Below are 51,966 nucleotides of genomic sequence, written 5' to 3' on the forward strand. Positions count from 1 at the left end.
TTTTTTGCGGAGCCTGGAAACATTAACATAGACACAAACTTAGATTCTTTCCTTTATGGAGCTAAAATAACTGGATCTAAAAATCAAGAGCTATATGAAGATTATCAAAAAATCAACTCTCGTTTTAGAGACACCAACCTAACCTTACTGGAACAAAAATTCAATGCTATCAAAAACAACAACAAAAAAGCAATAGATAGCCTGAGTGCAAAACAAGATTCTAATACAAAAAGAAAATACTTGTACGCAACTAACTTTGCGATTAACAATAAGGATTATGAAGTAGCTCCTTACGTTGCATTATCTGATATCTATGACATCAATCTTAAGTACCTGGATACGATTCAAAAATCAATGACTCCAAAGGTAGCACAGTCTCTTTACGGAAAGAAACTAACTAAATACGTAGCTGAGATTAGAAAGCAAGAACAAAATAACTAGAGAGTCCGTTTTCACGAATTCCTAAAACACTCAAAAAAAAATGCTCCAACCTATTGGAGCATTTTTTTTTTACACATAGAAAGATATTTTTCTTCTATTGTATAAAAACAAAAAACCATCTAACAAAGTTAGATGGTTTTACTAAGAGCCGGCGGAGGGACTCGAACCCACGACCTGCTGATTACAAATCAGCTGCTCTAGCCAACTGAGCTACGCTGGCATTCTTACGACTGCAAATATAGTTTTGATTTTCTATTCTCCAAATAAAAAAATCATTATTTATTAATAATTTTCATTTGACAACATCAAACTAATTACCTACTAGCCTCTATTAAATACAAAAACCATCTAACAAAGTTAGATGGTTTTAAAATGAGCCGGCGGAGGGACTCGAACCCACGACCTGCTGATTACAAATCAGCTGCTCTAGCCAACTGAGCTACGCTGGCGTCTCATTACGGGTGCAAATATACAGATGAATTCGTCTTTTCCAAAATAAATCTGCACTTTTTTATCGTTTTTTTCGACTACAATTCGTTGATTTTAGCAATCAATTGATTTGCAGTTTGTTCCAATTCAACATTGATTTGTTTGAAGTGAGCTTTTTTATCTTCTACCTTCTTAGCGTTCACTTTTGTGATCAAAACATCAAAAGCAGCGATAGCTTCATCAATTAAATCATTAGTTTCTGTTGTAGGTTTTCCTGTAGTAGAAATTTCGAACAAGTAAACTGCTTCAATAATATCTCCTAGTACGTAGTTGATGTCTTTTTTTAAATTCTTAATATTTGCCATTTTATTTTTAATTTTAATTTGCGTCTGCAAAAGTACATATAATCTTTCTATTACCGACTATGAAATGTAAATTTCTAAAATTGAAGCTTTTCCATTAATCACATAATAATCCATTGTCGCAGGAATTAACACCGTATCCCCTTTTTGATACTGATAGATATCCTTATTGTACTCAATTTCAAATGCTCCATCAATACACATATAGACTGTAAAACTATTTCCAGTCTTTGAAATAGTTGTTGCTTCTGTTAATGGAATAAAATTTGTCGTAAAGTAAGGACAATTTACAATTGTATTTGACTGATTTTCTTCTTCTAAATATTCTCTACGAGTATCTACCTTTTCATAATTCATCGCTTCCAGAGCTAAATCTACATGCAGCTCTCTAGTATTCCCCTGAGCATCTACTCTATCAAAGTCATAAATTCGATAAGTGATATCTGATGTTTGTTGAATCTCTGCCACTACTAAACCAGCACCTATAGCATGTACCGTACCTGTTTCTAGAAAGAACACATCTCCTTCTTTTACATTTACACTATCGAGAATACTAAGCAATTCATTACTTTTCAACTTTGCCACAAATTCCGTAGCATTCGAATCTTCCTTAAAACCAACAATTATTCTCGCATCCGGGTCAGCTTGCATAATGTACCACATTTCTGTTTTCCCAAACGAATTATGCCTTTTCTTTGCCAAAGCATCGTTAGGATGTACTTGAATAGACAAGTCTTCACGAGCATCTAAGTATTTAAAAAGTAAAGGAAACTGCTTTCCAAAACGTTCATGAACTTCTGTTCCTAATATTTCATTTGGAGCTTCATCAATAACTTCTGTTAATAACTTCCCTTTCAATTCTCCATTAGCAATTACACTAACGTCACCTTCAACAGTGGATAATTCCCAACTCTCTCCAGTTATTTTTGACGTAATCGATTTATTCAGAACCGTTTTTAGTTTTTCGCCACCCCAAATTCTTTCTTTCAGTATGGGATCAAACTGTAATGGATATAATTTTTTACTCATTTTTTATCTATTTAAAGAAACAATGTTCTATATTTTTATCTAATATAATGTAATAATCTAAGACAGTAGTTTTTTAACTGCTTCTAGCGCTTTTGGGATATGCTTAGAAGCCATCACACTATCAAAAATCATTATTATTTTTCCTTTTTTATCAATCACATAAGTAACTCTCCCAGGAAGCAAACCAAACATGCCTGAAGGAACTCCAAAAAGCTTCCTAATTTTCTTATCGTGATCTGACAAAAGAATAAATGGTAATTTATACTGTTCTGAGAATTTTTGATGCGACTCGACACTATCACTACTAATTCCAATAACCTCTGCACCTAAGTCTTTAAAATCTTCGTATTGATCCCGAAAACTACACGCTTGTGTAGTGCATCCTGGGGTATTATCTTTTGGATAGAAATAGATAACCAATGGCTTTTGACCAACTAGTTTCTGGCTGTCAAAATCATTTCCATGGGTATCTTTCGCTTTAAAATTTGGAATTCTGTCCCCTATTTTCAATTCCATTACTCTCCTTTATAAGTTACAAAATTACGAGGAGTTTCATAAAGAACAACCTCTAAGTCAAATTCTGCTTTGATTCTCTTTCTTATTTTATTCCAAATTACCACAACAATATTTTCGGCTGTGGGATTGAGATTTTCAAACTCAGGAACATCTATATTTAGATTTTTATGATCGAACTGATCCTCAACTTCTTCTTTAATAATATCCGATAGAATTTTTATATCCATCACATAACCAGTCTCAGGATCTATTTCACCGGTAACACCTACAATCATGTCGTAATTGTGTCCGTGAAAATTTGGGTTATTGCATTTTCCAAAAACAGCGTCGTTTTTCTCGAAAGTCCAATCCTTACGATACAATCGATGTGCTGCGTTGAAATGTGCTTTTCTACTTATAGTTACCTTCATAATTATTTATAATTTTAACCTTTGCCTTATTTATAAGTTACAAATGGGTTTTAGATATCTAAAACACGCCTTAGAGCATTACTAAATTTTATGATCTTCCAAAAAATGATAGAATTCGTCGAAAATTATTTTAAACCATACGGTATAAATTTCGGGATGTTTCTGCATGTCATTTTTTACTTCATCAATAGCCATCCATTTCCAAGCTTCCACTTCTTCTGGGTTTATTACTGGGCTTTCGTCAGAGTAACCAATCATCACATGATCTAATTCATGTTCCGTCAAACCATTGTCAAATGGGGCTTTGTATATAAAATGAAAAAGTTCTTTGAGATCTGTTTTAAAACCCATCTCTTCAAACAACCGTCTACTACCCGCCTCAATATTTGATTCTCCTTCTCTTTGATGACTACAACAAGTGTTTGTCCAAAGTAGTGGAGAGTGATATTTATGATGTGCACGCTGCTGCAGCATGATTTCGTTTTTGCTATTCAAAACAAAAACTGAAAAAGCACGATGTAAAATCGCTTTTTCATGTGCCTCTAACTTAGGCATCAATCCAATTTGCTCATCGTCCTTATTAACTAATATTACATTTTCTTCTATCATAATTATTTTTAGCCACACAAAAATACAAAAAAGATAAATAATAGCGTGTCCTTTAACGTTCTGTTTCGAAATGTTGAAGTTAAATCAAGACGATCCAATTAGATCAGTGTTCGATAAAAACCATTCGCAGATTCTTTCTTACTTTTGATATCTTAAAACCGTTATGATAATGAATGAAATAAAAATCCGTAAAGCTAGAGTAGAAGATTTGAATATACTTCTCGAATTTGAACAAGGAATCATTACTGCCGAACGTCCTTTTGATCCAACTTTAAAAGAAGAGAAAATTAATTATTACAATATTGAAAAAATGATTACGGCACCTGACATTGAGTTACTAGTCGCTGAAATCGGGTCACAAATCGTAGGTTCCGGCTATGCTCGAATAGAAATAGCAAAACCCTATTTGAACCACAGCAACTACGCTTATCTCGGATTTATGTATACGGATCCCGAACACAGAGGGATGGGAATCAATGCTAAAATCATTCAAGGTTTAAAAGAATGGAGTAAATCTCTAAAAATAACAGAACTCCGATTAGATGTTTATAACGACAATTCTTCGGCTATAAGAGCATATGAAAAAGTGGGCTTCAAAAAACACTTAGTCAATATGAGAGTGGGATTATAAAAACGTAGTCCACTAAAAATGCATTCTATCCATAAATAACAATAGTTAAAACTTACACAAATAGCTGTTAATACCTAAGGTATAACACATCACAAATTAGAATAGCTCCTTATATTTGTGACAACATAGAATAAAACCCTTTACTATTAAAGCACAATGCTAAAGCCTAACAAGAACAGTACCCTAATATTTGATAAGCAAATAACATTTACATGAACAAAACAGCATTTTTCAGCTTTTTATTATTGCTTCCATTAATCCTATCTACTACATACGGACAAAGAGCAAAAACTCATAAAAAAACAAAAAAAACAGAAATTATGGAAAATAGAATCAGTAAGCCAGAAAACCCATATTATTCAAATACAGATACCACAAAACTACATCTCACGGATGCTGAATGGAAAAAAGTATTACCCGAAGACGTGTATGAAGTAACCAGAAATGCCGATACCGAAAGACCTTTTACAGGAAAGTACTGGAATACGGACGAAAAAGGAACGTATTATTGTGCTGCTTGTGGTAACAAATTATTTCGATCGGGAGCTAAATTTTCCAGTAGTTGCGGCTGGCCTAGTTTTTTCGAACAAGACAATAAAGACAGTGTTATTTACAAAAAAGACAACTCCTTCGGTATGGAGAGAATTGAAGCCCTTTGCGGACGATGTGATGGCCATTTAGGTCATCTTTTTGACGATGGACCTGCTCCTACAGGGAAAAGATATTGTATGAATTCGATCGCCCTTGATTTTGTACCCGACGACAAATAGTATGGAAAGCGCCTTAATTTATTCATAAACTGCGCTAAGTATGTTGGGCTAAAACAACAAAAAAACATTAATAAAGCTGATATGCAAATCATCAGCCTCGTGATTGGAATAATAAAAAACAACAGCTCCTAAAACCAAAAATTACTTTTCGGTTTTAGGAGCTGTTGCTTTATAGATACCCGGTACAGGAAACATTTCCTTGCCTTACTATTAAAAAAAACCTAATACTTTTGCCTACAACTATTTAAGCTTCTTTTTTTTATATTAAAAAAGCCTTCTTTATGACAAACGCCCCGCCGTTAAAGGGTATTACTGTAAAACAGAGCTGTTTTTTCGAATGGAATTTATTAGTGAGAATCAAATGTTTTTTTGTCTATATTTGGACCGTAATTGCAAAAATCGTACATAATACAACTTTAAAACATAACTGTTTTTAAAACAAAAAATACAATCATTAATTTCTTACAGTATCTATGAACAGTAACGATTATATTGACTTTTTTAAACAATCTCCGGCCGTGTCGCTAGTGATGGATACTAATTTTACAATAGTAACCGTAACTGATAATTATCTGAAAGCCACTATGACCACGCGAGAAACCATTATAGACAAATATGTTTTTGATGTATTTCCTGATAACCCGCAAGATCTACTACCCGAATCCACTACTAGTTTAAGAGCTTCATTAAACCGAGTATTGAAGAATAAAACGGTCGATGAAATGGACTATATACAATATGACATTCAAAAACCCAAATCAGAAGGAGGCGGTTTTGAAGAACGTTATTGGAGAATTATTAATTCCCCTATTCTTGACTCAAATAATAACGTTACACATATAATTCAGCTTGTTGATGATGTGACCACAAATAAGGAGCTGATTTCAACCAATAATAAACTAGAAAAGAACATTAAACTATTGGCAGAATCATATGACTTTTCCGAAGAAATTATCGCCACAATGATGGAGCCAATGTTGGTTCTAAATGAAGACCTTCAAATTAAATCTGCCAGTAATTCATTTTGCCAAAAATACGGCATTGATAAAGAAGAAATCGAAGGAAAGTCTTTGTTTGAAATAGACAATAGAAAATGGGACTTAGCTGAATTACGAAACCTTCTGGACAAAATGCTTTCCAAAAGCATAGATTTTGATAAAGTAGAAATAGCGTATGACATTTCAGATTCTGACAGAAAAGCAATTATAGTTAGCGCGAAATATATATTTCAAAAAATACATGATAAAAAATCAATTCTATTAGCCATACAAGATGTTTCCGAAGTAAGGCGATTATCAATAGAGCTTCAAAATAAAGAAAAAAGAGAATTTGAAAAATTACTTGAGATACAGAAGACCGCAACGAAAGAGATAGAGGACAGCAATAAACGATTTAACATGATACTGTTACAATCCCCATTTGCAATAGCTATATTAAAAGGCAAAGACATGGTTGTTTCTCTCGCAAATGACACCATCAAAGAAATGTGGGGTAAAGGTCAAAATGTAGAAGGTCAAAAATTCAATGACGTACTACCTCAACTTATTGACAAAGAATTCCCTACATTACTTAACAACGTTTTCACAACCGGCATTCCTTTTTACGGAAATGAACTTCTTGCCCCTTTAGTATATGATGGAGAATTAATAGATTGTTATTTTAATTTTGTTTACCAGCCTTATTATGAAGCTGATGAAACAATCTCAGGGGTTACCATAATTGCCTATGATGTAACGACTCAGGTATTGGCAAAAAATGAACTTATTGAATCTAAAATCAACGCAGAGTTAAAAACAAAAATTGCCGAAGAAGCTGTAAAATCAAAACAGCAATTTTTGTCAAATATGAGTCATGAGATTAGAACTCCAATGAATGCAATTATTGGATTTACTAATGTGGTGCTTAAAACTAAATTAGATGAATCCCAAACGGAATATATTAACGCTATCAAAGAGTCTGGAGATGCATTGATAGTTTTAATTAATGATATCCTCGATATTGCTAAAGTCGATGCCGGAAAGATGACATTTAATCACATACCCTTTAAATTATCCAAATCCATTTCTACAATTCTTCAACTTTTTGAACAAAAGATGCTAGAAAAAAACATAGCGCTATCCCATAACTATGATCCGGCTATCCCTAAACTTTTGAATGGAGACCCGGTGCGTTTGCGTCAGATCATTTTGAATCTAATGAGCAACGCCATTAAGTTTACTTCAGAAGGAAAAATAAGCGTAAACATGCGCCTCTTGAGCGAGGATAACAAATCTTGCTCCATCGAATTTCTAATAACCGACACGGGAATAGGGATTGCTCAAGACAGAATCGAACACATATTTAAAAATTTTGAACAAGCTACTAAAGCAATCAACAATTCCTACGGAGGAACAGGACTTGGCCTAGCAATTGTTAAGCAGCTGGTCGAAATGCAAGGAGGGAAAATAATAGCATTTAGTGAAGAAGGGAAAGGATCCACTTTTGGATTCATCATGAATTTTGAAAAATCCAACCCACAAGAAATCGAAAGCGAGACAGAACCCGAATCACAATACTTTGAAAGAACTAAAGAGTCAACAACGTCAGCAACCAAAGTATTAGTGGTTGAAGACGTACTACTAAACCAACTTTTAATAAAAATAATATTATTGGATTTTGGATTTGATATTGAGATGGCTGACAATGGCAAAATTGCTATTGATCTACTTCAAAATAATGAGTATGACATTATTTTAATGGACTTACAAATGCCAGTAATGAATGGTTTTGAAACTACATTATACATTCGCAATGTTCTAAATTCTAATATCCCCATTATTGCCCTTACCGCCGATGTCACAACTGCCGATGTAGAAAAATGCACCGCAGTAGGAATGAATGATTACATCTCAAAGCCAATTGACGAGAAATTATTATTCGATAAAATCAACAAACATCTTTTTAAAAAAATAAATTAGAAGACGACAATTATATCTTTTTTATGATTGCATTAAAACCTACTGAAATTTAATTTAACTTCCTCTATCGTTCTAAGAAATACAATAATAAATATGAAAGCACTCACTTTTTCGACATTTGGTAATTCAGACGTTCTTGAATATATAGACCTACCTTCACCTGTATTAAAAAAAGATGAAATCTTAGTTGAAATGCGCGCCATAGGACTAAATTTTGCAGATGTATACCGACGAAAAGGGAATTATCATTTAACAGGAACACCCCCATTTATTGCGGGTTACGAAGGTGCTGGTGTAGTAGTTGACTCAAACAATACAGAATTCAAGCTTGGAGATCGTATCGCATTTGCTGATGTCCCTTTCGCTAATTCAGAATTAGTAGCCGTTCCCCTTGCACATATTATTCCGTTACCAGAAAGTATCAGTTTCGAAACTGCCGCTACCATTCTCCTTCAAGGATTAACCGCTCATTATTTAGCGACTGATAGTCACAAAACACAAAAAGGAGATACGGTCCTTATCCATGCTTCTGCAGGAGGAGTAGGTCAATTTCTGACTCAAATCAGTAAGTTATTAGGCGCCAATGTTATTGGTCTAACCTCATCGACATCAAAAGCAGAAATAGCTTTAAAAAACGGAGCCGATAAAGTGTTTTTATATTCTGAAGACTGGAAATCTAGCCTATTAAAACAATTTCCTAAAGGAGTAGACGTCGTTTACGACAGTGTTGGCAGCACATTAAGTGACAGTTTTGAAGTAACCAAAACTTGCGGACAAGTAGTGTTTTTTGGTATGGCGGGCGGAGATCCGGATTTTATAAATCCAAGAATGTTAATGGATACTTCAAAAACCTTAACTGGTGGTGATTTATGGAGCTATTTAACGTCAAAAAAACAACGCATTAAAAGAGCCCATCAGTTATTTGACTGGATCAGCAGCAATAAAATCACGATTACTCCTCCTACAATATTTAAATTATCCGAAGGTAAAAAAGCACATGATTATCTGGAAAGCAGAAAAAGTACGGGAAAAATAATTCTTATCCCCTAAAAACTCAATATTTAAAATTCAAACCTCGATGTGTATAAAATCAAATCGAGGTTTTTTTATGTAAACTTTCGCCAATCATCAATGCACATTTCTCCCCATCAATAGCAGCCGAAATGATTCCGCCAGCATAACCTGCTCCTTCTCCGCAAGGATATAATCCTTTTATCTGCAGATGTTCATAGGAAATTGGGTCTCTTGGAATTCGCACCGGTGAAGACGTTCTTGACTCCGGCGCATGCAATATAGCCTCATTAGTCAAGTAACCACGCATAGATTTCCCAAATTCAGAAAATCCTTCCCTTAATATTTGAGTTAAAAAATCAGGGAAAACTTGCCCCATTTCCACTGAGGTTGTACCTGGAACATAGGACGTTTTAGGAATATCTGAAGAAACTTTACTTTGTGTAAAATCAATCATTCGTTGTGCAGGTACTTTTTGAGTTTCCCCTGCCAAACGCCATGCTTTTTGTTCAATACTCTTTTGGAATTCCATTCCGGCCAGAGCACCAAATTTAGCAAAAGGTTTAAAATCTTCCAGCTTTAATTCTACTACAATACCAGAATTTGCCGTTGCCTGATCTCTTTTTGAAGGAGACCAACCATTTGTCACTACTTCGCCAGGACTAGTAGCACAAGGTGCAATTACACCTCCGGGACACATGCAAAAAGAATACATTCCCCTACCTCCCACTTGCTTTACAATACTATAAGGTGCGGGTGGCAAGAGTTCTCCACGATAATCACAGCTGTACTGAATACTATCAATTAATGATTGTGGATGCTCGGCCCGAACACCCAAAGCAAAAGCTTTCGCTTCTATAAATATTTTTTTTCTATCTAGTAATTCAAAAATATCTCTTGCAGAATGCCCAGTCGCTAAAATCATTTTATTAGCTAAAATCGTATCTCCTTTTTGGGTTACGATTCCCTGAACTTCATTATTTTTTACTAAAATATCCGTCACTCGCGTTTCAAACAAGACCTGCCCGCCACACTCGATAATTTTCTCCCGAATATCCTGAATAATCTGGGGCAATTTATTTGTCCCAATATGCGGATGTGCTTCTACCAAAATATCTGGAGTAGCGCCATAAGCCACTAACAACTCAAGAATTCGAGTTACATCCCCTCTTTTTTTAGATCGTGTGTATAATTTTCCGTCAGAATAAGTTCCTGCTCCGCCTTCACCAAAACAATAATTAGAATCTTCATTTACAAGATGATCGACATTGATTGCCTTCAAGTCACGACGGCGACCACGCACATCTTTCCCTCTCTCAATTACTATGGGCTTTAAGCCTAATTCTATTAACTGCAAGGCAGCAAAAAGTCCGGCAGGTCCAGCCCCAACAACAATTACTTCTTGTGCATTTGCTACATTTCCATAATCAGGAAGATGTATTTTATTTTCTTCAAAAGGTTCTCCTTTCAAATACACGGTCACTTTCAGATTGATTTTAATTGCTTTTTGACGCGCATCAATAGAACGTTTTAAAATGGAAACATGCTGAATTTCTTTTGGAGAAATCTTTAGTAATTTTCCAAGGTGTTCTTTCAGCAACATTTCATTTGCAGCAATCTCTGGAGATACTTGTAATAGGTGTTCTTGAGGCATTTCTTTAGTGATAATTCGGTTATTTGCTCCTTGTCTTTATCGAAAAACAAAGTGCAAAAATAGTATTTTGAAGTGGATTTGATTGTTTGTTTTGGTGGTAATTGTTTTTCGTCTTGGAAACTTTGTAACTTTGCCTCTTGAACCTTACAACAATTTAGCATGTCCAGACAAATAAAACTAATATGGGATTTCCGTGGACCCGCTTCCGCAAAAACAGCTGAACATCACGAAATCCACCTAAAAGAATACATCGCAAGTGAAAAATTACCATTAAAGATTACCGGTTTTACAATTCAAGGCGAAATGCAAGCTATTGCTTTTATGGTCGTTACTGATGAAAATATGATTCAGGTACGTGATGCCCTAAAACCTCATCGAGGGGAGATTTATCAAGAAAGAAATGCTGAATAATCAAAAGAAAATTGTTGATATTTAATGTTCAGATAACTGTATATCTGAACATTGAATATCCGCAAGCTGAATAGTTTTTAGTTCGCTACTTCGCTGATGAATTTTATTCGCATCAAGCGCAATTCATCAATATCGTAATCCCCTTCAAATTCCTTTAAGGCACCTTCTATCTTATCTGATTCTGATTCCATAAAATAATCATAAATCTCTTCTTGTTGCTCGTCATCAAGCATTTCATCTACCCAATATTTGATATTCAATTTAGTACCTGAATATACAATATGTTCCATCTCCTTAAGCAAGGTTTCCATCGTCAATCCTTTTGCTTTAGCGATATCATCTAAAGATAATTTTCTATCGACATTTTGAATTATATACAATTTCATTGCCGACTTGATTCCTGTCGATTTTACAACCAAATCATCTGGACGTATTATCTCATTATCTACAACATAACGATTTATCAATTCAACAAATTCGGTGCCATATTTCTTCGCTTTTCCTTCTCCTATTCCATGAATATTAATTAATTCATTTAAAGAAATAGGATATTTTAAGGCCATATCTGCCAATGAAGGGTCTTGGAAAACAACAAATGGCGGAACTCCAAGCTTTTTAGATACTTTTTTACGTAAATCACGTAACATACCCATCAATACTTCATCTATAGCACCCGCAGATTTAGACGCAGTCACAATTGCTTCATCTCCTGCCTCATTGTATTCATGATCTTCAGACATCATAAAAGAGATTGGGTTTTTAATAAAATCTAATCCTTTCTCTGTTATTTTTACGATACCATAAGTTTCAATATCTTTCGATAAATAGCCTCCCACGAGCACTTGCCTCAATAAGGCCATCCAGTATTTTTCGTCAAAAGCAACACCACTCCCAAAAAAAGATTGAGAATCAGTTCTATGCGCTTTTATCACTGCATTAACTCTACCAATCAAGGTAAAAACAATTTCTTTAGATTTATATAAGTGCTTAGTATCTCGCACCACTTCTAGCAATTTTACTACCTGCTCTTTTGCTTCTACTTTTACTTTTGGATTTCTTACATTGTCATCCATATCAGCACCCTCACCGGTTTCACTGTCGAATTCCTCACCAAAATAATGGAGTAAAAACTTTCTTCTTGACATTGAAGTTTCCGCATAAGCAACCACTTCCTGCAGTAAAGCAAAACCAATTTCCTGCTCTGCAACTGGCTTACCAGACATAAATTTCTCTAGTTTCTCCACATCTTTATAAGAATAGTAAGCTAGACAATGTCCTTCTCCTCCATCCCTACCGGCACGACCTGTTTCCTGATAATAACTTTCCAATGATTTTGGAATGTCATGATGAATCACAAAACGAACATCTGGTTTGTCAATCCCCATCCCAAAAGCGATAGTTGCCACAACCACATCCACATCTTCCATAAGAAACATGTCCTGATGCCTTGCTCGTGTTTTAGCATCCAATCCTGCATGGTAAGGCACTGCACTTATTCCGTTCACCTGTAACACATGGGCAATTGCTTCCACTTTTTTACGACTTAGGCAATAAATAATTCCAGATTTCCCTTTGTGCTGCTTTATAAAACGAATGATATCTGATTCTATATTTTTGGTTTTTGTTCGTACCTCATAATATAGATTAGGTCTGTTAAATGATGCTTTAAAAGTAGTTGCATCACACATATCTAAATTTTTCAGAATATCTTCTTGAACTTTAGGAGTCGCCGTAGCGGTAAGACCGATTACAGGTACATCGCCCAGTTGTTTAATTATATTTTTTAAATTTCTGTATTCTGGCCTAAAGTCATGACCCCACTCGGAGATACAATGAGCCTCATCTATGGCCACAAAAGAAATAGTCACATTTTTAAGAAAATTGACATTTTCCTCTTTTGTCAAAGATTCTGGAGCAACATATAACAGCTTCGTTAATCCGGAAGTAATATCCTTTTTAACTTGAGCGATCTCTGTTTTTGTTAATGATGAATTTAAAACATGGGCAATACCACTCTCTGAAGATAAACTTCTAATGGCGTCTACTTGGTTTTTCATTAAAGCAATCAAGGGAGAAACAACAATAGCTGTCCCTTCTTGAACTAAAGCGGGGAGTTGATAACAGAGCGATTTACCACCGCCTGTAGGCATAATTACAAATGTATTTTGCTTATTGAGTAAACTTTCAATAACCTTTTCTTGCAACCCTTTAAATTGACTAAAGCCAAAATATTTCTTTAATTCTTTATGTATATCAATTTCGTTTGAATTCATTCTTTATTATATGGTATTTTGTATAAATTTGCACCACATAAAGATACTAAATTCTTTTACACTCACAAATTTTAAACATTCTGTTTTGACATCTAAAGAAAACATATTGGCGACAGCCAAAAAAACCATTCTATCTGAGAGCCAGTCAATTGAAAAACTAACTGATTTTCTGGACGATAATTTCTCAGATGCGACACAGGCAATCTATAATTCCAACGGAAGATTAATCGTTACTGGAATCGGAAAGAGCGCCATTATTGCTCAGAAAATGGTAGCTACATTTAATTCTACTGGAACACCTTCGCTATTTCTTCACGCCTCTGAAGCGATTCATGGAGACTTAGGCATGGTACAAAAGGACGATATTATCATCTGCATTTCAAAAAGCGGAAACAGTCCTGAAATAAAGGTGCTTGTCCCTCTTTTGAAACGTTTTGGAAATACATTGATTGCCATAACTGGAAACATGACTTCATTTCTTGCTAAAGGATCTGACTATATTTTGAACACTACTGTAGACGCCGAAGCTTGCCCTAATAACCTTGCTCCTATTAATAGCACAACTGCTCAATTAGTAATGGGTGATGCTATTGCGGTTTGCCTAATGGAAATGCGTAATTTCTCAGCAGAAGATTTTGCAATATACCATCCCGGAGGTGCTTTAGGTAAAAAATTATTACTTAGAGTTAAGGATATGTTAGAACATACTCTAAAACCTATGGTCTCTCCAGATGCACCTATAAAGCAAGTGATTTTTGAAATCTCAGAAAAACGCCTTGGTGTTACCGCGGTTATTGAAAACGATAAAGTAATCGGAATCATAACAGACGGTGATATTCGAAGAATGCTAAACGAAAGGGATTCATTTGCAGAATTAACTGCAAAAGACATCATGACCAAAAACCCAAAATTAATTCAATCAAACGATATGGTTGTCGACGCACTGAACATTCTCGAAGATTTCTCCATTACTCAATTAGTTGTGGTAGATAATGGTGAATACAAAGGAGTTTTACATCTACACGATATTTTAAAAGAAGGACTAGTATAATGGCAAAGAAAAATCAAAACGAAATGTCGTTTTTAGATCATCTAGAAGATTTAAGATGGTTATTAGTACGCAGCACAATAGCAATAATTATCATGGCTATTGCCACTTATTTTTTTAGTGATTACCTATTTGACACTATTATATTTGGACCTACAAGGCCCACGTTTTTTACGTATCATTTTTTCTGTGATCTATCCCATTCATTAGGTTTTGCAGATAGTATTTGCATTACTGAGATGCCCTTTATCATTCAAAACACGGAGATGGAAGGTCAGGTAAATGTGTTCATCTGGGTATGTATTCTTGCCGGATTTATTTTAAGTTTTCCCTATATATTATGGGAAATATGGAAATTTATAAGTCCTGCACTTTATGTGAATGAAAAGAAAAATGCAAAAGTGTTCATCTTTTTTTCTTCACTACTTTTCTTTATTGGGGTCCTGTTTGGCTACTTTGTAGTCATCCCCATGTCAGTCAACTTCGTGGCCACCTTCACGGTCAGTCCTGTTGTCCTCAATCAGTTTACGTTAGATTCTTATATTGGGATGGTGAAAACATCTGTTCTGGCAAGTGGTTTGTTTTTTGAATTACCAATTATTATCTACTTCTTGACAAAACTAGGGCTTGTAACTCCTGAATTTTTAAGAACCTACAGAAAATATGCAATTGTACTTGTACTTGTTATCGCTGCTATCGTAACACCACCAGATGTAGTAAGTCAAACTATTGTTGCAATTCCAATGTTATTAATCTACGAAGCAAGTATCTTTATTTCGGTATTTGTATCTAAAAATAAAAAAGAATAATTATGGCCGCTATTATTGAAGAATTTAATGAATATCGTTCTAAAATGAACGAAAAGTTGCTAGCTGACAACAACAAAATAGTAAAAAGAATTTTCAACCTAGACACTAATGCTTACGCTGCCGGTGCTCTTGATGTGAAAACAAAAGAACTTTTGGGTTTAGTCGCTTCTGCAGTTTTACGTTGTGATGACTGTGTAAAATATCATTTGGAAACCAGTCATAAAATTGGAGTAACCAAAGAAGAAATGATGGAAGCAATGGGAATTGCAACCTTAGTCGGAGGAACTATTGTGGTACCTCATTTACGCAGAGCTTATGAGTTCTGGGAAGCATTAGAAGAAACCACTACAAAATAACATTCTTCTTCTTTAATTAAAAAAGTAGTTCTTGGCCTATTTGGGCCAATAAATAAACTTGGAAAGAAACTAAATAATTGTTAATACGGTTATTTGTTAATTTGCTTATTCGTTTATTTGACACGATTAAACAATTAAACGATTAACGTTTAAACCAAAGCATATGATTTTAAGAGCTGAAAATTTAGTAAAAACATACAAAGGAAGAAGCGTTGTAAAAGGCATTTCGGTAGAAGTAAATCAAGGTGAAATCGTTGGTCTGTTAGGGCCTAATGGTGCCGGAAAAACAACTTCTTTTTATATGATTGTAGGATTGGTTAAACCAAATTCAGGTAACATCTACCTAGACGACTTGAACATTACCGATTATCCTATGTACAAAAGAGCACAGCAAGGAATTGGATATTTAGCACAAGAGGCTTCTGTCTTTAGAAAACTGAGTATCGAAGATAACATCTTGAGTGTACTCCAATTAACAACTCTTTCTAAAGAAGAACAAGTCGCTAAAATGGAAAGTTTGATTGCCGAATTTAGTTTGGAGCACATCCGTACCAATCGTGGTGATTTACTATCTGGAGGAGAACGTCGTCGTACTGAAATTGCACGATGTTTGGCTACGGACCCTAAATTCATTTTACTTGACGAACCTTTTGCTGGTGTTGATCCCGTAGCCGTAGAAGACATCCAGAGAATTGTAGCGCAATTAAAAAACAAGAACATCGGAATCCTCATCACGGATCACAACGTACAGGAAACCTTAGCAATTACAGATAAAACCTATCTTATGTTTGAAGGTGGAATCCTAAAAGCAGGAGTACCGGAAGAATTAGTGGAAGATGAAATGGTACGTCGCGTATACCTGGGACAGAATTTTGAATTAAGAAAGAAAAAAATCGAGTTTTAGTTCTTCTTTTCGAATAGTAACTTTCCGCCTTAAAAATTGTTTATAGAACATTTTTAGAAATTATCGAAGGCCAAGAACGTACTAATGCAACATGTCGTAAATTTAGTTATCTCACAATCCTTAATCCAATAGCTAACCAAAATGGATCAAAAAGAAAAACCAAGCAAAGAAACTTTAGAGAAATGGCACAAAGATCCAAACAATTGGAAATTAGGCATATTATATTATAACAAAGAAGACAAACGAATATTACCCCCAAAAAGAATGGCTTGGGCTGGATGGACTGTCAATTTCGCAAATCCTATTTCAGTAGCCTTATTAGTAATTCTATTAATTATTATAATCGGGATTAGTTTTTTCGCTCCAAAAAAATAATTATCCTATATATTACTGTGATAAATTATTCAATGGTGATGAATTTTAATTGCTGTAGGTCGCCATTATAAATATTCACATCTACATTGCCTTTTACTCCTGAGACACTTGCTTTTTCAGTGAATTGCCAAAACAACCACTCTTCCTGGATATTTTCCCGATAAAAATTATAATTAGCAATCCAAAAAAGATAATCACTGAACTCTTCTTTTAGAAAATCATCGTAGTAACTTTCTCCAGTATAGATTATAGGCTTTACTTTATAATGTTCCTCTACTCTTTTCAACCACCTTCTTAATCCGATTTTTAATCGTTCCACAGATTGATTTTTGGGTAACTTTTCAATATCTAAAACAGGAGGTAAATCCCCTTTTCTTAAAGTTACTGTTTTAATAAAAAGCTCCGCCTGTTCTAAGGAATTTTCGTTAGGACGATAGTAATGGTAGGCTCCCCGAATGAGTTTATTGCTTTTGGCGCCAAGCCAGTTTCTCCTGAATTGCCTGTCTAAGCGATCATTACCCACGGTAGCCCTAATAAAAACAAAGTGTACGGGATATTTATTCTCTAAGGTATCAACATCTAGCCAGCTGATTTTTCCTTGGTATTCAGAAACGTCTAGTCCGATTGCTTTCCCTTCGTGATTGTCTAAAACCTGGTAATTCCGAACATCAGAAATACGTTTATCTTCCGCCTCCTGCTGTAAAACCTTATTTGATTTAAAACTAAAATAATAGGCTAGGCCATTTCGATAATGATACCCCATTCCAAAAACAAGAAGCATGAAAAAAGCAACTATCGCAAAGCGCAGCACTTTCCCAGAGAAAAAAGAAGCTTTCTTTTTAGTCCCGCGACGCACGGGCGGCTTTCTTTTAACGCTTTTTTTTCTCATCCAATAAAAATTTATTGCTCACTATTGAAAGTAACACATACCCAATGATAACCAATGGAATTCCTGCATATTGAAAAAATATCAACAACAAAAAAGAAAAGAATAAAAAGACAATTTGGAGTGTATTATCCTTGAGGTTGAACTTTTTAATCTTCAAAGAAAACAACGGAATCTCCGCATTCAAAATGTAAGCACTAAAAAGCGTGATTGCTAACAAAACCCATTGATTAGTTAAGATTTCGAGAACAATTAGAGAATCTGAATATTTCAAAACTAAGGGCAAACTTAAAATAAAAAGAGCGTTCGCAGGCGTTGGCAATCCAATAAATGAATTCGTCTGACGGGTGTCAATATTAAATACAGCCAATCGATAACAAGAACCCATGGTTATGATAAATCCAAGATAAGGCATCATAAAGTGCGTTGAGATTTCGTGCTGACTGTTTGAAAGCAGAAAAAACATGACATATCCTGGCACTAATCCGCTTGTCACCATATCAGCTAAGGAATCCAATTGTAAACCCAATGGTCCTGAAACTTTCAATAATCTGGCAAAAAAACCATCAAAAAAATCTAAAAAGATACCAAGACATACAAAATAAAAAGCCATTTCAAATTCTGACTTAGTAACAAAGACCATAGCAATACAGCCACACAGTAGATTAAGTAATGTTATTGAATTAGGAATGTGTTTTTTAATGTTCATCGCAATTTGAAATTTAAAGTCTGAGCTGACAAATTTAATATAATAAGTGAATGCAAGCCACGTTTTCTATAGAGATTATCAACAGTGCCTTTGACAATCCTATTTATTTAGTAAAAGAACGAACTAAGCTCAGCAAAATATTATATTTTTGATGAAAATTTAATCCTGCTTTGAGCTGGTAAAAAACAGTACGATTGAAAAAAAATTATTTTTTTTTATTGCTTTTAGTTTACGTCGTAAATTACGGTCAAGCAGTTAGGAAATATTCTAATGAGTTTGTGAATATAGGAGTCGATGCAGCAGCCTTAGGGATGGCCAACGCAGTTACAGCTTCTACCGCCGATGTGAATTCAGGATACTGGAATCCAGCGGGACTAACCCACTTAGAAGATCATCAACTAGCTTTGATGCACGCTAATTATTTTGCAAATATAGCTCAATACGATTACATTGGGTATGCAAGTCCTATTGACGACCGCAGTGCTTGGGGAATTTCCTTAATCCGTTTTGGGGTCGATGATATTTTGAACACTACCGAATTAATAGACAGTCAGGGAAATATTGATTACAACCGAATCAGTCTTTTTTCTACGGCAGATTATGGCTTTACTTTTTCTTATGCTCGAAAATTACCCGTTGCTGGATTTCAATATGGAGTAAATGCAAAAGTTATAAGAAGAATTATCGGAAAATTTGCTGATTCCTGGGGATTTGGATTCGATGTCGGACTCCAGTTTGAAAAAAATGACTGGCAATTTGGATTAATGATTCGCGACATTACCACCACCTATAATGTTTGGAACATAAACGAAAAAGAATATCAAAAAATTGCCGATGCGATACCGGGACAAAATCAAGAACTACCCGAAAGCACTGAAATCACAGCTCCGAAAGCTCAACTAGGAGTTTCTAAAAAATTTATCGTGCGTTATGACTATAGCATTATGGCTGCTGCCAATGTAAACATGCGTTTTGCCAAAACCAATGATTTATTTTCTTCTGATTTCGTAAGCGTTGATCCCGCTTTAGGACTCGAATTTGGTTATACTGATCTTGTTTTTGTGCGTGCTGGAGTGGGTAATTTCCAAAACATCGAGCAATTAGACAGCACTCAGAAAGTAGGCTTCCAACCCAATATTGGATTGGGTTTTAAATACAAAGGAATCCAAGTGGATTATGCCTTAACCGATTTAGGAAATCAAAGCGCTGCTTTGTATTCAAATATATTTTCGTTAAAAGTGGATTTATCGCTTTTCAGGAATTAACTATACCAATAAAAAAATAATGAACATTTCTCTTTTAAAAAAAATAGCATTATCCCTGATACTTCTTGCGACAGTCCATACGACTTTTGCACAAACCCCTATATTATCAGAAAATGCTCGTGTGAGTGTGATAACTTGTGGAACTGGAAATGAATCGTATTCCCTTTTTGGACATACAGCGATCCGAATTAGCGATCCGAACCAATTTATAGATCTTGTTTATAACTATGGTGCTTTTGACTTTAACACGCCTAACTTTGTCGCTAAGTTCACAAAAGGAGACTTGCAGTATTTTGCTGTTGTACATCCGTATACCGATTTCATCAACGAATACACCTATGAAAGAAGATCTGTTTACGAGCAGGAACTAAACATCTCTGACACTCTTAAACAAAGATTGTTTGAGAATCTTACTACTTCCTTAGCTTCTGGAGAAAGCCATTATACCTATAAGTTTATTGATAAAAACTGTACCTCAATGGTTGTAGATATTATCAACAAAACATTAGGCACTACTGCTATCGTAAAAAACACCGATACTGACATCACTTACAGAACTATATTATACCCCTATTTTGATGGTCACTTCTATGAAAAACTGGGAACTAGTATCATTTTTGGACAAAAAGTAGATGAATTAGGTACTAAAATATTTTTGCCCTTAGAATTACAAAAAAGTTTAAGAACAGTACAATTCAACAACCAGCTGCTTGCCAAGGAAAATAAAATACTTCTCGAGTATAATGAACCAACTCCTAGCTCTTGGTGGAATAACTTCTATACGTATGGACTTTTTCTAGGATTCATTCTCTTAATGAATAATAAAATAATAAACCAAATCTACTTTTTGATAATGGGACTGTTAGGTGTATTCTTTTTGTTTATTGGATTGTATTCAAGCCATCATGAACTAGCGTATAATTATAACGTCTTATTGTTCAACCCCGCATTGCTTGTACTGCTTTACTTTTATTACAAAGACAACAATAAATGGACCTACAACCTCTCTCTGTTTAATCTGCTTTGTTTAGCAGTTTACTTACTTATCCTGATTAACAAAGCGCATTTATTGATTGTGCTACCTCTTATTATTACGAGTGGATTATTATTAGTGAAATTAGCACTGAAAAACAAAAAGAAGATTTCTATTGTAATCTAGATAAAGTAATCCAGTATAGAGCACTTGATATTAATTCAATAACAAGGTAAATAGTAAAGGACTATCAGTTGCTTACAATCCTATAAAAGCTGGCACGCAAATGAAACGGGTTTAGAAGATTACCGCAGGTTAAAAAAAGTTTTTCCATCTGTCAAATCAGTGTAATCTGTGGCCTATTATCTATTTACATCCGCTTACCGTACATAAACAAATAGTATTGAAAAAAAGGGTATTTTAGTTTATCCCACCACGAAAGCTTTCGAGAATAACGGGAAGTGATTCTTGAAATCTATTATCCTTTGCCGTTACCTCGTTACTGCCCTCTGTAAAACAATACAGTTGTAATGGTTTTTAATGCAATATTCAAATCCAGATAAAAGCTTCTGTGTTTAATGTAATAAAGATCATATTGCAGTTTAATTAGGCTATCATCAATCGATTCTCCATACGAATAATTGACCTGTGCCCATCCAGTCAGTCCGGGTTTTATAATATGTCTAGTCTCATAAAATGGCATTATTTCTGAAATTTCTTTTACAAAGAAAGGACGCTCAGGACGAGGTCCCACTATCGCCATATCTCCTTTTAAAACATTAAGAAATTGAGGAAACTCATCGATCCTGGTTTTACGCATAAATTTTCCGAAAGCCGTAACTCTGGAATCGCCGTTTGTAGAAAAAATGGCTCCATTACTTTCGGAGCCATTCTTCATACTCCTAAATTTTAAAATAAAAAAAACAACTCCGTTCTTACCTACACGTTCTTGTGTGTAGAATAACTTCCCTTTATTATTGATGGAATTGGCTAATAAAATAAAGGGCATCATAAGTAAACACAAAGCCAAACCAATTATGGCAAGACCGATTTCAAAAACCCTAACAATTGCTAAATATAACTTATTGTGATTATTTCTACTAAATGGGAAAAAACGATAAAAATCCCTTGAGATGTATTGCACAGGTATGCGGTAGGTTTTGCTCTCATAAACCTGTGTGTATTCCCGGATCAACTTTCCGGATTCTAACAACTGAATCAATTGTTGGTACAATTCCGCAGTGATTCCTGCTGTTTTTTGGGAAGCAATTACAATTTCAGAAACGGAATTTTTCTTTACAAAAGAAGCTAAATCCTTTTTGTTTATTGGCTCAACATAATGATAATGTCTTATGTCAATATTTGCATCAACATCAGCGCTCACATACCCAATAATCTTATAGTGCGGATCAATGTTTTCTAATCCTAAAATTAATTCTTCTACTTGATCTTTATCACAAACTAATACTGCATTCTGAAAAAATCGATTGCTGGCCAGAAATCGACAATAAAACAACCTCCATAAAATTAATGTCGAAAAAATAATTCCGAAAAAAACTAAGATCTGTAAACGGTTAGAGGGAAGCTCCGGTGAAAAAATGGGTGTCAGTAAATAAACAAATACCGTAGTCGATACTGTTAGCAACGTGCTTTTTAAGATTTGAAGCTCATTACTAGCAACCTGTAAATCATACATTTCAAAAATAATCGCAAAAATACTAAGATACATTACCAAAAAGACAACATAATAGCCAATGGACACGCTCGCTTCCAGGTAGTTCAGATCAAAAAAATGCCCAACTCCATACACAGCGACTAAAACAAAAACAACATCAAAGAGACGAAGAATCATTTTTCGCTCAGATATTTCAAAATGAATTTTCTTTTTTGGCATTATTTTGCAGTGGTATTTCTCGCAATTTAGTGTTTTTGCTCAAATATAGATTTAAGTGACGTTAAATTTTTCTTTAAAACTATCTTACTATAAATTTAACGATTATTGCACTCAATTGTTTTAAAAAACTGACCGAAAATACTAAAAATATCGTTTTATCGACTATTGGTAAAGTGAAGCATGATAACTTTTTTCTATCCTAATGCTATTCTTTTTTTGAGGGCGCCACTAATTGAACATTCAACAAAGACAAGGAATAAACAAAAGCAGGCAAAGCTGTTCGCATCGCAGCGTGATTTATCGTTAAAAACCAGAATGCCACAAAACACAGTAAAAACATGTTAAACTTATTTTCCAGATACAATACTAATGGTGTAAAAAATAAAATCAATAATCCAATAATACCTAATAATCCATGTTCAGCAAGCATCCTCGTAATTTCATCATGAGATGCTGAAAAATTACCAGTTTCCAATTCGCGAACTTCAGCTCCTTTAGCAACTCCAACTCCAAAGATAGGATTATCCAAAAACATATTAATTTCAGTTGTGGCTATATCTTCCCTTCCGGTAAATTGGTTTACTTTTTCCCTTCCCTGTGCATCCTGATTAGCGTATCGTTTATTTATTAATCCACCGGTCTGAAAAGAAGTATAAGTCCAAATCGCTACCATTGCCACTACAATGATTACTAAAATATAATTTAATTTCACCCTGCCCCTAAAATTCGATTTAAAATATAAGAACGATAGCAACAGTACAATCATCAAAAACCCAGTGATCATACCTCCACGAGAAAAAGTGACCATTCCTCTATAACTAATGTTTAATGCAATAATCAGATTGAGAATTAACAAGAACTTTGATCTCGATTCTAATACAATCCTTGAAAAGAAAATAAACATCCCCAAGCCTAAAAAAGTAGCTACTTGATTTGGACCAAACCCTCCAGAAGTTTCAAAATTAGATTGCGTACCAGTAATGACATCCCGAACGTTGGGAGTATATAAAGTCAAATAGACTGCACAGCTTAAAATAGGAAGTCCGACACATAATAACAATGAATTCATTTGCTCTAACGTTACTTTTCGCCTATACGTATAGATAGATACTACGGCTAAACATACGGGGCCAGAAATATTAAATGCAATGGTTGTTCTAATATTGGTATCAAAATTCAAAACAAAACTGGAAATAATTACACTAGGAACTAATAATAACAAAAAAATCCAGTAAGGTATTGCTCCTTTAGAAAACCCTTTAAAATACATCCCAATTAAAATGAAAAGCAGTACTCCATATTTAGAGAATTCATATGTAATATTACCTCCTGTCATTCTCAATAGGACTTCAGACCCTGCTATATAAGCACCGGCCATTAAAGCTTCATTATTTCTATTTTGAGTTTTAATTACGTAATAACCTCCTAATAAAAACATGGTATACCCATACAATTTAGAGGCAAATGGAAACAGATATATTACAATACCAATCGCAACGTGCAATAAAATTAAATAAAGATAATTAGTTTCTTCTTTAGTCATTTTTTATTGTAAGTTTTAACCAATTCACATATTGTTTAATCACAATTTGCTCGTTGTACTGTTCGTTTATCGTTTTATAAAACGAATTCCCTAATTGTTCTCTTAGAACCTCATCATTAATTAGATCTAAGAGTGAATCGTAAAAAAGAACCTCATCTTCAAGAGCAATCACTAAACCATTTTTACCATGAATCACCACCGTTGCTATTTCACCAACATCCGTAACTAAAACTGGCTTTCGATGCAGACCATATTCTAGCAAAGCAACAGGCAAACCCTCGGACTGAGAACTAAGAATTGCTATTGTTGACTGTTCTAATATAGTAGCAATATCTGATTGGCTATCATATATAAAAACATTTTCGCTAAGACCTTTATCAATAATTTCTTTTTTTATTGCAGTGGAATATTCATCTTTAAAATCTTTTCCAACTAAATGAAAAGTCCAATCTAGCTTCACTTTTTTAAGTTTTTCAGCCATTCTCAAAACTAAAAAATGATTTTTTTGAAATCGTAAATTCGCCAAACACACAATTCTTTTCCCTTCAACACCATGCAATATTGCACTTTTCACAACTGTAAAATAATTTTCTTCGTTGACAAAGTTGGGTAAAAACAAGCTATTACTAAAGTTTAGTTCCTTTATTGCCCAATTTTTTAATTTTTGATTCACTACTAAAATGCCACTAAAATAAGGAAGTGCAATTTTTAGTAACCTAGTAGGTCTTTCATCTAAAAACTCACTATCTCCGTAATGATCATGCCAAATAATTTTTACGGAGGGATATACTAATTTTAAAAGAAGTGCTATAAAATAAGAAGTGCTATGAGCATGTACTACTTCTACTTTGTTTTTTGAAACAAATTTTCTTAATCGACAAAGCGCCAAAAAATCTAAACTCTTTTTTTTTTTCAAAAAAAAATAAGGTACTTTTTCACTAATTTGCTTTAGGAGCACCCCTTCTTTTCTAGTAACAATTAATCCAGAAAAATCAACATGATCCGCCAAACCATTAGCATAGTTTACTGCCATACGTTCTGCACCACCTGCTTCTAGAGAATCTATGATTTGAACAATACGCATTAGACTATTAATTTTTTTATTTCGGTTTCAAAAACATCAAGCGTATATTGTCGAGACCAATCGAATGCGTTTTTTTGTTTTAATTTATAATCGCTATTCTTTTGCAAAACATCCGCTATCTTTAGGACATCAACATTCAAATCCATGTTTAATACAACACCTCTATTTTCGTAATCTAACATCCATGGAACGCATGAAACAGGAGTTGCAATAGGCACACAGCCCCAAAACATTCCTTCGGCTATTGCCTTTGGCCAACCTTCACTTTTAGAAGGAAGTACCACAAAATGACTTTGTTGGTACGCTTTCTTTAAAGTTGCTTTATCTTGATTTCCTTTTAACGAAATTATCTCAGTTAAATTATTTTTTGTAATATAGACTTCTAAATTAGTTCGTTCAACACCCTCGCCATACAAATTCAAACCAACATTAAACCCTCTATTCAATAATCCTTCAACTAGTTGTATGGCATACAAAGGATTCTTTCCTTTCACTAAGGCACCTACAAAAATAAAATTAATCTTAGATTCCAGATTCCTAACAACTAAATCTTGCTTTTCTATTTCATAATAACTGGCCGTAAAAAATGATTTGCAGTTCCCTGTTTGTCCTTCCCAAGCTCCGTAAATCAAAACCTGCATATTTCTGGTCAAAAAAGTATTTTGCAGTATTTTTTGTTGGAGTTTATAGGTCCAAGGTTGTTTTGCTTTTGGATCCCAATTACCAGCATATTTTGCGGTTTTGGGTTTACTTGGAAAAAAAATCTGCACAATACAACCCAACAAACCAATATTTCCTGGACATCTAAGATGGATATGATCGGCCCAAAGCATTGCTTTAAACAACACCGTAAAATTGTAAAAAAGAAAAAAAAATGCTTTGCTGCATGCTAAAGTCGTTTTGAGATTAAAATCTACCAACCTAAAATGTCTCTCAAAAGAAAAAGGCAATGGTGAAATTAACAAACCCTTTGAGTTTGCCCAAACAGGACAACAAAAAGCGATAGAATCAGTATATTTATTCCACAATACCAATTCCTCAACATAGGGACTATAAGCATAAACGGAATCATCATTGTAAATAAATGGTGCTGTAGAAACTACTAATAACTTCATTAAATATATCCTTTTGAACCCATATTAGAAATAACAACTGCAGGAACACCCAATACGACATCCTTATCAGACAGAGATTGATTTACTAAAGAACAAGCCCCTATAAGTACCTGATTACCTATTAAAATTTTGCCTGCAATAACCGCATTTGCACCAATATAAACATCGTTGCCTAATACTGGAACTCCTCTTTTTTCACCTATACCTGACACTCCAATGGTAGTACCTTGTGAAATATTACAGTTATTACCAATTACAGCATTGGCATTAATAATTATTCCACCAAAATGGCCTATATAAAACGAATGACCTATTTTTACCGACGCAGGAATCGATATTCCTGTAGTTATTTCAATACCTTTTTGACATAAAAAAGTCAAAAATAAAAAAACAAACCGAAATGGTTGCCAACTAATGTTAGTATAAATAAAATGAGCTACTCTATATTGCAATACTGCCCAAAAGCCTTGGGTAAAAAAGACAATAGCAAAGAAATGACCACCATATTTTTGGTGTTTTTGATAATCAGATTGTATCAATTGCAATAAAGTCATATTTTTATTTTGGCTTACTAAACCACAAACTCCACCATCCTACTGTTCTGCCTAAACTTTCTGTAAGAGCTTCTGCTTTTATATTAGAAGTAAATGTATTGCTAAATCGAATCAATATCAAAATAATTGTTATGGAATGCCACTTTAATTTTGCCTTTAAAGTTGGTTGTGGATTCTTTGTTCGCCAAACATACCAGCCATTGCGCACTACCATTTTACCATACTGATATTTATTGGGTCGGCCGGTAGCAGCATGATAATGACTTAATTTTGCGGAAGTATTTAAATACAACTTCCCCATTTTGGCCACCCTCAAAGTAAAATCGGCATCTTCATACAAGCCATAGCCCTCAAAATAAGTAGAGAACTGTAATAAATCAAATACTTTTTTCCGAAAAGAGGATACGCCTCCCATCAACATTTCAACTTCATATATTTTTCCACTAGGAGGTAAAAAACCCACACTGCGACCATGGGAATACATTGAAGAATAGCCTGGAGGACAATCGCTATCCAGCCCTAATTTTTTTCGAAGTATAAAACGCGAACCCTCTTTACGCTTCCAACCGTCAAAACAATAATCATCTAGAGAAGCATGATAGCGATCTCCAACGAATTCCCATTGTGTCTCATTGTTAATATACCCTCCAGCTCCTAGTGCATCTGGATATACTTTATACGTTTTTAAAATTTGCTCAAAATAATCAACTTCAAGAACCGTATCATCATCTAGAAAACAAACGACTTCTATTTGCTCCCCTACTCGTTCTACCCCATAATTACGTTGCCTCGTTAGTCCTCTTTCATTTTCTAAAACTTTAAAATATTTTAGATTATCAAAAAAATTCAGCTGTAAAACCGTTTGGGTTGCATCGTCTTTAGACCCATCGATTATTAAAATTTCGTTTGGATATACTGTTTGTTTCTGTACCGATTGCAAGAGTTTTAGCAACGGTTCGGGACGCATATACGTACAAATAATTAAAGAGAATTTCATGGTCTATCATTTATTTTATCTGCCCAATAAAGACTTCGTTCCCATTGTTGTTTAAAACTAATGAAGTAAGTATATGGATTTTTTATTGATTGATGCTGGTAATACTTAAAAAACAAAATAGTCTTATAGCCTAAGTTTTGCTGTTTCGTTTTATGCTTCATTTGAAACAACATCACGGTAGGAGAAGGTTTGGGCTGAATTACATCATTCTCCCAAGCTAATTTTGGTTTGGTTCTAAAACCACCCATTGGCGCTTTTAAATGTAAAATTTTAGGCTCCGGCAAATACAACACATCAACCCCTTGATTGCGAAGTTGCATCCCAAAATCGCTATCTTCTCCATAACCAAATTCATAACCTAGACCAAATGTACATTTATTCAAATTAGTAGTAGCAACAATACTACAACCAGAGCCAAAACTTTGCCATTGAACTATCGTATTCAAACTACTTTTTTCATTTTCTCTTAAACAGCTAACCGAAACTGCCTCTACACCATACTTTTCGATTGAAAGAAAACTATTATATAAAAAATCAGACTCAAAAACAATATCATCATCCGCTAGAAAAACCCATTCATTCTCGATCTCTTGTAATGCCAAGTTTCTAGCATTACAAGCTCCTGCTTGATGCGTGAAAATATGTTTGATTTTAAAAGGCCAACTTTCTGTTATCAGATAATCTAAATCTGAAACACTATTCTCAATTGGGTTTTGCTCTACAATAATTACTTTTTGCGGCAATAATGTTTGCTTTGCTAAATCCTTTAAAACATCATGTAAGTATTTTTTTCTACCTATAGTTGGGATAACAACATCAATCGTTTTTTGTTGTATAACATTATCATTAGAGATTACTTTTATATCTTCTAAATTAATCTTGCTTTCTATTCTCTTTTTGTAAAACAACGAAAGGCAAAAAGGAAAAATCACTAGTTTGTTTTCATACCATAATAAATTAAGAAACAATAAAAACACCCAACGCGTTTTATAATGTTGTTTTACAAATCGAAACAAAGTAAACATTGATGCTTTTAACTCCTTACTTTCGTTCTGGTGTAAAAGCAATCTAGGTTCTGAATAGCACAGCAAGCCTTTTGGCATTGCTAACTTTGCTATAGAGCTCAAATAATAATCCAAATTATTTTGACAAGGAATACTATCCAATTTAATGAGCACCGAAGCATGAATCATCCCTACAGCACTACTCATTTGCCAAGTAGGAAAACTTACTTTTTTGTTGACATTCACAAATAGCGATTCATCAACATACCCAATTCGATCACTCAAAAAAGAGCTTTTATTTGGGTTAAAAGAAAGCATTAGTTTATTGTGGTGAAACAGCTTCTTTGCAACCTCAACATTTAAATACTTTGCATAATCAACGTGGCACCATACTAAAACAACATCCGGATTCTTAGTCGCTATTTGTTGCAATCCGCAAGAAACAGAAACTGTAGCATCAAAATTCATTAGTTCTCGTAATTCATTTTCGACCCTATTAATGGCGTTATTAGTATGGTATATAAAAATCAAATTTTATTGAATTACAATTTTATAAAAATCTAAACTTTGTTTTGCTACAACGTCAATACTGAATTTTGCTATTACTTTTTCTCTGGCAGCTGCGCCAAATTCTTGTTGTAAAATCGTATCATGAAGCAACTCATTTATCTTAGTTGCATATAGCTTGTGTTCTTTTGGGTGAACCAAAAATCCATTTATCCCATCGTCAATTATAGCTGTAGCCCAACCAATATTGGAAGCCACTATCGGCTTTTGTAGTGCCATAGCTTCTATCCAAGAGACAGGCAAAGCCTCGGCAAAAGACGGAAAAACACAAACTGTCGCAGTATTTATATGCGATTGAATTGTTGAATATGTCACCGCTCCGACATAATTGACACGCAATAAAGCTTCAGGTGTAAAAAGCTCTTGCATCATTTTCCAAGTTGAATTGGAACCCGAAATAATATCAGGCACATCTCTACCCACTAAAATTAATTGTGCCGTGGGATTTTCTTTAATCACTTCATTAAAAATAAAGGGCAGTTCTAATAATCCTTTTTTCCGAATGAGACTTCCAAAATACAAAACCGTATTGGGTACAACCGCACTATTCCCCTCTTTTACAAAGGCACTTACATCAATGGAGTTAGGTATAATAGTAAACTTTTTATCAAAACCAAAAACGGCATTCGTTTGATCGGCGGTAAATTGACTAACAGAGAGTAATGCATTCGCCTTATGTAAAGCACGTTTTTCATGAAATTTATTTTTCCATTTTACCTTGCGATCGTCTAGATCACAGAAATACGTATCTGAACCATTCAAACGAATCACTATGGGGCATTTTTTCGGGCTAATAAAAGAGGTTATTCCAGTCCAATCTGGGGCTTCGACTAAATCGATTTGGTTGCTTTCATGTAATTGATTGATCATTCGATCGATTTTTTTTTGAGTAAAAAACCAAGACAAACCTTTAATTTTAACATTTTTAATGCATTGAATCACTACACTATCATCCTTAAAAACAGCATCTTGATCTTGACCATACACCAAAACACGCACTTCGCAACCAGCAGCTACAAGCCCTATAGCTAGGTTCTTGATGCTAGTGCCTATCCCTCCAGAATTTCTAGTAAGGGCATGCGGATACTCTGGTGTAAGGAAGGCTACTTTCATCTTTTAGTTTGAAAAAAATCGTGTATAATGACATTCGTAAACATGCGTGCCCCTTCATCATTCATGTGCCCACAAGAAGAAAAATACATATTCTCTACCACTGCATTTTCATAATTGTGAATCTCAGGATAGGCTTTGCGTACTTTATCAAAATAATTCATTCCCGTTACATTCTCACACATAGGCGTCATGATGGGAATAAAATTAATATTATTGGCCTTGCATATAGCTTTTATCTCTTCATAATATTTGTTGTGAGGCAGCGGATTCAAATTAACAATATTATTTTTCATGTTCCCTTTGGTTTTCCCCAAAGAATAATAACCACCATTTTCAATGAGCTTAGACTTTTTATGTATCACCGTAAAAAAAGTCTCTCTGATACCTATTCTCGTTTCAAACTTTAAATACCTATAAAACGGAATATAATAGAGTTCATTGAAATCTTTTTCATTTTCAAAATGTTTTTGAACCGTTTCTGAGCTATGCAAATACGGTAAATATTTAGCCGAAACCCCTTCAGACTGATGATTATTCGATAGATTCAAGTCGGCTTCAAGAATTACATTTTTGATTTCGTATTTTCGTTCGATCATTAGTTTCAGGAGCAAAGAGGCTTCAAATAAATGACCTCCACTCATGCCATAATTGAATGTTTTTAAGCCTTGTTTTTCGAATAGATCAGAAACAAAATGATTGTTGGCTCTTGACGAACCTAAAATAACCACATCATATTTACGAGCAGTTGAATTAAAAACATAATCGATTTTTCCTCTATTTTTAGATTGTTTGTAAATGGTCGTAAAACCAAAATCTAGCGCTACTGCGACAAAAAGTAGAACAAGGATTATTTTTAAAATAAAAAGTAAAAACTTTTTCATATCAATCGGTACTATATATTTTTAAAACTGGAAATAGATAAATTCCTTATAATCAGAGTAGGTTCCTAAGGCTACAATAGCAGCAATTGCTAAAGCTACCTTCAACCAACTGTTTTTTCCAGAAAGCGGTTCTTCTTTGAAGCGATTGTTCCATTCTACCACAATAAAAAGAATAATCATCAACAGTAATTCATAATTGTATCTTTCATTGGACAAATATTGCGAACTGAAACTTCCGTCGGTAAAAATTCTTTTGATGTACAAAAAGGCATCAGTGATCGACTTCGCTCTAAAAAAGATCCAAGCCAAGCAAGCTAAGACAAAAGTGTAAAAAATATGTAGTATCTCTTTTGCAGAAGCGAAATTCCATTGCAACTGCACCATTTCCATATTCGAACGGTTTTTATTGAGCAATAAAAGCGGTAAGAAATACAGGGCATTGATAAATCCCCAAGCTAGATAGGTCCAATTAGCTCCATGCCAAAAACCACTTACTACAAAAATGATAAACACGTTGCGCACTTGTTTCATTTTAGACCCTTTACTACCACCAAGTGGAATATATAAATAGTCCCGAAACCAAGAAGACAGGGAAATATGCCAACGGCGCCAAAACTCGGCAATATCTCTCGAGAAATACGGATAATTAAAGTTACGTAGTAAATCCATCCCGAACAACTTAGACATTCCCAAAGCCATATCTGAATAGCCCGAAAAGTCACCATAAATCTGGAAAGCAAAATAGACGGCTCCTAAGATTAGCGACCAGGAATTCATGTGGGTATAGTTGTCAAAAATAGCGTTAGCATAGGTCGCACAAGTGTCAGCAATGACCACTTTTTTTACCAATCCCCAGATAAATTGATAGGCACCTTGCTTGGCTTTCTCATAGTCAAACGTTCTTTTTACCTTAACTTGAGGCAGTAAATGCGTGGCTCTCTCAATGGGTCCAGCAACTAACAGCGGAAAATAACTCACAAAAAGAGAGTAATCTACAAAGTTGTATTCGGCTTTTATTCTTTTATAATAAATATCAATTACATAGGACAGACCGTGAAAAGTATAAAACGAAATCCCCACAGGCAAGACCACATCCAACAAAAACGGACTCGATTTAAGTCCGAAATCACTTAAAAGTGTCGCAAACGAACTCGCAAAAAAGTTATAGTATTTAAATACACCCAGAAATCCCAAATTGATTCCGATGCTTAACCAGAACCAAAATTTCCTGATTTTTTCGTTCTTGTTTTTTTCTATTTGGATTCCGGTATAATAATCCAGAAAAGTAGAAAAAACCAATAAAAACAGAAAACGCCAATCCCAACACGAATAAAAATAATAGCTCGCTAGAATTAAAAGTAGGTTTTGACTGCTTTTGGTTTTATTAAAAACAAACCAGTACAATAAAAAAACAATAGGTAAAAAAATGGCAAAAGCCAGGGAATTGAAAAACATAATTAATTTTAAAAAATTCTATTTTATGGTGCAAAGAAAAGGATTATTCTCTACGAATGATGGTTTTAATTCCTAACCAAATACGTTTCGAAGCTTCTTGAGCAGGATGTTGATTGATGATTTCGAACCATTTTTGTGCGTTTTCAATAACCAATGAATGTCTTGCAATTGCGTTTTCTATTATTCCAGCAATTGCTTCTGGGCTGTCTATCCACAAAACAGTATCTTTATTGGGCATAGAGCGAAAATGAACATAATTGTATATTATTTTGACTGACCAATCCGATATTTTTTTCGTAACAACATCATAATTCACAAAAGCACAAGGCTTATTATGAGCTACATAGTCAAAGACCATCGAAGAACCTAAATTGACAACCAGTTCAGTATGTGCTATTGTATTCATTTGTATATCAATATCAGCTTGAGTAGGTAAAACGGTATTCCAACCATCTCCTGTTTTTTTCCAAAGTGGAGCAATTGGAGTAATAACTTCTTTATAGGTTTCTAAAACCTCATCATATCGATTTGAAAAATCAACCGGGCAACGTCGAAAAACAATACCCAATGAATGCCCTTTTTTATTTAATTCACGAATAGCCTTAGCAACATCTTCGAGATATTTCGGATCATCGGGACAGGTCGTTACATCGTCACCCGAATAACAAATATATTTTTTATCCAAATCTAAATTGTTCTGCCCAAAAAAAACTTCTTTTGAGAGCAACTTACTCGTGTCAAAATGAGATTCAAATTGTGGAGTCCCAGTAACAAAAATTTGTTCTTCTCTAATATATGAATAATAAAAGAGTACTTCCTGTTTCATTAAATCACTCCAAACAAAATAATATTCGGTTTCTACCACCATAGTCGCCTTGGGCAAATTATCCCAAGAAAAAATGAATGTAGCCGTAGGAATACCCAGTTCTTGTGCGGCCAACAATGGCGCAATTGCCGTCATTGGTCGCTGATTCGTACAAAAAACCATGGCTGGCTGTTCCTTTTGTAAAGTTTCTAAACATTGATGGTAATATAAGGTTTTGCGTTCCTGTTGCTTAATTTTATGTCGAATGTGCTTTAATCCAAAAGTCGTAGAATGTGTAATTGACAAAAATTGCGTTACTCTACTTTTTATGGCTTTTAGGGTGGTCGCATACGAAAAAGGGAATTGATAGGTATCATAAACCCGGTCTTTGGTTCTTCGTATATTGAGCTTTAATTCAATTTGTTTACGGGCATTTTTATAGGTTTCCGTAAGCGGATGCGATTTGGAATTTTGAATCTTTATTTCTTTAAAACCTAAATCCGTTAAATCGAAAGGGGTATTATTCCAAAAAAAAACGTCGAAATCTTCTTTTTTTCCAATATTATAAAAATCAGAATACGCAAAATTGCGCAACCCAATACCATCGGGTATGAGTATGAATATTTTATTGTTTTTCATTATCGATCTCTAAATTGTTTTTGATAATTTATTTGCCAAAAAATCTCTTTTTGCAGTGATTTCAAAAATAATTCAGCACTATTCCCTTGCCCAAAATCATGATCTGATTGTTGTACTTTATGAGAATCGATTATGCTTAAGGCTTCAGAAATATTCCTTTCATCATAATCGACATTAATAATATCAGCATGGACGGCACGATTTTGTTGCCTTGTTCCAATGTTTAGTATGGGAAGTCCATAATAAGGCGCTTCTCTAATGCCTGCACTACTGTTGCCTATAATGAATTGTGCATTTTTAAGTAAGGTCAGGAAATATTCAAAGCGTAAAGAAGGTATGATTCGGAATCGAGGATTGCCTTTCAAAGCTTCATAGGCTTTCAAAACTATTCGGCTCCCTAAATCATTATTAGGGTACACCACCAAATAGTTGTGATGATCGGCAAGCAAAGCCGAAACGAAGTGTTGGGCGTAAGCTTCCATCTTATCGACCTCTGTAGTCACAGGATGAAACATGGCGATGGCATAGGTATTAAAATCCAATTGATAATAGTTTTTAGCTATGGTTAAATCCGGAAGCTGATCCGAGAACATAATATCAATATCAGGAGAACCTACAGTAAAAATAGATTCCTTAATTTCTCCCATTTGTTTCAATCGTTTCGCCGCTTCTTCATTCGAAACAAAATGAATGTGACTCAATTTACTGACACTATGCCTGATTAATTCATCTACTGTCCCAGATAGTTCGCCTCCTTCAATATGAGCCACTAAAATATTATTCAGTGAGCCAACAATAGCACCCGCCAATGTCTCTACTCGATCGCCGTGTACGACTATTAAGTCTGGATTTATTTCTTTAGCATAACCAGACAACCCCTCAATCGTTTTGGCTAATGTCAAATCCATGGTACTCTCGTCGGTATGATTTTCGAAAGTATGCAGGTTTTTGAAATTGCATCTTTCGATTTCAATAAGCGTATATCCGTATTCTTTTTGCAAATGCATTCCGGTAACAAACACAAAAACTTCAAATTCTGGTTGTTTTTCAAGAATTGAAATCAAAGATTTAATTTTGCCAAAATCAGCACGGGTACCCGTTAGGAATACTATTTTTTTCATTTAATTTTTATTGTGAGACCGAGCCTTTCGACTATCGCTAAAGACAGGCTTAGTCGAGACGCTTTTATTCCTTTTCAAAACCCGAATCGTTATTCGGACTGTATTTATGATGTGTCGCATTTCTACATTCCGATAAGTCTTGCAATTTATCAAAATTTCCGTCTATTAAACACTGCTTTTTTGCCCTACTCCCTTTTTTTATTTTCTTTTCAAACTAAATTGCCTGATTAGGTTCTGTAAATTCTTGATAAAAAACCAAAGTTACGGGTCTTCGAGAATGTGTATAAGCTTCTAGATATTTGCCTGCATTATGTTCCATAAGTCTTCTTTCAACATCTGAAGTCACCCCTGCATAAAATGAACTATCATTGCAACACAATATATAAATAGAATTTCATAATTTATAAATTTAAAATAATGAATCTCGACTGTACTTCGACTTCGCTCAATATAAACTGTTCGATTTGACATAACTGCTGATTTAGAAACATCATATGATAAGCGTAGATGCAATTATTATTACATTGTATCCTACTTTAGGTTATAACGAATTATGCCGAAAGACTTTATATAACATCTGTATTTTATTTGTCACGTCGAGCCCAGTCGAGATGCTTTTTTAATAAGAATCTCGACTAAGCCTGTCTTGAGCGATAGTCGAAAGGCTCGATTTGACAGCAACATTACTTGACTACTACTATTTGTCACGTCGAGCGCAGTCGAGACGCTATTCATAACTATCCTCCCAACTTAACTGTTCATCATTATCAATATCGCGACTTGCTTTCCTACCTAAAATAGAATCAAAATGTTCCGCCAAAATCTTCCCCGTTCCTGGACGTTTCACCCAAATATTCTCTTTGGTAAGTATTTCCCCTTTCCCAATAGGTCGAATCGTACAAACGGTTGCAAAAGCAAAATCAATAGTCACCTGTTCCTCATGGGCAGGTTCCTTTACTCCTCCGCGCATTTGCCATATCTCCTTAGAATTTACTATTAAATCCTTTGTTGTTTCTTCGTCCATACTACACACAATATCTGGGCCTGTGCGTTGCATGTGATCGGTAAAATGACGTTCTAAAATACTAGCTCCCAAGGCCACTGCACCCAAACAAGCATTATTATTCAAGGTATGATCTGACAAACCAAAAACTTTGTTTGAAAAAGCATTGTGCATCTCCATCATAGCGCCAAAACGAACTAAATGAATGGGAGTAGGATATAAATTTGTGGTATGCAAGAGTGCCACAGGAACATTGTATTTGTCGAAAATAGCAACGGCTTTGGTAATACTTTCAATAGTATTCATTCCAGTACTCAGGATAACTGGTTTCCCAAAAGAAGCGATATGCTCTAATAATGGATAATTATTGCATTCGCCAGAACCAATTTTGTAAGCTGGAATATCAAATTTTCGCAATCTTTCGGCTGCCGCACGCGAGAAAGGAGTCGATATAAAAATCATTCCTTTACTCTCGACATAGTTTTTGAGTTCCAGTTCATCGGCTTCATCAAGTGCACAACGTTCCATAATTTCATAAATAGAAACATCGGAGTTACCCGGAATCACTTTTTTGGCTGCGCCAGACATCTCGTCTTCTACAATATGGGTTTGGTGTTTGACTACCTCAGCGCCTGCGCGATGTGCCGCATCCACCATTTCCTTGGAGACCTGTAATGAACCTTCGTGATTAATTCCTATTTCGGCAATAACCAAAGGCGAAAAATCTTGCCCTATTTTTCTTCCTGCGATTTCTATATATGGGTTCATAAAATGAGTTATGAGTTATACCTCTCGACTTCCCCTATCTTGAGCGATAGTTGAAAGACTCGAGGCTACAATTATATTATGCAATATCGAACAGTTTATACTGAGCGAAGTCGAAGTACAATCGAGACACTTATTAATACTGGTTGTTCTTGTCATGTCGAGCGCAGTCGAGACACTTTTTTTAGCAAATATTCTGCATATTCAAAATCTTCCAAAGTATCAATATCAACATTGGCGTAAATATGATTTACTTCAAATGGAAAAGCATTTTCTGAAATAATTTTACTGTCAGCTCGAGCGCAGTCGAGAGGCAAAATCAAGGCAGCTTTGGTAATGTAAAGCAATCCGTTTTCAAAAAACAAAGGTTCCAGATCCTGGCTGCGTTGTCCAATAGTATAATTGAATGGTTCGAATTTGTTTGCTACTATATTTCCGAATTTCTGATGATTTCTAGTAACACTAAACAAACTGTCATAATTTCCTTCTTTATAGCTATGAAAAGCTTCCTTTAACAAGTTTTTTGGCCGCAGCGGATTTGTAGGTTGTAATAAAATAACATTCTCGACCTCAGATTCAATGGATTCTAAAACATGTTTCAATGCAGATACTGTGGGTTCCAAATCTCCTGAAAATTGTATAGGTCTATCTATAACTTTAGCTCCATATGCCAAGGCTATACTTTTAATAGTTAAATCATCGGTAGAAACAAAGACATCATCAATAATGGCGCTATTTGCCAAAGCATATTGAATGGAATGCACCAATAAAGGTAACCCACCCAAAGGCAGTAAATTCTTTTGGGGAAGTCGCTTCGAGCCCGCTCGAGCGGGAATTATAGCTACGGTTTTCATTTTCTTCAATAATTATTTAAAACAAATAACTTAGGATAGATTCCAATAAAATCATATTGATGCTTTTGCGCGTTCAATAATGGCGTTCATACCTTCATTCCAACTTTTAGAAGAGTACAAATCAGGAGGTAAACTATTTTTTGAAATAGGATCTTCTAAAAACTCTAGTAGGGCTTTTTGCCATGCTGAAACAAAATGAGGGTTTTCGACTAACATTCCCAATTTCCCGTATTGCAGCACTTCAGGAACACCTCCCAAAGCCGAAGCAATAGTATAAGTACCACAATGCAAAGCCTCAATCAAACTAAGTCCAAAACCTTCATGCCAAAGTATGGGAAACAAATAACAATCTGATGCTTGATAATAGACCGTTAACTCGTCATTTGGTATTCGCCCAAAAAAAGTTACTCCATCATGAGGAATTTTAGCTTCGCATCCTATTACCCACAAAACAATATCCTTTCTCGTTTCAAAAACACCCTTCCAAGCATCCAGTAAAAGATGTAAGCCTTTTTTAGGCCGGTCCTGTGCACACCAAACAAATACTTTTTTATCAGCAACTCCTTTGTTTTGCTTCAAAGCGTGCTTGTCCTTTTGCGAAAGCGAAAAAAACTTGGTCGTATCAATCCCATTGTGTAATACCGAAAAACGGGTAGGCAAAACCGTATACCGTTCTTTATGCACTTGATAGGAATCATGCGTCAATAAGACCATTTCTTGAATGTTCTCATAAAACCATCTGCTTTCGAAATTACCGTAAAAAGGAGCAAATCCATGATAAAAAAACTGCAAATAACAATGATCCCGTAGGCCTTTTTCCTTTAAAAAAGCAACTAAAGGAGCTACAATTCCAAAGTTATCTACAATTTGAATGATGTATTTTTCATCCGAATTCAAAATCGAATTCAAACCTTTGAGATAACCCAAATAAGGATTTTTCGTCCATTTTTGTTGTATTTTAGTCCAATAGTCCTGCGCAACAAAACGATAACTCACTGTTTCCCATTTTTCTTCCGGCTCAGGACAAACAATATGATCTATCAAATGTTTCCCTTGCAGATAATTTTTATACAAAGTAGTCCAACTGCCAATTTGAGAAAAAGGCAGAGGAGCTTGTGACAGTAGAATTACTTTTGGCATTAACAGGATTTTTTAATAAAGTAAAGTTAGAAAATAGTGCTCAATTGAATCTTATTTTCAGTTGAATGGTTTTCAGGTCTTCGCTTATGATATAGGAATAGTTATTATTTCGATAAAAACTAGTAAGATGTAATAAAACCAAATCATTGATTGTTTTTAAGGGATAATAATTTGGAACCGTTTTTCCCAATCGCTTTTTTACCCAATACTTCCATGAGGATTGAAACGGATCTTTTTGAAAAACAACATTTATAATTTTGGATTTGGCACAAGGCAATTCGGCGTATAAAAAATGATCTACTTTATCTTTTTGATTGCCTATCACTATTACAACCGAATGATTTGCAATAATTTCGTATTCTTCTTTGGTTATTGTCTTACCCCAAAATGCTGCAGCAATACCGTCAGCATTTCTCTCTTTGTTTTGCAGTAAGTGTTGCTGATTCAATCTTGAAATTTGAGTCAATTGCAAATCAGTTGTTAGTGTCTTCCTTTCCGAAGCTCTATAACTTTCATGCCATTGGTGTAGCATTAAAACTTCATGCTCATAAAAAATTGATTCATATCCAGCCTGTTCCAGTCGACCATGAACATCCTCATCCTCGGCTCCCCAAAAATGAAAAAACTCATCAAAACCAACTATTTCATTCAAGGCATCAATAGGAAATAACGACAAACCTTTAGCTCCAACTTGACTAACAAAACTTATTTTATAGGCCTCAAAAAATTTGAATTGAACACTTTCTTTTTGATCTAGAAAACCAACTTTAAAAAAAACAGCATGTTTAGGATTTCGAAGTACTGTTATGGTCTCCACGAAATCATTTCGAAACAACATATCTACATCAGCCACAAAAACATATGGAGTTACAACTTGTCGCAAACCAATATTTATTGCCTTTGCCCTTGACCAAGGTTGGTGGCAATGATAGGAATAAATATAGTTGACAAAATCATATTCTTTTAGCACTGTTTCTATTTCCAAAGCGGTCGCCAATGCAGAACCATAATCTACAAAAACAACTTTAAAATCACGATTGGTTTGTTGTGCCAATGAATCAAGCGAACGCTTTACGCGTTCAAGCTCTCTATTGCGGTAAGGATACAGAATTGTAATCATCTCAAATAGTTTTTGGCTTCCTCAGTACTTAATCCTTTCCAAATTAAAAAATACCGCATTATTTTTTTGTTCAAAATTAATTTGGCAAACAATCTGCTCTTCACAAAATAAGACAGTTTTGAGCTTGATTGAATTGGTTTTAATTCAAAATTGCATTCCTCACCATTCTGTTTCAACTTAGAAACAGCATCAACCATCCAATCTTCAATAACATTACCCATGTGATAGGCATAATTATCTGCAGTCGACAAGCGCCAAAAGCCTTTTTTCACAACCGGAATATCCAAAAATTTTCCTTCGCTATCGCCTCCCAATTTGTAGGCTGTAAATCTATTTTCTAAATCATCGAACACTTCCGCTCTATAAGTGGTAACAAAATGTCCTGCACCTACAACTGCTTGCTGATCTTCATTAGTTACAGTCAAATATTTTTTTAATTGAACCGGACTATAAAAATTGGCGTCCCCCACACTTAATCCAAACATTTTCAATGCTGCTGGATTTACTACTGGCATACATTTTACTTTATTCGAGAAAAACAAATCCCAATACACATTGGCTGTATAAGTCCTCAAAGAACGGGAAGATGGTGTAGGACAAACAGCTCCCGTTTTAGGAAATGCATCATAAACAGCATAACTCGCCTCTTGCCAACTGTTCAAGAAAAGCACATCGGCATCCGAAACGGTAATCAAAGGACAACCATTTCCCGAAATCCCTTTTAAAACAGCATTAAGTTTTCCAATATTAGTAGTATGAATTACTTCCTGTATTATATTTCTACGAAACAAATCATTCAGATAATCTACAACTTCTAGACAACTTCCGTTATTGACAACAGTAATATATGTTTTATCGTGAATAGTTTTAAATAATGAATCCAAACAAAGCGTCAATATTTCAAAACTATCCTTAAAATACCCTTCTTGATTAGGGATATAAACAGGAATGATGACCTCATGAAAATAATCAGATGCAGTTTGAGTTTTATCTTTGTGTGGATTGAAACCTACTCGCATTCCATAATGTCTTTGTAGATGGCAATAACTTTTATTCTATTACCGTAATAATCTAATCTTTCCATTGCTATGGATGAATTTTCAGTTGATGCTTTCTCGATAATTTTTACATTCAAAACAGCATTCGCAATGACTTTTTCAATTTCAATAATCGATTCGGGATTATTTATTAAGAACCCATTCTCGCCATTTTTAATTATTTCTGCTGTCGCGCCACCAGGATTAGATTGAATCGGGAATGCCCCCATCACTATCGCCTCCAAAAGCGTATTAGGCAGCCCATCTGAAATACTATTTCCGATATAAATCAATGATTTACCCATAAACTCCATCAATTCTTGATGCGAAAGACCATGCCTGTCAAAAAAGCTGAAACTAAGTTTATTGGATTGTATATAATCGATTACTTTAGGATGAGCTCCAAAAACCAACACTTCATAATTTTGAATTTGATTTTGGATGGCTTGCAATGCCTTGATAACATTCAATCCTCTACCGAACTGATGTTCATATCCTTTCACCAATAGTATTCTCCTTTCACCAATAGGCAATTTATAGGATTGCAATTCATCGAGTTTGTAGCCGGTACCACCAGGAATAACTCCCAGATGTTTTCCTGAAAAACCCAATTGCTGCGCCAATACATAATCCCGTTGACAATCAGTATGCAAAAAATTAACCCGTTGTAAAACTTGTTTGATTTTTTTTAAATGTTTTGGAAATCGTTCATAATGGTATAAATCACTACCCCAACACGAATACAACCATTTTATAGCAGGGTATTTTTGCATTGTTTTTAAAATGGGATACGAACATCCTTGCATTTCAAAACTATGAATAACATCGGGTTGAATTTCAAAAATTATTTTTTCTAAAAATTCGTTGGCAGTTACTTCCAGAAATGGGAAGATTTTGTCATAAACAAATGGAACTTTTTTACTTAAAAAATATTCTCCTTTTAGAGGTAGTACTTTTCTTTTTTTCCAATCTGTAAATTGATGAACCGAATCTAAAGTAGCTAGCTTCCCTCTGCCTAAAACATCAAACCAATACAAATCGTAAGAAGAATCTTTTAGGTTTTCTATCCAACGAATAACATGAACGGAAGGCATCGAAATAAATAGAATTTTCATTTATTTTAGTAATTTATAGCCTTTGTTAAAAATACTAAAAATTGTATAACCAAATATAGTTTTAATAAAACCTCTAAAATTAAAAACTTCAAGTTGCGATATAGAAAGCATTCTCAAGTAATAAATTTTTTTATCATCCTTTCTAAGTAATGCTTCTCTAAGAATAAATTTATATCGGTCTATAATATAATTTTGTAAAATCCGTGGATTGGCAAGTTTGCTTTCTTTTAATAATTTCAAATGCTTTTCTCTGGCCCTAAACTCCGATTGTATCTCGTTAAAATTAAGTTTATTAATTTCGTGAGACAAAGAGTCTCCATGTATTCTGTATTGAATTAATGGTTCATCTACATAAACTACTGAAGGTTCTTGATACAACATCCTGAGATTAAAATCCCAATCGTCAAGATTTGTTATATGTACATCAAATAAATCAGCTTGCTTTTCTAAAAAACTTCTTTTCCAAGTAGGTGTAAAAGTATAGTAAGTTATCCTACCTGTTAAATAATCTTCAACAGTATTTTTTGAAATAAAATGATGCTTTTTATTAATTCTATTTTTATAAATATCTATATATGTCAAAGATGAAACTATCAAATCAGGTTTTTCAGAAAAAAAAACGCCTGAACGTTCAAGAGCTTGTGGTAAAAGTATATCATCACTATCAAACCATTTAATATATTCCCCTTTACTTAGTTCAAACCCATAATTCCTGCAAGTATTAGCACCTTTTATACTATCAGCTGGACGTTGATGAAATTGAAATCTGTTGTCTTGATTTATGTATTCTTTAACAATATTCTCAGTATCATCCATACTACCGTCATCTACAATAATACATTCCCAATTAGTGTAAATTTGTGATAGAATGCTATCGAGGGTTTCTCCAATTAAGTGGGCGCGATTGCAGGTAGGTATGATAATAGAGACCAATGGTATCATGCTATATTATTTCTTAAAGGCATAAATCATTCCTGTAATTGGGCTTAACACTCTTGAAATAACATTAAAGTTACTCTTTATCAAAGCTTCTTCTAGAATTTCAGATCCTTTATCATGCCATTCAATCATCAAAACATCTATTCGCATTAATAAATTCTGATCTTCTAATTTTTTTATAATTTCATATTCTGCACCTTCGCAATCTATTTTTAAAACAATTTTTTGCTCAACATGCCGGTCAAAAATATCTTTAATTATTTCTTCTATCGATATTATTTGTATTTCAATTTCTTGTGCTTTATCAATACTTATATTTGGACTTGCTTCTAATCGAATTCCACAATTTCCTTTCATTTGTGGGTCATACAGAACTTTTTCAGTTCTTGTGGATCCACCTAAACCCAAATTAAATGGTTCAATTTTATTTGAATACTTTATATTTAAATCGAAATTATAAAGCGCTTGATTATATGTTGCTAAAACTGGCTCAAAAGAATAAATTTTAGTTATATTATCTTTCAATGCAAAAAATAATGAGCTTATCCCAATATTCATCCCGATATCAAAAACTACATAACTTTCATTAGATAATAAATTATAATCTTTTTCAACAAATACCTCTTTTAAAATATAAAATTCTTCAGGGCTTTCCACGTAGAATTTTAAATCATCGATTTCTATATAAACACCATTTTTATGTTCTTTCAAAATGATGTTTGGATATTGCTCTTTGATAAGAGAAAAAAAATTAAAAGATCTATAGACTAATTTGTTATAGTCTTTCATTATACCTAATCTTTTGACTTGAGCTTGTAATTCCTTTTTCCTCTTTGACTCATTAGAAATTTTATATCCCAATTTTTTAAATATTTTATATAGATACATTTTCATTTTTAAATTGTTCTAAATTGTTTAATAAATAGGAGAGCATATCCTTTTTTAAATAAATAAACAGTAGTGATTCCCAATAATAATCTCAAAATATTTAAACCCGAAAAATTAGATTTTTTTACATTTTTTAATAGTGTATAAAAAATAAAACGAGAGTTTTTCCTTTTGAGTAACAATCTTAGAGAATAGAAAATCATAAGTTGCTTATAAATAATATATTTCTTTAGCCTTAGTCTCTGCTCATTTGACAAATAAACCGAAAATTGACAAAGATATTGATATACTTTTTCATAGTATACGAACATTGATTTAATACTTTTAGGATCATTAATCGAGTTTAAATCTATGCTTTGATGACCTCTTCTCACAAGAAAATGAATATCAGTAAGATAATAAAACCGCCCTCCTTCAATCAACCTCCTAAAATTAAAATCGGTTTCATGGGCATTAATTAATGATTCGTCAAACAACTTTTTCTCTTTTAAAAAAGAAGAATTCCACAAAGGAGAGGGTGTCAAAAAAATAATTTTACCTATAATATAATTTTCAATCGTATTTCTATCGCAAATAATAACTTCAGGATTATTATAAGCAACAATATTATCGATTGAACCTGAAAAAGTGTTTGAAAAACTCGCACAAAAATCTAAATTATTATTATTATTATTATTATCTAAAACCTCAACCTGTTTCTCTAGAAAATCAGGATGCATAATGTCATCACTGTCAAACCATTTAACATATTTGCCTTTACTCAATTCGAAACCATAATTTCTGCAAACGTTGGCACCTTTTATTCTGTCAACTGGTCTTTGATGGTATTGAAACCGACTGTCCTTTTTTATATATTCAGCAATTAAAACAGCTGTGTTATCCGTACTACCATCATCAACTATAATGCATTCCCAATTTTTATAATTTTGCGCAATTATGCTTTCTAAAGTCTCGCCAATAAGATAGGCACGATTGTAGGTTGGAATAATTATGGAAACTAATTTATTCAAGATTTATATAATTTGAATTCATTTTTACATTTTTGTTTCTGCTCGTCTCAATTAATTTGACTGTTTTATTTAAAACATGTAATTGTTTAAAAAATCCTCTCGCCTTTACAAAGTCACCTTTTAAAAAATTATACAATATAATTTTATAATTTTTTTTTCTCTCGCTAGCAATGTTTTTCAACGTAAACTCTAAATTAATATTCGCAAATTTAACAGCAATATCTCTTGTGTAGATATCAAAATATTTTTGTGAAAACAATCCAACCTTTTCTGATTTTGGTTTATAACTATCGTGTCTTATGAAAGCATCAGGAACAACTCCAATATTCATTTTATGGTACAGTACTCTCTGACAATAATTATTGTCTTCTCCATAATGATAAAAAAGAGGATCAAATCCCCCAATTTTTTTTACCGTATTTATAGGCAAAAACCATGCAGCTGCTTGGATAAAACTAATATCATATATTTTTTTTAATGGGTTTCCCAAAACAAAATCAGAATAAAAAGACCTTGAATTATCCTCTGCCATAAAGCTGAAAAAATAAGTTTCCAACAGTTTTCCCGAATAATCCAATTGAACAGGACTTAAAACACCATATTCTGGTTTGCTCTGAGCAACTCTTACAAGTTTTTCAATAGTATTTTTATTTACAAAAGCATCTTGATTTAATAAAAAAACATAATCCATTCCTGCTTTTAAAGCGTAAGCCATAGCAATATTATTTGCTCTACCGAAACCTAAATTTTCATTTTGCTCCAGCAATATTACATTAGAGAAATTAGTTTTAATATGATCTACAGTACTGTCGTTACTGCAATTATCTACCACTATAATGGTTGTACTAATAGAACTATCCAAAATACTTTGTAAGCATTCATTGATCCACTGCATTCCATTGTAGGTAATAATAATTACACACGACTTCATAGTTTAAATATCTTTAGTACTGTTTTAAAAAAAAAAACAAAATTATGTTTAGACAGTGGACAATAGAGATACCATTTAACACTAAATCTTAAGGCTTGTTGTTTATTGCTCGCTTTTATACAGTAGGATAAAAATCTTTTGCATGCAAAAATCTCATTATCGATCTGACGATCAATACTTAACGACAAAGGGAGTTCAGCCTGATATAATCTGTGAATTTGAATGGTTGAATTGATCCATTGATCATTTAAATTACCCACAGAAAAATGTTCGATTAGCACTTTATTTGTGATGCCTATTTTGTAATTCTTTTTCTTTGTTTCGATTGAGACATTAAAATCGTAATTATGGAATCCTTTCAACTTTTCGTCAAAAAAAACATTTATTTCCTTTCGTAATGCTAAAAAAACACCATCTACAAAAACAACTTCATTCAAGTTGCTATTCTCAAATCCTAAATATTCTTTTATTACTTTTCCATCCGGATAATGCTGGATAATGTTAATTGATTTGTATTTTTCATCACAATCCCACCATCCAGATGGCGTTTTTGTTTTTTGACTGGAACCAGCGATTCCTATTAACCCAATTTGGGAATCTGAATTAAATATTATTCCTAGAATATTTCCCCAATTTTGAGTATGAATTAAGATATCATCATGCATAAAACAAAGGAAATCCCCCTTACTTTGTTCTATTCCTAAATTATAAGCTTCGAAAATAGAATAAGTGTTCTCTGAATTATCAATAACTACCAATTCATAATCACATCCAATAGTATCTTTGATATTTTCAAATAAGTCACTACTTATAGTTTGGGTTCGAGAACAAATTATTATTGATATCATTGTTTATACATTAAATGAATAATAGTTTTAAAAAAGATAACAATCAAATTAATCTTTATATGCGAAAATATTGATTGCCATATCAAATTTTTCATTTACAAGTTTAGTATCAATAAATGGTCTTTTTCGTGAAAAAGATTGTTTTAGGTGGTACCTAAACCCTTGTCTTTTTAAAATACTTAAAAGATCATCAAGATGTTGTTCCTCATCATAAAAACTATGATATTCAATGAATATATAACTCACATTAAACAATACATCTTCACAATCTTTAAGTATTATATATTCTGGGCCTTCAATATCAATTTTCAACATTTCAATAGGTTTATCCAAATAATCCCTTAATCTGACTGACTCAACCATTTTGGGTTTTTGATTATTGTATTCTTTTTCAACCCTTCCACCTAATCCCTTATCTGTATAAAATTTTAATTCTGTTTCTTCTATCCAAACAGCTTTTTTATTCAATACAACATTTTTTAAATCTTGGGATTCAATGTTTTTTTCTAAAAAAGGCAGTACAAACTCATCTGGCTCAAAAGAAATAATTACAGAACTAGGATACTTTTTTGAAAAATATAAAACACTCAAGCCCATATTTGAACCACAATCAATTATAATTGAATTGGAGTTGTTTATCTTAAAATCATACATGCAATTTTCAAATATCTCTCTATAAGTATCATAAAAAGCTAATCCATAATGATAATAAAACTTATTGTCAAACAAAGTTATTTCACCTTCTTCTTTTTCTACTGAATCAAAAAGTGCTCTTTGAAATGAGGTCTTCCAAAAATAGTATTTACTATATTTATATAAATTTTTAATTATTTTTTTCATTTTTTACAAACTAATATATTTTTTCAATACTTTCAAACCAATTAGGTCTTGAAACTGAATTAAAATTTTGATTGTTTTCAAGAAAAAATTTATTTCCATAATCTGTATCTGCAGTAACACCAAATACAAGATTAGATTTTTCAGTTGTAAATCTTTTTACATATGGGATAGATAAATTAACCCCAACTTCATAATCACCTGTAGCTAAACTATATGGCGGAATTACAAAGAAAACTTCATAAATACCAGGTTCTATTTCATTATAATCATTATAGTCATTATACAAAAGACCTATAAGCGGATTTCCTGTAGCCGAACAAATAGTTACGCCTATCACAATATCATTAAACTTGTCCCCTATTTCAACTTTTAATACAATTTCAATTGGATCTGTATTCATGAAAATTTCGTTTTTATTTTTATTAAAAATTTCAACTTTCAATAATTTCATACTATTGTCCCCATCTTCCCCGGTCCAGATATTTCGATAATGATTAGATTTTAAATAAATATTTAAAACTTTATCAATATTCCCCTCCGCAATTATCTTCCCATTTTCCAATAAAATACCCCTTGTACACAAACTCCGGACCGCCGCCATATTATGACTCACAAACAAAACCGTCCTTCCCCCAGATTTGGAAATATCTTGCATTTTACCAATAGCTTTTTTCTGGAACTCGGCATCACCTACCGCTAAAACCTCATCAATTATTAATATTTCGGGCTCCAAGAACGCTGCTACGGCAAAAGCCAATCGCACCGTCATTCCCGAACTGTATCTTTTAACAGGAGTGTCAATATAACGTTCACAACCAGAAAATTCAATAATCTCAGCAATCTTTGAAGCTATTTCTTTTTTAGTCATACCAAGAATGGCCCCGTTCAAGTAAATATTTTCTCTACCCGTCATTTCTCCGTTAAATCCTGTACCTACTTCGAGTAAAGAGGCTACACGACCACCAAATTTTATACTTCCAGTTGTAGGAGCCGTAACCCGTGATAATATTTTCAACAAAGTAGATTTTCCGGCACCGTTCTTCCCTATTATTCCTAATACTTCTCCGCGCTCTACTTCGAACTTAATATCTTGCAAAGCCCAAACATAATCACTCTCCCCTTTGGTAGAGCGGTCATTAGTATCCCCTATTTTTAAATAGGGATTTTCTTTTCCTCGTATGCTATGCCACCACCTGTTCAAGTCATGACTAAGCGTACCCGTACCTACTTGTCCTAAGCGGTATTGCTTTGAAATATTTTCGGCTTTTAATATAATGTCTTTACTCATTTTATTTATTCATTGTTCTACTTTCGCCAATCAATACCCGTAAATAAGTTGTTCATCTCCCGTTCTACGCTTGTCAAGAATTACCTTCTCACTCCTCACGAAAACAGAATTATCTAAAACTTAGATACTGCTTCGCGTTCTGAGTCACATTTTATTGACAGCAGATGCTACTTTATTTTTTTTATTCGTTAGTACTCTTTGCCATGACAAAGACTCCGCATCGACTCCCCTTCCTTCGGAGGGGGCCGGGGGGAGGAATTTAAACAGTGTCTATAAAACTTTTCTCCGTTTTATTAAAAATTAGAATACCTACTAAAAACACTATCCCCGTTAGCATAAAAGTATACAGCAATCCAAAAACAGAAAGCTCTCCTACATTCAAAAGCATATAACGGGTACTCTCTATAATATACGCTAGCGGATTGTACTTGACCAACCAAACGTACTCTGGCATTTTTGCTGCAACCAAGGCCATAGGATACACTACCGCTGAAACATACATCAGCAATTGTACACCAAAACCTATCAAATAGCTAAAATCTCTGTATTTAGTTACCAAAGAGGAAATAATCATTCCTAAACCTAGTCCTAGCACACCCATCAAAATAATTAAAGCCGGAAAAAGTAAACTCAAGATATTCAAGCTTATCGCTGCACCTTGAAAGTAATAATAAATGTAAAAGACTATAAAAATAAAAAACTGAATTCCGAATTTTAATAAATTAGACACGACAATAGAAATGGGTACTATGATTCTAGGAAAATATACTTTCCCAAAAATCCCTGCATTAGATCCAAAAGTATTGGACGTTCCTGTAAGGCAGGCCGTAAAATAATTCCAAACGGTGATTCCGGCAAGATTAAATAAAAATGGAGGTACCGTTCCTGTAGTAATTCCGGCAAGATTATTAAAAATTATCGTGAAAGTAATCGAAGTGAATAGTGGCTGTATTAAATACCAAAGTGGCCCTAGAACAGTTTGCTTATACACTGTCACCACGTCTCTCTTCACAAAAAGAAGCAACAAATCTCTATATTGCCACACTTCCTTCAGATTAAGTGAAAAAAACTTATTTTTAGGTGTTATTTCAAATAACCAATTGTTATCTGTATTTTCTTGGTGAGTCATGTATATATAATAATCAGATTAAAATTCGCTTTTCAACTTTCTTAGTCTGTATGGTATTTATAGTTCGCAAATATAACATTTCACTCCAAATATTGTGATTTAATTTAGATTACTAAAAACTTAACTCTATTTTAACACAATGAAATTTCGATTTTAGATAATTATCCGAAATATCCCCAACAATTTATAAAAACAGCACTACGTTAACAGAGCGTTTTTATTTAAGTTCTTAAAATTCTAATCGTACTACGATAAATGGAAAAAACCACTTTTAACCAACTTTATGATTGCAAAAAAGGAACACAAACGGTATTGTTCAATCTTTTCCTCTACTTAAATTTTTAAATGGGCTAATCTCTGATTAATTCAATCACTAACGCCTAAATTTTTTGTTCCTTTGTTTTTCATTTATAAAACAACAAAGCAGTGTTTTTCTTTTCAAAAAATAAAACGGTTTTAAAAGACCTAATTCCAGAAGGTCATATCGACATTCATTCTCATTTACTACCGGGAATCGATGACGGCGCCAAAACTTTTGAGGATACCTTAAAACTTACCCAAGCGCTACAAAGTTTTGGAGTAACTCAGTTCATCACTACTCCTCATATTATCCAACATATTTGGGAGAATACCCATGACGGAATCGTTACCAATAAAATAAAAACAGTTCAAGAATTAGAAAAAAACAGTATTAACGTTCCTTTTAAAGCTGCCGCAGAGTACCTTATGGACGATCAATTTGTACAGCTATTTCAATCTAATGATTTACTGACTCTCAAGGACAATTATGTGTTAGTGGAGATGTCTTACATCAATGCTCCTATTCAGTTGTATTCCATACTCTTTGATTTACAAGTCGCTGGTTATATACCCGTACTAGCGCATCCAGAGCGCTATCTATTTTACCATAATAATTTAAATGAATATGATAAACTTAAAAGAGCGGGCTGTGTATTTCAACTCAATCTATTATCAGTTGTGGGTTATTACGGACCTAAAATAGCTCAAATAGCAGAGCAGCTATTAGCAAAAGGAATGTACACGTATGTAGGTTCTGACGTGCATCATGACAATCATATTGCCGCTTTCGAACAAAAAATAAAACTAAAAGATTTGGTACCACTACAAGAAGCTATATCAAATAATCAGTTTTTCAACCTAGGATAAACTAACCGCTTAATAAAACCTCTTCCTTATTCTCTTGTCAGTGTCAGCTCGGTATATACACTTGCTTCAGGAAGTGATTTTATAAAATTTAGAGCACTATTTTTAAAACCATATTTAGAGCAGTTCTACTACTCTTTTTAGCTTTTGCCCTAACTTAAAAAAGGTTCACAGAAAACATTTTTCTGTGAACCTTTTTTAAGCAGTAACCTATTTAGTATTTTAGCCCCTTATAAGTTCGGAGTGATATTTTAAATTTCAAATAGTACATTTGAGATATGAAATACAAGAAATG

50 protein-coding genes and 2 tRNA genes (1 of these 52 cut by a window edge) are annotated in these 51,966 nt (G+C 33.8%); 14 read left to right on the plus strand and 38 right to left on the minus strand.

What is annotated here, in order from left to right; translation table 11 throughout:
• Positions 1-441: the 3' portion of a DUF4369 domain-containing protein gene (locus QO182_RS01040; RefSeq protein WP_371559451.1), read on the plus strand. It extends 279 nt beyond the left edge of the window; only the last 441 of its 720 coding nucleotides appear in the window; its start codon lies beyond the left edge, outside the window; it ends in the stop codon at positions 439-441.
• Between the two features lie 146 nt (positions 442-587).
• On the opposite strand, the gene QO182_RS01045 is transcribed toward QO182_RS01040, so the two are convergent.
• The 7 genes from QO182_RS01045 to idi form a co-directional block, all read right to left on the minus strand.
• Positions 588-661, minus strand: a tRNA-Thr gene (locus QO182_RS01045).
• 155 nt (positions 662-816) lie between these two features.
• Positions 817-890 (minus strand) — tRNA-Thr (locus QO182_RS01050).
• A gap of 78 nt (positions 891-968) precedes the next feature.
• Positions 969-1,235 (minus strand): hypothetical protein, encoded by a 267-nt coding sequence (locus QO182_RS01055; RefSeq protein ID WP_091091963.1) that lies wholly within the window; start codon positions 1,233-1,235, stop codon positions 969-971.
• A gap of 57 nt (positions 1,236-1,292) precedes the next feature.
• Complete coding sequence (locus QO182_RS01060; protein WP_371535196.1) at positions 1,293-2,261, minus strand: type I phosphomannose isomerase catalytic subunit; 969 nt, start codon at positions 2,259-2,261, stop codon at positions 1,293-1,295.
• Between the two features lie 57 nt (positions 2,262-2,318).
• Positions 2,319-2,777, minus strand: a complete 459-nt coding sequence (locus QO182_RS01065; RefSeq protein WP_371559455.1) for a peroxiredoxin — start codon at positions 2,775-2,777, stop codon at positions 2,319-2,321.
• Positions 2,777-3,187, minus strand: coding sequence for a 6-pyruvoyl tetrahydropterin synthase family protein (locus QO182_RS01070; RefSeq protein ID WP_371559458.1), 411 nt, complete (start codon positions 3,185-3,187; stop codon positions 2,777-2,779). The genes QO182_RS01065 and QO182_RS01070 overlap by 1 nt, the downstream gene beginning before the upstream one ends.
• 81 nt (positions 3,188-3,268) lie before the next feature.
• A complete protein-coding gene (gene idi, locus QO182_RS01075; protein ID WP_371535199.1) occupies positions 3,269-3,796 on the minus strand; it encodes an isopentenyl-diphosphate Delta-isomerase in 528 nt (175 codons plus the stop codon).
• A 169-nt stretch (positions 3,797-3,965) separates the two neighbouring features.
• Here idi and QO182_RS01080 point away from each other — a divergent pair, with 169 nt between their 5' ends.
• The 4 genes from QO182_RS01080 to QO182_RS01095 all read left to right on the plus strand — a co-directional run bounded on the left by QO182_RS01080 (position 3,966) and on the right by QO182_RS01095 (position 9,204).
• Positions 3,966-4,427: an N-acetyltransferase family protein gene (locus QO182_RS01080; protein WP_371535200.1), complete on the plus strand. Its 462-nt coding sequence runs from the start codon at positions 3,966-3,968 to the stop codon at positions 4,425-4,427.
• Positions 4,428-4,639: 212 nt separating this feature from the next.
• Entirely contained in the window at positions 4,640-5,197 is a 558-nt protein-coding gene (msrB, locus tag QO182_RS01085) for a peptide-methionine (R)-S-oxide reductase MsrB (RefSeq protein WP_371535201.1), read from the plus strand.
• Positions 5,198-5,670: 473 nt separating this feature from the next.
• Positions 5,671-8,154, plus strand: coding sequence for an ATP-binding protein (locus QO182_RS01090; RefSeq protein ID WP_371559461.1), 2,484 nt, complete (start codon positions 5,671-5,673; stop codon positions 8,152-8,154).
• A gap of 93 nt (positions 8,155-8,247) precedes the next feature.
• Complete coding sequence (locus QO182_RS01095) at positions 8,248-9,204, plus strand: quinone oxidoreductase (RefSeq protein ID WP_371535204.1); 957 nt, start codon at positions 8,248-8,250, stop codon at positions 9,202-9,204.
• 40 nt (positions 9,205-9,244) lie between these two features.
• Here QO182_RS01095 and QO182_RS01100 read toward each other — a convergent pair whose 3' ends face one another.
• Entirely contained in the window at positions 9,245-10,819 is a 1,575-nt protein-coding gene (locus QO182_RS01100) for an NAD(P)/FAD-dependent oxidoreductase (protein WP_371535205.1), read from the minus strand.
• Positions 10,820-10,978: 159 nt separating this feature from the next.
• On the opposite strand from QO182_RS01100, the gene QO182_RS01105 reads away from it, so the two are divergent.
• Entirely contained in the window at positions 10,979-11,230 is a 252-nt protein-coding gene (locus QO182_RS01105; RefSeq protein WP_371559465.1) for a hypothetical protein, read from the plus strand.
• 77 nt (positions 11,231-11,307) lie between these two features.
• On the opposite strand, the gene QO182_RS01110 is transcribed toward QO182_RS01105, so the two are convergent.
• Complete coding sequence (locus QO182_RS01110; protein ID WP_371535208.1) at positions 11,308-13,503, minus strand: RecQ family ATP-dependent DNA helicase; 2,196 nt, start codon at positions 13,501-13,503, stop codon at positions 11,308-11,310.
• Positions 13,504-13,588: 85 nt separating this feature from the next.
• Between QO182_RS01110 and QO182_RS01115 the strand changes: the two genes are divergently transcribed.
• From QO182_RS01115 to QO182_RS01135, 5 genes are all read left to right on the plus strand, one after another.
• Positions 13,589-14,554 (plus strand): SIS domain-containing protein, encoded by a 966-nt coding sequence (locus QO182_RS01115; protein WP_371559466.1) that lies wholly within the window; start codon positions 13,589-13,591, stop codon positions 14,552-14,554.
• The gene (gene tatC / locus QO182_RS01120) at positions 14,554-15,360 is read left to right on the plus strand and encodes a twin-arginine translocase subunit TatC (protein WP_371535210.1); all 807 of its coding nucleotides are present in this window, start codon (positions 14,554-14,556) and stop codon (positions 15,358-15,360) included. The genes QO182_RS01115 and tatC overlap by 1 nt, the downstream gene beginning before the upstream one ends.
• 2 nt (positions 15,361-15,362) lie before the next feature.
• Positions 15,363-15,716, plus strand: coding sequence for a carboxymuconolactone decarboxylase family protein (locus tag QO182_RS01125; protein ID WP_371535211.1), 354 nt, complete (start codon positions 15,363-15,365; stop codon positions 15,714-15,716).
• A 163-nt stretch (positions 15,717-15,879) separates the two neighbouring features.
• A complete protein-coding gene (gene lptB, locus QO182_RS01130; RefSeq protein WP_371535212.1) occupies positions 15,880-16,620 on the plus strand; it encodes an LPS export ABC transporter ATP-binding protein in 741 nt (246 codons plus the stop codon).
• Between the two features lie 141 nt (positions 16,621-16,761).
• Positions 16,762-16,995 carry a DUF5808 domain-containing protein gene (locus tag QO182_RS01135; RefSeq protein WP_371559468.1) on the plus strand — a complete coding sequence of 78 codons (234 nt, stop codon included), beginning with the start codon at positions 16,762-16,764 and terminating at the stop codon, positions 16,993-16,995.
• 25 nt (positions 16,996-17,020) lie between these two features.
• Here the strand turns inward: QO182_RS01135 and QO182_RS01140 are convergent, their stop codons facing one another.
• Positions 17,021-17,884: a glycoside hydrolase family 25 protein gene (locus QO182_RS01140; RefSeq protein WP_371559470.1), complete on the minus strand. Its 864-nt coding sequence runs from the start codon at positions 17,882-17,884 to the stop codon at positions 17,021-17,023.
• Positions 17,865-18,590 carry a phosphatidylcholine/phosphatidylserine synthase gene (locus tag QO182_RS01145; protein WP_371535216.1) on the minus strand — a complete coding sequence of 242 codons (726 nt, stop codon included), beginning with the start codon at positions 18,588-18,590 and terminating at the stop codon, positions 17,865-17,867. Before QO182_RS01145 ends, QO182_RS01140 begins: the two co-directional genes overlap by 20 nt.
• A 278-nt stretch (positions 18,591-18,868) precedes the next feature.
• Between QO182_RS01145 and QO182_RS01150 the strand changes: the two genes are divergently transcribed.
• Both QO182_RS01150 and QO182_RS01155 read left to right on the plus strand, forming a co-directional pair.
• Positions 18,869-19,855, plus strand: coding sequence for a PorV/PorQ family protein (locus QO182_RS01150; protein ID WP_371559557.1), 987 nt, complete (start codon positions 18,869-18,871; stop codon positions 19,853-19,855).
• A gap of 19 nt (positions 19,856-19,874) precedes the next feature.
• Positions 19,875-21,014, plus strand: coding sequence for a DUF4105 domain-containing protein (locus QO182_RS01155; RefSeq protein WP_371559471.1), 1,140 nt, complete (start codon positions 19,875-19,877; stop codon positions 21,012-21,014).
• 313 nt (positions 21,015-21,327) lie between these two features.
• Here the strand turns inward: QO182_RS01155 and QO182_RS01160 are convergent, their stop codons facing one another.
• From QO182_RS01160 to QO182_RS01290, 27 genes are all read right to left on the minus strand, one after another.
• On the minus strand, positions 21,328-22,725 hold the full coding sequence (locus QO182_RS01160) for a sugar transferase (protein ID WP_371559559.1): 1,398 nt from the start codon (positions 22,723-22,725) through the stop codon (positions 21,328-21,330).
• A gap of 202 nt (positions 22,726-22,927) precedes the next feature.
• A complete protein-coding gene (locus tag QO182_RS01165; protein ID WP_371559472.1) occupies positions 22,928-24,265 on the minus strand; it encodes an O-antigen ligase family protein in 1,338 nt (445 codons plus the stop codon).
• Positions 24,258-25,349 carry a glycosyltransferase gene (locus QO182_RS01170; RefSeq protein WP_371559473.1) on the minus strand — a complete coding sequence of 364 codons (1,092 nt, stop codon included), beginning with the start codon at positions 25,347-25,349 and terminating at the stop codon, positions 24,258-24,260. Before QO182_RS01170 ends, QO182_RS01165 begins: the two co-directional genes overlap by 8 nt.
• Positions 25,349-26,464 (minus strand): glycosyltransferase, encoded by a 1,116-nt coding sequence (locus QO182_RS01175; protein WP_371559474.1) that lies wholly within the window; start codon positions 26,462-26,464, stop codon positions 25,349-25,351. The genes QO182_RS01170 and QO182_RS01175 overlap by 1 nt, the downstream gene beginning before the upstream one ends.
• Positions 26,464-27,018: a serine O-acetyltransferase gene (locus QO182_RS01180; RefSeq protein ID WP_371559478.1), complete on the minus strand. Its 555-nt coding sequence runs from the start codon at positions 27,016-27,018 to the stop codon at positions 26,464-26,466. The genes QO182_RS01175 and QO182_RS01180 overlap by 1 nt, the downstream gene beginning before the upstream one ends.
• Positions 27,019-27,022: 4 nt before the next feature.
• Positions 27,023-28,015: a glycosyltransferase family 2 protein gene (locus QO182_RS01185; RefSeq protein ID WP_371559482.1), complete on the minus strand. Its 993-nt coding sequence runs from the start codon at positions 28,013-28,015 to the stop codon at positions 27,023-27,025.
• Entirely contained in the window at positions 28,012-29,550 is a 1,539-nt protein-coding gene (locus QO182_RS01190; protein ID WP_371559486.1) for a glycosyltransferase family 2 protein, read from the minus strand. Before QO182_RS01190 ends, QO182_RS01185 begins: the two co-directional genes overlap by 4 nt.
• A gap of 3 nt (positions 29,551-29,553) precedes the next feature.
• Entirely contained in the window at positions 29,554-30,699 is a 1,146-nt protein-coding gene (locus QO182_RS01195) for a glycosyltransferase family 4 protein (RefSeq protein WP_371559490.1), read from the minus strand.
• Positions 30,696-31,580 carry a hypothetical protein gene (locus QO182_RS01200; RefSeq protein WP_371559492.1) on the minus strand — a complete coding sequence of 295 codons (885 nt, stop codon included), beginning with the start codon at positions 31,578-31,580 and terminating at the stop codon, positions 30,696-30,698. The genes QO182_RS01195 and QO182_RS01200 overlap by 4 nt, the downstream gene beginning before the upstream one ends.
• A gap of 21 nt (positions 31,581-31,601) precedes the next feature.
• Complete coding sequence (locus QO182_RS01205; RefSeq protein WP_371559494.1) at positions 31,602-33,035, minus strand: MBOAT family protein; 1,434 nt, start codon at positions 33,033-33,035, stop codon at positions 31,602-31,604.
• A gap of 43 nt (positions 33,036-33,078) precedes the next feature.
• A complete protein-coding gene (locus QO182_RS01210; protein ID WP_371559497.1) occupies positions 33,079-34,479 on the minus strand; it encodes a UDP-glycosyltransferase in 1,401 nt (466 codons plus the stop codon).
• The gene (gene neuC / locus QO182_RS01215) at positions 34,479-35,600 is read right to left on the minus strand and encodes a UDP-N-acetylglucosamine 2-epimerase (RefSeq protein ID WP_371559500.1); all 1,122 of its coding nucleotides are present in this window, start codon (positions 35,598-35,600) and stop codon (positions 34,479-34,481) included. The genes QO182_RS01210 and neuC overlap by 1 nt, the downstream gene beginning before the upstream one ends.
• Before the next feature lie 214 nt (positions 35,601-35,814).
• Positions 35,815-35,979: a GIY-YIG nuclease family protein gene (locus tag QO182_RS01220; protein ID WP_371559502.1), complete on the minus strand. Its 165-nt coding sequence runs from the start codon at positions 35,977-35,979 to the stop codon at positions 35,815-35,817.
• A 348-nt stretch (positions 35,980-36,327) separates the two neighbouring features.
• The gene (neuB, locus tag QO182_RS01225; RefSeq protein WP_371559506.1) at positions 36,328-37,371 is read right to left on the minus strand and encodes an N-acetylneuraminate synthase; all 1,044 of its coding nucleotides are present in this window, start codon (positions 37,369-37,371) and stop codon (positions 36,328-36,330) included.
• Positions 37,372-37,523: 152 nt separating this feature from the next.
• Positions 37,524-38,222 (minus strand): cytidylyltransferase domain-containing protein, encoded by a 699-nt coding sequence (locus tag QO182_RS01230; RefSeq protein ID WP_371559510.1) that lies wholly within the window; start codon positions 38,220-38,222, stop codon positions 37,524-37,526.
• 51 nt (positions 38,223-38,273) lie between these two features.
• Complete coding sequence (locus QO182_RS01235) at positions 38,274-39,362, minus strand: glycosyltransferase family 4 protein (RefSeq protein WP_371559515.1); 1,089 nt, start codon at positions 39,360-39,362, stop codon at positions 38,274-38,276.
• A 40-nt stretch (positions 39,363-39,402) separates the two neighbouring features.
• Positions 39,403-40,482 (minus strand): glycosyltransferase family 2 protein, encoded by a 1,080-nt coding sequence (locus QO182_RS01240; protein ID WP_371559517.1) that lies wholly within the window; start codon positions 40,480-40,482, stop codon positions 39,403-39,405.
• Complete coding sequence (locus QO182_RS01245) at positions 40,479-41,501, minus strand: glycosyltransferase family A protein (protein WP_371559519.1); 1,023 nt, start codon at positions 41,499-41,501, stop codon at positions 40,479-40,481. Before QO182_RS01245 ends, QO182_RS01240 begins: the two co-directional genes overlap by 4 nt.
• Positions 41,492-42,634 (minus strand): glycosyltransferase family 4 protein, encoded by a 1,143-nt coding sequence (locus QO182_RS01250; RefSeq protein ID WP_371559524.1) that lies wholly within the window; start codon positions 42,632-42,634, stop codon positions 41,492-41,494. Before QO182_RS01250 ends, QO182_RS01245 begins: the two co-directional genes overlap by 10 nt.
• A complete protein-coding gene (locus tag QO182_RS01255; protein ID WP_371559527.1) occupies positions 42,635-43,576 on the minus strand; it encodes a glycosyltransferase family 2 protein in 942 nt (313 codons plus the stop codon). It abuts the gene before it with no gap.
• A gap of 6 nt (positions 43,577-43,582) precedes the next feature.
• A complete protein-coding gene (locus tag QO182_RS01260; protein ID WP_371559531.1) occupies positions 43,583-44,467 on the minus strand; it encodes an FkbM family methyltransferase in 885 nt (294 codons plus the stop codon).
• 2 nt (positions 44,468-44,469) lie between these two features.
• Positions 44,470-45,471 carry a glycosyltransferase family 2 protein gene (locus QO182_RS01265; protein ID WP_371559535.1) on the minus strand — a complete coding sequence of 334 codons (1,002 nt, stop codon included), beginning with the start codon at positions 45,469-45,471 and terminating at the stop codon, positions 44,470-44,472.
• The gene (locus QO182_RS01270) at positions 45,464-46,402 is read right to left on the minus strand and encodes a glycosyltransferase family 2 protein (RefSeq protein WP_371559539.1); all 939 of its coding nucleotides are present in this window, start codon (positions 46,400-46,402) and stop codon (positions 45,464-45,466) included. The genes QO182_RS01265 and QO182_RS01270 overlap by 8 nt, the downstream gene beginning before the upstream one ends.
• Complete coding sequence (locus tag QO182_RS01275) at positions 46,399-47,250, minus strand: glycosyltransferase (RefSeq protein ID WP_371559541.1); 852 nt, start codon at positions 47,248-47,250, stop codon at positions 46,399-46,401. The genes QO182_RS01270 and QO182_RS01275 overlap by 4 nt, the downstream gene beginning before the upstream one ends.
• A 48-nt stretch (positions 47,251-47,298) precedes the next feature.
• Positions 47,299-48,090: an FkbM family methyltransferase gene (locus tag QO182_RS01280; protein WP_371559542.1), complete on the minus strand. Its 792-nt coding sequence runs from the start codon at positions 48,088-48,090 to the stop codon at positions 47,299-47,301.
• Between the two features lie 10 nt (positions 48,091-48,100).
• Positions 48,101-49,378 carry an ABC transporter ATP-binding protein gene (locus tag QO182_RS01285; RefSeq protein ID WP_371559544.1) on the minus strand — a complete coding sequence of 426 codons (1,278 nt, stop codon included), beginning with the start codon at positions 49,376-49,378 and terminating at the stop codon, positions 48,101-48,103.
• A gap of 259 nt (positions 49,379-49,637) precedes the next feature.
• The gene (locus tag QO182_RS01290; protein WP_371559546.1) at positions 49,638-50,507 is read right to left on the minus strand and encodes an ABC transporter permease; all 870 of its coding nucleotides are present in this window, start codon (positions 50,505-50,507) and stop codon (positions 49,638-49,640) included.
• A 426-nt stretch (positions 50,508-50,933) separates the two neighbouring features.
• On the opposite strand from QO182_RS01290, the gene QO182_RS01295 reads away from it, so the two are divergent.
• Entirely contained in the window at positions 50,934-51,674 is a 741-nt protein-coding gene (locus QO182_RS01295; protein WP_371559548.1) for a tyrosine-protein phosphatase, read from the plus strand.
• The last annotated feature ends 292 nt before the right edge of the window (positions 51,675-51,966 follow it).

Origin of the sequence: Flavobacterium sp. Arc2, from assembly GCF_041431385.1 — a bacterium.
Lineage (GTDB): Bacteria > Bacteroidota > Bacteroidia > Flavobacteriales > Flavobacteriaceae > Flavobacterium.

What these genes read in the sequence shown, in the direction of transcription:
- QO182_RS01165 (WP_371559472.1), bottom strand. Translation starts at nt 24,265, where the DNA reads ATGACTAAAGAAGAAACTAATTATCTTTATTTAATTTTATTGCACGTT.
- QO182_RS01125 (WP_371535211.1), top strand. Translation starts at nt 15,363, where the DNA reads ATGGCCGCTATTATTGAAGAATTTAATGAATATCGTTCTAAAATGAAC.
- tatC (WP_371535210.1), top strand. Translation starts at nt 14,554, where the DNA reads ATGGCAAAGAAAAATCAAAACGAAATGTCGTTTTTAGATCATCTAGAA.
- QO182_RS01205 (WP_371559494.1), bottom strand. Translation starts at nt 33,035, where the DNA reads ATGTTTTTCAATTCCCTGGCTTTTGCCATTTTTTTACCTATTGTTTTT.
- QO182_RS01290 (WP_371559546.1), bottom strand. Translation starts at nt 50,507, where the DNA reads ATGACTCACCAAGAAAATACAGATAACAATTGGTTATTTGAAATAACA.
- QO182_RS01235 (WP_371559515.1), bottom strand. Translation starts at nt 39,362, where the DNA reads ATGCCAAAAGTAATTCTACTGTCACAAGCTCCTCTGCCTTTTTCTCAA.
- QO182_RS01140 (WP_371559470.1), bottom strand. Translation starts at nt 17,884, where the DNA reads ATGAGAAAAAAAAGCGTTAAAAGAAAGCCGCCCGTGCGTCGCGGGACT.
- QO182_RS01210 (WP_371559497.1), bottom strand. Translation starts at nt 34,479, where the DNA reads ATGAAAAACAATAAAATATTCATACTCATACCCGATGGTATTGGGTTG.
- neuC (WP_371559500.1), bottom strand. Translation starts at nt 35,600, where the DNA reads ATGAAAAAAATAGTATTCCTAACGGGTACCCGTGCTGATTTTGGCAAA.
- QO182_RS01195 (WP_371559490.1), bottom strand. Translation starts at nt 30,699, where the DNA reads ATGAAAGTAGCCTTCCTTACACCAGAGTATCCGCATGCCCTTACTAGA.
- QO182_RS01055 (WP_091091963.1), bottom strand. Translation starts at nt 1,235, where the DNA reads ATGGCAAATATTAAGAATTTAAAAAAAGACATCAACTACGTACTAGGA.
- QO182_RS01245 (WP_371559519.1), bottom strand. Translation starts at nt 41,501, where the DNA reads ATGCGAGTAGGTTTCAATCCACACAAAGATAAAACTCAAACTGCATCT.
- QO182_RS01275 (WP_371559541.1), bottom strand. Translation starts at nt 47,250, where the DNA reads ATGATATCAATAATAATTTGTTCTCGAACCCAAACTATAAGTAGTGAC.
- QO182_RS01155 (WP_371559471.1), top strand. Translation starts at nt 19,875, where the DNA reads ATGAACATTTCTCTTTTAAAAAAAATAGCATTATCCCTGATACTTCTT.
- QO182_RS01100 (WP_371535205.1), bottom strand. Translation starts at nt 10,819, where the DNA reads ATGCCTCAAGAACACCTATTACAAGTATCTCCAGAGATTGCTGCAAAT.
- QO182_RS01110 (WP_371535208.1), bottom strand. Translation starts at nt 13,503, where the DNA reads ATGAATTCAAACGAAATTGATATACATAAAGAATTAAAGAAATATTTT.
- QO182_RS01135 (WP_371559468.1), top strand. Translation starts at nt 16,762, where the DNA reads ATGGATCAAAAAGAAAAACCAAGCAAAGAAACTTTAGAGAAATGGCAC.
- QO182_RS01280 (WP_371559542.1), bottom strand. Translation starts at nt 48,090, where the DNA reads ATGAAAAAAATAATTAAAAATTTATATAAATATAGTAAATACTATTTT.
- QO182_RS01185 (WP_371559482.1), bottom strand. Translation starts at nt 28,015, where the DNA reads ATGAAATTCTCTTTAATTATTTGTACGTATATGCGTCCCGAACCGTTG.
- QO182_RS01145 (WP_371535216.1), bottom strand. Translation starts at nt 18,590, where the DNA reads ATGAACATTAAAAAACACATTCCTAATTCAATAACATTACTTAATCTA.
- lptB (WP_371535212.1), top strand. Translation starts at nt 15,880, where the DNA reads ATGATTTTAAGAGCTGAAAATTTAGTAAAAACATACAAAGGAAGAAGC.
- QO182_RS01260 (WP_371559531.1), bottom strand. Translation starts at nt 44,467, where the DNA reads ATGAAAATGTATCTATATAAAATATTTAAAAAATTGGGATATAAAATT.
- QO182_RS01255 (WP_371559527.1), bottom strand. Translation starts at nt 43,576, where the DNA reads ATGATACCATTGGTCTCTATTATCATACCTACCTGCAATCGCGCCCAC.
- idi (WP_371535199.1), bottom strand. Translation starts at nt 3,796, where the DNA reads ATGATAGAAGAAAATGTAATATTAGTTAATAAGGACGATGAGCAAATT.
- QO182_RS01200 (WP_371559492.1), bottom strand. Translation starts at nt 31,580, where the DNA reads ATGAAAAAGTTTTTACTTTTTATTTTAAAAATAATCCTTGTTCTACTT.
- QO182_RS01095 (WP_371535204.1), top strand. Translation starts at nt 8,248, where the DNA reads ATGAAAGCACTCACTTTTTCGACATTTGGTAATTCAGACGTTCTTGAA.
- QO182_RS01240 (WP_371559517.1), bottom strand. Translation starts at nt 40,482, where the DNA reads ATGATTACAATTCTGTATCCTTACCGCAATAGAGAGCTTGAACGCGTA.
- msrB (WP_371535201.1), top strand. Translation starts at nt 4,640, where the DNA reads ATGAACAAAACAGCATTTTTCAGCTTTTTATTATTGCTTCCATTAATC.
- QO182_RS01180 (WP_371559478.1), bottom strand. Translation starts at nt 27,018, where the DNA reads ATGACTTTATTGCAATTGATACAATCTGATTATCAAAAACACCAAAAA.
- QO182_RS01250 (WP_371559524.1), bottom strand. Translation starts at nt 42,634, where the DNA reads ATGAAAATTCTATTTATTTCGATGCCTTCCGTTCATGTTATTCGTTGG.
- QO182_RS01090 (WP_371559461.1), top strand. Translation starts at nt 5,671, where the DNA reads ATGAACAGTAACGATTATATTGACTTTTTTAAACAATCTCCGGCCGTG.
- QO182_RS01170 (WP_371559473.1), bottom strand. Translation starts at nt 25,349, where the DNA reads ATGCGTATTGTTCAAATCATAGATTCTCTAGAAGCAGGTGGTGCAGAA.
- QO182_RS01230 (WP_371559510.1), bottom strand. Translation starts at nt 38,222, where the DNA reads ATGAAAACCGTAGCTATAATTCCCGCTCGAGCGGGCTCGAAGCGACTT.
- QO182_RS01060 (WP_371535196.1), bottom strand. Translation starts at nt 2,261, where the DNA reads ATGAGTAAAAAATTATATCCATTACAGTTTGATCCCATACTGAAAGAA.
- QO182_RS01285 (WP_371559544.1), bottom strand. Translation starts at nt 49,378, where the DNA reads ATGAGTAAAGACATTATATTAAAAGCCGAAAATATTTCAAAGCAATAC.
- neuB (WP_371559506.1), bottom strand. Translation starts at nt 37,371, where the DNA reads ATGAACCCATATATAGAAATCGCAGGAAGAAAAATAGGGCAAGATTTT.
- QO182_RS01065 (WP_371559455.1), bottom strand. Translation starts at nt 2,777, where the DNA reads ATGGAATTGAAAATAGGGGACAGAATTCCAAATTTTAAAGCGAAAGAT.
- QO182_RS01080 (WP_371535200.1), top strand. Translation starts at nt 3,966, where the DNA reads ATGAATGAAATAAAAATCCGTAAAGCTAGAGTAGAAGATTTGAATATA.
- QO182_RS01175 (WP_371559474.1), bottom strand. Translation starts at nt 26,464, where the DNA reads ATGAAGTTATTAGTAGTTTCTACAGCACCATTTATTTACAATGATGAT.
- QO182_RS01270 (WP_371559539.1), bottom strand. Translation starts at nt 46,402, where the DNA reads ATGAAGTCGTGTGTAATTATTATTACCTACAATGGAATGCAGTGGATC.
- QO182_RS01105 (WP_371559465.1), top strand. Translation starts at nt 10,979, where the DNA reads ATGTCCAGACAAATAAAACTAATATGGGATTTCCGTGGACCCGCTTCC.
- QO182_RS01070 (WP_371559458.1), bottom strand. Translation starts at nt 3,187, where the DNA reads ATGAAGGTAACTATAAGTAGAAAAGCACATTTCAACGCAGCACATCGA.